The sequence below is a fragment of the Xenorhabdus sp. KK7.4 genome (genome assembly GCF_963876465.1).
Taxonomy (GTDB): Bacteria; Pseudomonadota; Gammaproteobacteria; order Enterobacterales; family Enterobacteriaceae; genus Xenorhabdus; species Xenorhabdus stockiae.
In genome coordinates, this window is the sequence record NZ_CAWNQF010000002.1 from 38,131 (window position 1) to 95,801 (window position 57,671).

Genomic DNA, 57,671 nt, shown 5'->3' on the forward strand with positions numbered 1-57,671 from the left:
CATGGTCTGCATCTGTTCCCGTTGTGCTGCGGTCATCTCCCCCTGACAGGTGCCGGTGAAAATCAGCACCTGTTTTGGGGTATTCAACAACATCATTAATTGATGTACCGGACCACTTGGGGCACGCCAGCGAAATTCGAAAATCTCGGTCTCAAAACCGTTCAGTTCACAGGATTCATGGGTTATCGCTTCATAATCTTTCAGTTGCTTGCTGATGGCGGTCATTTCCCGTTCGGCAAACTGACTGAATGCCAGCCCCCACGGCAGATTGTCACGGGAAATGGTGAAACTGGTGCCATTTTTTTCATCGGTACTGTTCAATACCAGAATACTGGCATCCTGCCAGCTGGCGGGCAGCATAATCGTGCCCTGATTGAAGTGGAAAGGCGCGAGATCAAGTTGGTTGTTCATGGAAGTTCCTTTTTACTTTCTGCAAGTTAAAAATCAAAATGCGTTATTTGTTGATGTTAACCTGACCGCCTAATACGGTGACCCCGCTGTCATTCAGCTCAATACTGGCGCCCCCGAACGAAATTTTAATGTTGGTTTTCGTCATTTGGATGGTACCGCTGGCGACTTTCAGCGTGATATCATCCTCGGCTTCATACAATTGCATCCCCGCCCCGGCTTTGCCCGCATTGGCTTTCACCTGCACCACATTGGCTTGTGTACTGCGTTTCTGGCAGATGTTCTCGGTCAGATTACCTTGCTGGACGGTTTTATGTTCATCCCCCGTCTGGATGAGCAGGCTCCGGTTACCGGCTTCCACGACCAGGCTCTGGTCATTTTTTACCGTCGTCTGCATATCCTTCTGCGCATGCAGGACCAGTCGCTCGCTGCCTTTGGCATCTTCAAACAGCAGTTCGTTGTAACCTTCGCCTTTGTGGGTTTTGGAGCGAAAGGCCATCTGGGTTTTGCTGCCCGGCAATCCGCCCGGCGGGATATTGCTGGCATGGTAGGTGCGTCCGGTGACGATGGGTTGGTCAGGGTCGCCGTGCAGAAAATCCACCACCACTTCCTGCCCGATACGCGGGATAGCGAGCATCCCCCAGCCCTGACCGGCCCACGGCTGGGTGACCCGTATCCAGCAAGAACTCTGGTCATCACTCTTGCCGTAGCGATCCCACGGGAACTGGAGGCGGATACGCCCGTACTGGTCACAGAAGATTTCTTCTCCCGCAGGTCCCACGACGTTGGCAATCTGTGGGCCGTCGATGACCGGTTTCGGTAACGGTGCCGGACGCCAGTGCTGGTTATGGCGGATAAAGTGGAACTGGCTGTTCAGGGTGGTGCCTGTGCCGCTGTTGGTAGTTTCGAGTGCCTGGGGCTGGCTACCGGCATGACTGGCGCCCACCACCTGCCAGGACTGGTTCAGATCTTCACGCGGGTGGTTGTACAGGGTGAATAACCGTCCCGGTTGGATCGCAATGGCATGACCACGGCCTTGTCCTGTCACGGCATTGTTGCGAAGTCCCTCCAGACGGTAGCGGGTAAAATCCTTACCGTGTGCCTCATCCTTAAAACGCCCCGGATAGTCGTAATGTTCGTAATACACCTGCTGGAGCGTGTCTTCCTTCATCTGCTGGCTGAATTCGGCCGGCCACGCCGGATTTTTGAAGGTGTAGTCTTTGAGCTGCACCTGAGCCGGGCGGACCTGTGCCCGGTGTGTCAGGTGGCTCACTGCCGGCTCGCCCAGCGTACTGGTGTCACCCGGCTGGTAGGGCAGGACAATGCCCGGCGGCACAGAGCCGGCATCATCGGCAAACACCAGCGTATTGCGCCCGTTGCCGCATTCAAAAAAGTAGAAGATACCTTCTTCTGCGGTCAGGCGTTGCAGGAAGGCAAAGTCACTTTCCTGATATTGCACACAAAATTCCCGTTCCGGGTGGGCATGGCGCAGGCTGAAGACCACATCGCGGATACCGTGCTCTTTCAGAATATTGGTGATAATGGATTCAATGTTCAGTTGCTGGAAAATACGCGAATTCTGACGCAGGGTGGTGCGCCACAGGTCCGGGCGAATACTCATCTGGTAGGTGGTCTGGTGCAACCCGGTATTGCCCTGTTCAAAGCCGGCAACGATACCGGTGATACTCCGGCTTTCAACCCCATCCTGTGTGATTGTCAGCGTGGCAGCGCGGTCGAGTACCGCAGGAAAGTCGATGGCAGGGTCAGCACTCGCCAGTCCGACTTCCAGCTGGAACGGCTGAGAAAAATGCTCATTCAGGGTAAAATCAGTGACGACAAAGGTTTCTGGTGCCAGACCGCCCGCCGTCAGGGTAAATTGCAGACCGCTGGGGGCACCATCACTGAGAAACTGACTGGCTTTTTGCAGGGCTTTGGTGGCGGCGCTGTGACCCCCGGCGGCTTTCTTTGCCAACCCCGGTTCGTGCCCAACGAAGCTCCCGGTTGTCTGCTGAGCCAGCCGGGTGGCTTGTTGCCCCTGCTCAAACAGGGCCTTTCCCTGCTGAAGTTTTGCGATGTGCTTTTTCACTGACATAGGTGTCTCCCTGAGGTGATGACGGATAACGTGATAACCATCGGCCATCACGTCCGGGCACAACATTGAAATTCGTCCGGCGTTGTCTCTGACAAATAGGATAATGAAAGGATCAACCGACTGTTTTTACACCGTGACCCTGAGATAATTTGAAGAAACTGTGATACCGGACTATTTTGGTTAATGCATGAAAAATAATAATGAGGAGAAATGATAAATAAGGGATAAGTGAAAACCAAATGGAATCAAGTGAAATAAAAAAACGCCCCCAACAATCACAGTGTAAAAAATTAAAATAATTGCGTCACTAGCGTAATACACTCTGCTTTTATCAATAGTGAATTCATTGTGTTGGGAGGGATCGCTGACAGATTGAGTATCGATTCGATAGTGATATGATTTATTTATAAAAATAAAATAGCAAGGGCTTTGGAAAGCATGATCATTTTCATTTTATGACTATGATCACAAAAGTCATTGTTTAAAATAATTCAGGCCGTTTTAACGCCAATATTAAGTAACACGCCATAATAAAAATAACTATTTCAGGCTTGTTAGAATACAGTACCAATAATTATTTTACAATTTTACATAGGCATCAATATCACAATGAGATAATTTTTATCTCAGCAATATGAAACGGTCTTTTTATTTATTTTAGAAAGATCCTGTTCACACAGGCTAAAAATATGCCGTGGAAAAGTGACCTAAAACACTGTTTGACCCCGCCTGAGACAATCGCTACTATCGTTCTGTTATCTGATGATCTTCCGCCTGTAAGGATCAGCGTGAAGCGGCGACATTAAAACTCCCGTAGCCTGCAAGGGAGAGCATACCATGCGGTACATCTGCGCACTTTTGGAAGCAGATATCCCCGGACACCTAACCCTCCGTCTGAGGATGAAAGTTTCCCGGTGTGATTCATCACCGGCTACTCACACAACAAAGCAAAACAGGCTCTGTCTTACGTCAAACGATACCGTTTTCACCGGTACAACATTCATTCACATTGTCTATTCATCACGATCAGCGTCCCGAATATTGCGCGGCGTCACTTGTGTTGAAGCGCAGCGATTACCAAGTGACGCCGCAAAGCGGCAAACGTCCATAGCCCATCCGGTCTGGTTTTACGACCGATTTGAACCCCGCATTACTCAGTGAAACCACGCAAAACAGACGATTAACCACCCTGTTAAACGATTGTCCTATCGGATTTTCAACCCACTGCCTGATTGCAGGCTGATGCAGTAAAGATTAAGGAGAATGAATCACGTCAAGATAATGAGGCGTTCATCCTGAGCTGATCAGGTACTGAACGGGGAGCATGTCATCGCAGTGCTGAGCACATCGCGAGCTCCTGCAATAACTCAACACAATCCCGCCCTGCTACACATTGTCTGACGCACCACGGAACGGTGAACCTGAACCGACACGCAGGGAATTGTTTTAAAAACGACTAAAAATGAATAAAACAAATGCAAAGTAGCAGAAGAGGCGAGAATGGCGCAGGGATCGACACGTTCAAAGGTTGAGCAGTTCAGAAAAGCCTTTATCACGCATGCCCGACAGGCGGGCGGAAGTTTTGTTACGGTGGCGGATCGTGAACGGATTGCCCGGTACTTCCTTGATTATTTGAAAAACAATGGCATCAAACTCCGGCAAGTGGATAGCCTGAAGGTGAAATATATTGAGCGCTACATCGCTGAACGCAAAGCCAACAATCTCAGTCACCGGACACTGCAAAATGAAATGTCGGTGCTGCGAGCCATTTTAGCGCAGGCGGGAAAGCATAAGTTGGCTGATCCCGATAATACCCGCCTGAGTAACCGGGCATTGGGTATCGCGGATACCAGCCGCATGGGAACGAAAATGGCGCTGGCTCCGGCTGCATTCCGGGACATTTTTCAGCAGGTGGAGCAAAAAGACCGGCGTGTCGCGGCTGTTATGCAACTGGCGTATGTGCTGGGACTGCGTACCAAAGAAGCGGTGGAAGCCTACAAATCGTTAGCGACCTGGAAGAAAGCACTGGAAAACGGGCATACGTCTGTGCGGGTGGTGTTCGGTACTAAAGGTGGACGCCCCAGACAGACGGTCATACTGGATCGGGAAGCCCTGCAACACGCGATTGCTTATGCTGAACGCGAGCAGGCCGGGCGTGGCGGCAAACTGATTGATAAGCCGACGATCACGCAGGCTATCGACCGTTACCGCTATATTGTCAGACGTGCAGGGCTGAGCGGCAATAAAGCGCCGCATAGTATGCGTTATCATTTTGCTCAGCAATCCGGGGAGCATTATATAGCGCAAGGATTCAGCGAGCGGGAAGCGCTGGCACTGGTCTCAATGGATTTAGGGCATGGCGATGGGCGAGGGCGTTATATTAAGCAGGTGTACTACCAGAATATTGAGGGCGAATAAGTTGTATTGGAGCACACATGCTCTGTTGCTCTGGTCATTGGAATATGAGCAAAGCAATCTTGAGTCTTAGGCGATTATTCCTATGTTATCGCTAACTCATTTTTGTCGGATAGACGGCATCTGTTACCAAGTGCCGTCCTCCTAATACTACAGCCGTGATCCGTATTGTGTCATGATGATTCTCTTCTTCCTAACACGAGGTCATGCTCCCAATAGTTAGATCTGTTATGTGACCACAAAATGGGCTTGTCTACAATAAAGAAGAACCCCGACTGACTTTCGAAGGCATTCTTTACCGGATGAGAACGGGTATCCCATTGAGTGCAGCATAAAACTGCGCCAATGACACCGTGCAAGTCATCTCCAGCGAGCGTTAATCACGCTCAGTCCAAACTTTCTCCATTTCAGCCAGATTCAGCATCAGCCTCTCTCCAGACATTAAACCGGAGGTACTGCTATTCCAGTCACTGCCGCGGATAAAGGTCAGCCCGTTATCACTCAGTTCGTGACGCAAGGATTCCTGAGCCATCAGACAGAATGATTGGGTAATATCGAAGAACTGATAGTAGATAGCGTTCAGCTTACCACGCATCCAGTTATACAATTCCCGATTGGTGAATTTACGCTGTAACAACTCCAGCTGTTCGCAGGTATGCTGGTGCTGAGTTTGCAACGAGTTGACCTGCATCACGGCCGCCTGCCGACGGATGCTCATGCCCTCAAGCCGTGCAGCAATCTGGTTGATTTCTCTCTGTGCACTGTCACGTTGGATTTCCCATTCCTGACGACGGCGGTACATCTCCGACCGGATGACTTTGTCATGGGCCTGACTTATGGCTGACGAATTCAGTGATATCTTAGCGGCGGAGGCATGGCTCTCTCCCCCCCAACGACTACCCCTATACGCAGGGCCGAAGATGTTCGGTGACCTATCAGCCCCCTCTTCGATCATTGACACCGTCTGGGCGGCCATTGAGAGACCGGCTGCATTGTCTGCCAGAGTCATGGCCTGACGTTCCCCGGCGGACTCATCCTCGTTATATAGAGCCGTATATTTATCCAGACGAGATTGCGCCCCTTGCAGCATTTCATTCAGTTCATCTGTGTCAGTGTCAATTTCCTCCACCGTCCGCTGCTGAATCGTAATACTCTGCAACATTAGCTCCATTCCCTGTTGTAGCAGAAGTGCATACAACTTGTCGGCATCAGCATGCTCGGCCATGTTTAGCAGTGATAACCCGAATTGGGTCAGTTGGCCCGTCAGGTTACGTGCCCGCTCCAGCATAACCGGGAAATGGTAAAGTCGCTGCGTGCTATAAGGCAGAGCGCGTTCCTCCGTAGAATTCTGCACTAAACTCACCTTCAAGGCTTCCGGGTCTGTCGGTTCGGCATAAATAGACAAGGACAGCGGCTGACCATCAATGCTGAGGTTGTGATGCAGGTTAAATAAGCGTTGGCGCAGCGTCGGGTTGAACTTAGGCAGAAAAAGATTAGTCTGTGAGTTGGCGGTACATTCTTGTCTTGAAGATATTTCTCCTTTATCAAGCTGGCTCAATGCAGTCTGCATTATCATCAGGAGCTCCTCGTCAGCAGCCTCTTCCAATGCTGGTACATTCCATAACGCTTCACCTGAGTCCTTTGATTCTTTGCTCATGGCTTCCAGCGCAAAGATATACCATATTTTGGCTTCGTTGAGCGCATCCGATGTCAGTTCGCGATAGCACATATCCCCTTGGGTGATCAACATCTCCACCAAGGTGGCAACTTTGTAGTGGCTCGGGTCATTCTGAGCAACTGCATCGGGATCAATGGAATCCAACGGGTTGGCGTTCAAGGAGGTGGTTTCTACGCTTTTTGTCAAGCCCTTTTTAATCGCGAAAGTTAACTGAGGATAGGTCTGAGTGGATACTCTGGCCTCAAGCAACAAATTGCGTTTCTTCTGTTCCTGCACCTTGCGATAAAGATATTGCAATTCTCCCTTGGAAAGCAGGTCTTCATACTGTGTATGTAGCTCAGAAAAAGAGAGGGGAATAAGTGAAGAAAGCGTGATAGTTGCTGGCGAGCGGGAATGAGAAAGCCGGCTCAATAACTCATCAATATTATACATTATGACCTCATAGCTATCGGTGGTTGGATCGACGCAGGTCTATCCCATGTGGTAAAGACGACCGAAAATCTAGCCGTTATTCACATCCTCATCATACAACTGGCTGTAACTGTCAAAGTGACTCTGTATGCCGAGGCCGCTTTTCTGCAATCTTTTTTCGGTTTATTCTCAGTAAGGAGTCATTTTCATTACCGATTGGATGATTATTACTTATATTTATTACTAATAATGATGATGAATAACTTTATTTTTCATTAAAATTAATTTCATAGTTGTGATTGACACTACAACCCAAGGTAATGATTCCAATATATGGATTTTCTCATAGTGGCAATGGTCGCGATCCAGCTACATGCAAGGAAACAACATGCATGGATTCAGGGTACAATCAACATGTAGGCAGCATCACCCAACCTAAAAATAATGATAACGAATAAACATGTCTAAAGAGAGGACATAACAGCCGGTGGGGTACTTATTATTTATTCCATTCAGTATGAAAATTATATCGAAGAAGAAGGGATAACAGCAGTTATTCCCTACTGAAAAAATAACTGAAGTTACATATGGAAATATAATATAAACACATTAATTAACAATTTATTTCTATCGAGAGTAAAACATGAATAAACAACAACTGACCGCCAAGATTTGGGAATCGACTAACCAAATGCATTCTAAAATCGAAGCAAACGACTACAAAGATTATATCTTAGTACTACAGTCGTAACTGTTCCGTGACCAAATGTCCTTCTCGGCGGCGGTAATGAAATTGTTGCGCACGGTATTGATGTCGTCGTCGCCAGTTTGACCAATAGAGGATCTGTTCTACGGTTTCCCCGGCCTTGACCATCAGTTTTGACAGCAGCTTACGCAGTTCCGACACACTCAGGGCTATCAGTCCCTGCGGTGTTTTTTTTCTCCTGTATCCGCAAAACTGCCAAGACCGCATGGGCCAGTAAAGACAGCGTAATATGCCGATACCCACTGTGCCACTGCCGCACTTCGTCATGATCGAGCCCACATTCCCCTTTGGTTTCGTCAAAGCCACTTTCAATTTCCCAGCGGTGTCCTGCTACCTGAACCAGCGTTTTCAGATCAGCCTCTTCTTTGTGCGCATACACCACATAATACGCGTGTTCTTGTTTATCATCCCGGCTACGCCGGACCAGCAGATAATGACCATAACGCCGTTCTTCTTTACTTATTTGCAAACGCCAGAGCGGGATCTGTGCCCAGTCATACCAACGCGCTCCTTTTGTTCCTAACCCCGCGGACTGGGTTTCCCAATCGTCAGGCATCAGACTGGCGGCAATCACGTCCGCCCTGATATCGTGCGGGCCTTGCCACCAAAGCCATTCATTCTTGGGGATCGCTAATACAAACGGTTGATGCCGGGACTCCAGCCAGCATCGCAGGCGGCGGTCATGCCCATACACGGCATCGGCAGTCACCCAGCGACAGGGCACGCCAGCATCCAATGCCCGCGCCAGCATGTGTCGGGCAAGTTGGGGTTTAGTGGCAAAGCTCACGGCGTCAGGGATGCCCGCAGCCGTACAGCGGGGCCGGTCCTCAGTCCACTGTTCGGGCAGGTATAAGGCCCTATCAAGAAAGGCATGGCCGCCTTTACCGGCGTAACACAGGAAAACACCTATCTGACTGTTTTCAATGCGTCCAGCGGTGCCGCTGTATTGACGCTGTACCCCGGCAGAGTGGGTTCCTTTTTTAATAAAACCGGTTTCATCAATAATGAGGATACCTTGCTCATCGCCGAGATGGTCAGTCACATAGTCGCGTAAGATATCGCGGGCCGCCTCCGCCTCCCAATGGGCGCGTTCCAGAAAATATTGAATGTCATCGGGCGAGTGTTCGCCCAGCCATTTTTGCGCTCTACATCACTGAGCAGTCCGCGAAGATAATCCAGACAACGGTGTTGAGAGCCGACAGAGTGAAACAGGAAAGCCAGACGGGAATGCACGCCCCGTAGCGCTTGTTCCCAGAGTTGACAGGTGAGGTCATAGGACACCTCCCTTGGTGTTAGGAAGATAGAGAGTCATCATGACACAATATGGATCACGGCTGTAGTACTAAGAACCGTACGTGCAACTTTCACTGCAACGGCTCAAGCCTTCACTAAGACATATTACGTTACCCAGCAACCTAAATTGTAGTCAGAACAGGGTCGTACCAAGAATGATGACTTTCCTTTTTCGATTTCCTCTTAACCAAATAGGTTTGGTATTGAGGATCGAATGGCGTAGCCACACTCCTAATCTTCACATGCCTTTTTATCAGCGTTTAAGCTATTTGAACCAGATTAAAATGGCAGTCCATATTGGCTATTTTCTGCCAGCCATGAAATTACCCTTCTCCTTGGTGGTTCATGTCGTATTTTCGACTTACCCAATTTTTAGATTTAGTTGGATGACGTTTGATCGCCCACTGCCATCATAACCAGAAGGCACTGTATAAGGTTTTCAGGCAACTCAACAAAGCGCGGGTGCGCTGAGTCAGATGAAAGTTCAAAGCTCTGAGCAGATATAAAACCCAAGACTCAAAACGTCTTCAAAGGATTGCAAAGGAGCATAGGGGGGGTTTGCCCATTGTCGGGCAGGAATGACAGGTGTGTTTACCTGAAGAGAGCGGTATGAGTCGAGAGGCTCACGTACTGTTCTGCGAGAGGCTGCGGGAGCAGTTCCCGTGGCCTACTCATCCGGTGAATGACGAATTGAAAAATATTTCTCAGATGGAACATTCAAAGCACTGAAGCGTAGTCGGCTTTTTACTGAAAATAGTCTCAGGACTGATTGCTTATATATTTCAGCCGAAAAAGCCGCGCTTAGGTTTACGTGACCATGAAATTGCGATGCTTAAGAAACGTTGAGATTAATTAAAACTCTCGCCTTATCTTTATCACTATTTCTTGTTATCGATTGTTTAATTTATTTCAAATTAATCATGGTTATTGTTTTTCGTTTTTTGATAAAAATAATTGCTGTAAGAATGTTCTGAATGTCATTTCACCGCTTTTTATTTTTTTACCTTTATTTGGATTATAATTTCATTATATGTGTGTTTATCTGTCAAAAGGCAGTTATTTACTTCAAATAAATTCATTTATTATTTTTTTAATCTAATCAGGTGGAATTTATTTTGCATTGTTGTTTGGTTGAAAAGTGATCAAATCTCCGCATAATTGCTCTTCACATATTTTTGTTAATTCTCGATTGAAAATAAAAATGCGCCAATTTTTATTGGAAAAAATATGCCAAATAAACTTTTCAGTAATCTATGCTTCGGGTTGGCCGGATCCAGTGTCTTGGCAATATTCCCTGCTCAGGCACAACCGGATGACCAGACCTTAATTCATCAACAACAGCAACAGCAGGCACAAGAACAACGGCTGGAAGCCCGGCCGCCTCGGGTCAATCTGGCTGAGGAGGCAACCACAGTTGCCGCGTCTCCTCTGGCGTTTCCCAACGAATCTCCCTGTTTTGATATTCGTAAAGTGACGCTATCGGGGAACGAGGCACTGCCGCATTGGGTGCCCTTGCAGCGTTTGGCGGATCAGGCCATTGGCCAGTGTCTGGGGGCACAGGGCATCGGATTGCTGATGAGCACGATGCAGAACCGGCTGATTTCACACGGTTGGGTAACAACACGGATACTGGCACCCGAACAAGATCTCCGTCAGGGAGACCTGAAATTGATGGTCGTCCCGGGAAAAATCCGCCAGATCCGGTATGCGGAGGGGGCGGACACCTACGCTTCTCTGTTGACAGCGATACCGGCTCGGGAAGGGGCGTTGTTAGACTTACGGGCGATTGAACAAGGCATGGAAAACCTCCAGCGTATACCTAATGTTCAAGCCTCCATGGAACTGGTGCCGGGAGACGCTCCCGGTGAAACGGATATCATGATTCAGCGCCAGCAGTCTCGTTTCTGGCATGTGGGGGCCTGGCTGGATAACAGCGGCACGAAAACCACCGGACAGAATCAGGGCGGACTGATGTTGGCGCTTGATAATCCTACCTCTCTGAGTGACCTGTTTTATGTGGCGGTGACCCGGGATTTGGCGTTTTCTGACCGAAAACAGTCGGCCAATTACACGGCGCATTATTCCGTGCCGTTTGGCTACTGGCTGTTTGCAGTTACCGGCAGTAAATACAATTATGCCCAAACGGTGCCTCATCGCACGGAAGCAGCGAAGTACCGGGGAAGAAGTCACAGCCTGAATGCGCAGTTAAGCCGTGTTCTGCACCGTAATGCCAATTCAAAGACAACGTTAACCTACGGGGTGAATGTACGTCAGACCCGGAACTTCATCAAACAAACGGAAATTACCGGACAAAAGCGCCGGACCAGCCACTGGCGATTGGCATTGGATCATCGCCATTATCTGGGGCCCGCTGTGTTGGATGCCGGGATCAGTTACCAGCACGGAACGCGCTGGTTTGGTGCACGGCCCGCACCGGAAGAGGAACTCAATCCACGGGGCAGTGAGCATTATGCCACCGCGCAAGCCCGCATCATTCAGGTGTCAGCATCACTGAACACCCCATTTTCATTGGTCGGGGAGGCATTCCAGCACCGGGTGGAATACCTGCGTCAGTGGAGCCAGACCCCGTTAACACCTCAGGATCGGTTCAGTATCGGCAGCCGCTGGACGGTACGGGGCTTTGACGGAGAGCGTTCACTGAGTGCGGATGCGGGCTGGACCTTGCGCAATACCCTGTCCTGGCAGACACCATTGCCGGAGCAGCAACTGTATCTGGGCGCGGATTATGGCCGGATAGGAGGCAATGGTGCGGACTTTAACGTCGGGCGCACACTGGCCGGGGGGGTAGTGGGGCTGAAAGGTCCGATCCGACCGGCAAATCTGGTTTACGACATCGCTGTGGGGACGCCTTTTTCGAAGCCGGACGGGTTTAAGACCGATCCGGTTTATGTGGCGTTCAGCCTGAACTGGCAGTACTGAGGGGAAACAGGATGCGGATTGGTGATTATGATGTTTATGCTCCGCTGATGTTAGGGGAGCCCGCCAACGCTATCGAAATGTTCGGGGCCGTGGCGCTCCTGTGGATGCAATCTGCCGAACAGCGGTCAGCCTATGTGGGAGAGCTGGAGACGCAGGTCTTACCTTTTCTCACCACCGAACAATATATTCTGGTGTATCACCAAGCCCGGCCCATTTTCTACCTCAGTTTTGCCCTGTTTAATGCCCAGACTGAATTACGGTATCTGACACTGGACTATGCCGGCTACGGTGACGATGGCCGGGCCTTGCCCCTGTGCAACGGTAACCGGTTCTGGATCCTGGACTGGCTGGCCCCGTTGGGGCACAGCCGTGAAATGGCGGCGCTAATGCAGCGTGAGGTTCTGCTCAACCATTGCTGTCGTGCCCTGTACCACAAAGGGGATCGGCTTGGCCCACAGGTGCTCCGGTTCAGAGGACGCGGGGTCAGCCGCCAACAGGCGGCTCAGTGGTGGCAGAAATATCCCCTTGTACGGGACTTACCTGAAAGAGGTTTCACACTATGAACAAACTTTGTTATCGCGTGATTTTCAGTAAAACCCGACAAATGTTAATGGTGGTTTCCGAACTGGCCAACAGCCATACCGCCGGAAAGGTGCGGGAAGAAAACTCGGCGCAGACTTCGCCTTCATCCCGCCGGGTTTCCCTGCTGCCGTTGATCCTGAGTGTGTCACTGGCCTTGGGGCTGGTCAGCCAGCCGGGCTATGCGAACATTGTGGCCGACCCTCATGCGCCCGGAAAAGAGCAGCCTACCGTGATTTCATCGGCTAACGGCGTGCCGCAGGTCAATATTCAGACTCCCAACCCGGATGGGGTCTCCCGTAACCAATACCGTCAGTTCGATGTAGAACAAAAGGGAGCCATTCTCAATAACAGTGCCGTGAATACCAAGACAGATCTGGCGGGACATATTACCGGTAACCCGTGGCTGGCTCAGGGGGAAGCGAAGATCATTCTCAATGAAGTGAACAGTCGTGATCCCAGCCAACTGAATGGATTCGTCGAAGTGGCCGGTAAACGCGCGGATGTGATCATTGCGAACCCCGCCGGGATCACCTGCCGAGGCTGTGGTTTTATCAATGCCCAGCAAACAACTCTGGCCGCCGGGCAGACCGTGCTGGAGAATGGCCGCCTGAAAGGCTTTGAGGTGAATAACGGCCGGATTACGGTGGACGGGAAAGGGCTGAATGATACCCAAAGTGATCATACCCGCCTGATCGCCCGGGCTGTAGATATGAACGCCAAACTGCACGCCCGGCACTTAACCGTGACAACCGGGAAAAATCGGGTGGATGCTCAGGGGAATGTGGTCCAGACACGAGGCAGCCCAGCACAGGAAAAACCTGAATTCAGTCTGGATGTGTCAGCGATTGGCGGGATGTACGCGAACAAAATCAAACTGGTGGGCACTGAACAAGGGGTTGGGGTGCGTAATGCCGGGCATTTGGGCGCACAGGCCGGGGAGCTGGTACTGGACAGCAACGGCAAACTCACTAACACCGGTTCAATCACTGCCGCTACCGCAGTCACGCTCCGCAATCAGGGCAATTTTGTCAATCAGGGTAAAGTTCAAGCCCACGATCTGGCGATCCACAGTGACGGGCACCTGACCAACAGTGGTGTGATGGGTGCCGAAAAAAGCATCAGCCTGACCAATCAGGGCCGGTTAGCGAATCAGGGTGAGATAAGTGCCGGACAGGATATGACGGTTCAGGCGCGTGATCAGCTCGATAATCAGGGCAAAATACTGTCAGGCCGTCATCTGGCTATCCAAAGTACCGCCTTTGATAGCGGAGAAAAAAGCGTCCTGATGGCTGGCGTGCATAAAGACGGTCGACTGGCTCAGCCGGGAAAATTGACTATAGACAGTCACGGCCCACTCACTAACAAAGGCGTAATGGCCGCTTCAGAAGACGCGACTTTCACAACGCAGGGAGACTGGCTCAATCAGGGACAGGTACAGGCTAAATCACTGACAGTCCGCAGTGACGGACACCTGACTAATCACGGCGTGATACATGCGAAAAAAGCGGTCAGTCTGACCAATCAGGGGCAGTTAGCGAATCAGGGCGACATCACGGCCGGAGAAGGTATGACCCTCACCGCCCGTGACTCACTCACCAATCAGGGCAAACTGCGGGCAGGGCATCGGCTGACGATCCAAAGTGCCGGAGTTGACAATCAGAAGAGCGGGGTACTGCGGGCGGGCGTCAATAAAGCCAGTCAGCTGACCATGGACAGCCGAGGTCGGTTCACCAATCAGGGGCGGATAACCGCGTCTGAGGATATCGACCTCCAGAGCCAGACGGAGGCGGACAATCAGGGGGAGATCACCGCTGACCGGGATATGACCCTCCGTACACCCGGGCAGGTTACCAATGCGGGCAAAATGTTGGCCGGCCGGCATCTGGCTGTCCACGGTAGCACCTTTGACAATCAGGTAGCCGGCGCATTGGCGGCGGGGGTCGATACAGCAGGCAAACTGACTCAGCCGGGTACACTGAATATCCAGACTGAGGGAGCGATTAACAATCAGGGGCTCGTAACGGCAGCAGAGGGTATTACCCTGCAAAACCACAACACCTTACACAATCAGGGTGAGATGACAGCCGGGCGTGACCTCTCAGTGAAGATCCGTGATCAGTTCAGTAATCAGGGAAAAATGCGGGCAGACCGGCACCTGACGGTCCACAGTGCCACACTGGATAACGGCAAAAAAGGGGTACTGGCCGCTGGCATGGATAAAAACGGCCCGCAGACTCAGTCGGGACAGCTGACTCTCAACAGTTTCGGTCCGTTCATCAACAAAGGTGTGATAGCGGCATCAGGGGCAGCCACCTTCACAACGCAGGGAGACTGGCTCAATCAGGGGCAGGTGCAGGCCACCGCGCTGACGGTGAGCAGTGACGGGCACCTGACTAATCACGGCGTGATAAACGCGAAAAAAGCGGTCAGTCTGACCAATCAGGGACGGTTGGCGAATCAGGGCGACATCACGGCCGGAGAAGACATGGCCCTCACCGCCCGTGATCAACTCACCAATCAGGGCAAACTGCGGGCAGGGCATCGGCTGACGATCCAAAGTGCCGGGGTTGACAATCAGCAGCACGGGGTACTGCGGGCGGGCGTCAATAAAGCCAGTCAGCTGACCATGGACAGCCGAGGTCGGTTCACCAATCAGGGGCGGATAACCGCGTCTGAGGATATCGACCTTCAGAGCCTGACAGAGGCGGACAATCAGGGGGAGATCACCGCTGACCGGGATATGACCCTCCGTACGCCCGGCCAGGTTGTCAATGCGGGCAAAATGTTGGCCGGCCGGCATCTGGCTGTCCACGGTAGCACCTTTGACAATCAGGTAGCCGGCGCATTGGCGGCGGGGGTCGATACAGCAGGCAAACTGACTCAACCGGGTACACTGAATATCCAGACTGAGGGAGCCATAAATAATGATGGGATATTAACGGCGTCAGAGGAAGTTGACCTCCTAAACAACAACAGCTTACACAATCAGGGCGATATCAGGGCCGGCCAAAACCTCGCGGTGACTATCCGGGATCAACTCGGTAATCAGGGGAAAATGCAGGCAGGTCGGCACCTGACAGTTCACAGTACCGCACTGGATAACGGCGAAAAAGGGATACTGGCCGCCGGGCTCGATAACGATGACAAACTGACCCAGCCGGGTAATCTGACTCTCAATAGTCGCGGCAAACTTACCAATCTGGGGATCATGGCGGCTTCAGAAGAGGCGACTTTCACCACACAGGGAGACTGGCTCAATCAGGGGCTGGTACAGGCCACCTCGCTGACGATCCGCAGTGACGGGCATCTGAGTAACCCCGGAAAGATCGCCGTGTCCAAGGATGCCACCTTCCAGAATCAGGGCAGTCTGACAAATCAGGGCAATATCGCCGCAGGCCGGGATATCACCATCACCACCCGTGAGCAGGTCAATAATCAGGGACACATGCTGTCTGGTCGTCACCTGACCAGCCAAAGTACCACCTTTATGAGCCAAACGGGCAGTACACTGGCCGCAGGGGTTGATGATGAAGGTAAACTGACCCGACCGGGACACCTGACAATCAGTGCCCACGATGCGGCATCATTACACGGTCAGCATCTGGCGCACAATGATTTGGCCGTCACTGCTCATGATATCGACATGTCGGGCAGTCAGGCAGGGGCAAAACACTTGCAATTGACCTCAGCAAAGCGACTGAACTTACAGGCGGCCACACTCAGTGCGCAACACAACCTGACGCTCACGGCCCCCGAATTGATTGACAATCAGCGGGGCGAACTGAGCGCAGACACACTGGTGCTGAACAGCCGACAATTAAAAAATACGCGGGGGAAAATCACCCAAACCGGCGACGCTTCGCTGGTACTGGATCATCAGGACGGCATTGACAATACCGGTGGGGTGATTACCGCCAACGGGCAGGATCTGGTCCTGAAAAGTCAAACTATTGCCAGTGAAAAAGGCACATTGCACCATGCTGGTGCTGGCGAGTTGTCCATTGAGACACCACAGTTTCAGGGGCGCGCCAGTCGCCTGCTTTCCGGGGGAAAACTGACGCTGACCGGCGGGGATTACGCGCTGGCGCAAAGTCAGACCTCAGCCCGACACATCACCGCTGACATTCAGTCACTGGATCACCGTCTGGGGGAGATGACGCAGCACGGTAATGCCTTACTGTCATTGAACGTGAAGCAGGGGCTGGATAATGCCAGCGGCCGGATTGCCGCCAACGGGTCGGTGGCACTCCGTGCGGATAGCCTGAATAACAGCACACTGACCGACAATCAACTGAGCCGCCAGAAACAAGGTTCACCGGGCAGCGGGCTGGAAAATCAGGCGCTGACGTACCAACCGGGTTATATCATCGCGGCTGAAGACGGCCAGCTGGATGTGACGGTGGCAAACCACCTGAACAATCAGACAGGACAGTTGCTGGCTTCCCACGATATCCACCTGTCGGGCCAGTCCATCGATAATCAGCAGGGACATATCACGTCCTCAACCGGCGGGATCCAACTGACTACATCTCAGTTGGACAACCAGTCTGGCCGGATTGTCGGCCAACACATACTGCGCCTGAAAACACAGGGAATTAATAATGAAAAAGGGCAGATCCAGGGCGGCACAGTCGATATTGAGACGGCACAACAGCGGCTGAATAATCAGTCGGGCCGGGTGGTGGCCGAGCACGATCTGGTTTTAAGCACGGGGGAGGTGTTGAATCGTCATGGCCTGATACAAAGCGGCCAGCATCTGCGTCTCAATACACACGGTCACACGCTGGATAACCGTGACAGCGGGCAAGCATCGGGCCTCATCAGCCGCCGGGGCGAGATGCTACTGACAACCGGTGACATCCATAACCAGTCCGGTTATATCGGCAGCCACGATCGCCTGAGCGTGACAGGAAACTATGTTACTAATCAGGACGGGCAGATACTGGGCGGAAAAGCCACCTCGCTCACTGCAACGGCACTGAATAATGAGCAGGGCCTGCTGCAAAGCGGCGGTACGCTGGCCCTGAACACTCAGTCACTCATTAATCGCCAGAGCGGCAGCCAGCACGGTATCACCAGTAAACAGGCCATGACGCTGGAAACCGACACGTTGGATAATTTGCAGGGTGTGATCGTGTCGGCAGACAGCCTGAACATCAAGGCCGGTCAGGTCAATAACTCACAAGGCCAGCTGGCGGCGAAAAAGGCGCTGGATCTGCACAGTCTGGCGCTGAATAACTCGTCCGGTCGTATTCAGGCCGATGAGGCCCTGTCGGTCGATACCGGCGGAAAGGGACTGAATAATACGGATGGGGTATTGGACAGCCAACAGACACTGACGGTCAGGAGTGGTGATCTGACGAATCATGGCGGGATGCTGCACGGAAAATCTGCCGTCCGGTTAGGTGCCACGCAACTGGATAACCGGCACGGCGGTAAAGTGCTGAGTGAACAGACGCTGGATATTGATGCCCAAACGCTGCGCAATACGCAGGGACATCTACTGGCCCTGCGTCATTTAAACGCCACTGCCACAGAGCAGATTGATAACACCGACGGATTGATACGCAGTGGTGGGGATATTCGCCTGAACGCGGCCAGAATAGAGAATGCCAATACCCGTCGGGCCGACAAAGGAATTGACGGCCAGCATGTCACGCTCACGGGACGCGGGCTGAACAACCGTCAGGGGCAACTCACGGCGCTGCGTAATGCGACACTGACACTGACGCATTCTCTGGATAACACCAGAGGGCAGTTACAGGCCCATCAGCACCTGAGCGCCCGGGGTGATAGGCTGGCTCTGACCAATACCGGAGGAGACATCCGGGCGGGTCAGACGTTGTCGGTCAGTGGGGTATCGGCCACCGGCGACGGCAAACTGCATTCACTGGGGGATATCACGTTAAACGTGCAGAACGGCTTTATCCACACCGGCGAAACCATTGCCAATGGGCGTCTGCAATTAGATACACAGGGCGACGTGGTTAACCACAGCCTGATCAGTGCGGATACCTTGCATGGTCGGGCGGCGAAGCTCACCAACCACGCCCCCGGGGAGATTTTAGCCAATCACCACCAATGGCTCGTCAAGGGGAATTTGTACAACGCTGGTTTGATGGACGGCACGAAAACTATCCTGAAAGCCGATACCCTGACCAATCAGGCCTCCGGGCGCATTTACGGGGATCAGGTGGCCATTGAGGCCAAGACGCTGAATAACTTGCCGGCGGCCGGGATCGTCGATGCGCTGGAAAAATGGAGAAACCAAAAAAACACCGGGAAAAAACCGGCAACCCGTTATGAAAACCTCGTTGCCAACAGCCAATCGGCCGTTATTGCGGCCCGTCAGCGGCTGGATATCGGGGTGGAGACCCTGAACAACCAGACACACAGTCTGATTTACAGTGACGGTGAGCTGGCCGTGGGCGGTGGGCTGGATAACCAGCAACGTCCAACAGGGCAAGGTCGGCTGTTAAATAATCTCAGTGCCAGTATCGAGTCCGCCGGGAATATGCGCTTAGCGATGAACACGATCAACAACGTGAATGATCACCAGGAAACCGAATTGGCGCTGGTGTCGCAAACCCCGGAAGTGATCTATCAGATGCGTGGCAATCGCTATAACCCCAAAGATTATCCGATGTATATCGGACGTGAGGAAGTGGCGCTGCTGTGTTTCAACGGTGAGCATTGCTCTACCGATAATGATGTGTTCCAGACGCTCAGCTATACCCGCACGGTACAGGAATCGCGGGTTACTGCCACCGATCCGGCGAAAATTCTGGCCGGCAAAAATTTAACCCTTGAAACCGCAAAAATACCGAATGGACAACCCCGCCTGAAAAATCACCACAGCCAGATTGTGGCCGGAGGTGCACTGACTGTCACCGGCGGTGAAGTGGAAAATACCCAAACGCCGGGTCAGCGGCATATCACCGATCAGGGACAGGTCGAATCGTTCTGGCGTATCAGGAAAAAGGGCCGCGATAAGCAGGGGTGGGAGGCCCAGCCGTATCAGCGTTCACAGGTACAGGATATTCAGTTAAAAACCAGTACCCTCGACGCCAATCAAGGGCAAATAGCGATGAACGGGCAGTCACCCGGGCACTATCAGGGACGCACTACGCAGATGGCCCCGGCCGATCAGCGCCAGATTGAGGCGTTCTTTGTCAGCGGAGAAGCCAAAACGCCGGAGATCGTTCAACGGCCGGGCCAGCAACTGGATGTGGTGAGCCAGCAGCCGGCTTCCGCCGGCGAAAAACCGTGGCGGGTACGCACGGAAACGCCGGATTACCGCTTGCCGAACAACAGCCTGTTTAAACTGAATCTATCATCCGACGGTCAGTCTTCAACCCTGACTCGAACCGCGCCGACAGATGAGACACAACCGGTGTTAGCACTGGATTTGTCATCGCTTACGCCACTGACCCGGACGCCGTCATCAGGTAGTCAACAGCCTGAACTGCCTCTGGCTCCGCCTTCAGGCCGTCATTCACTGACACCGCCTCCGGTTCCGGAGGCACAGGTACTGATTGAAACCGATCCCCGGTTCACGCAATACAAACGCTGGCTGGGCACGGACTATATGCAGAACAGTCTGCGCTGGGATCACAATAATATGCACAAGCGACTGGGCGATGGTTTTTATGAACAACGCCTGATCCGGGATCAAATCATCAATTTGACGGGGCAGCGTTACCTGTCGGGGTATCAGAACGATGAAGAGCAGTTTAAGGCGTTGATGAATGCTGGTATCCGTGCCCAGAAGGCGTTTAATCTGACTCCCGGTGTGGCGCTCAGCGCAGGCCAAATGGCCCGGTTAACGGAAAACATGGTGTGGCTGGTGAAAACCCCGGTGAGATTACCAGACGGCAGTCAGCAAATGGTGTTAGCCCCGCAGGTTTATGTGCGTACTCAGGGCAGCCAGCTGGATGGTAGCGGGGCATTAATGAGCGGTCAGCAGGTGAATATGCAGCTCAGCGGTAACTGGCTCAATCAGGGAAACGTGACCGGGCAGCAACTCCATGTGCTGGCTGACACTATCCGTCATCAGGGCGGGTCTCTGCAAGGCGATAAAGTGTCATTGCAGGCCCGTACGGATGTGATCCAGCGCGGCGGAGTGGTGACCGCCAATGACCTCCGTATACAGGCTAACCGCAATATTGATATTGCCAGTACGACCCGTTCGGGTGAGCAACGGGCCGGGAGCAGCCGGTATGGCGACACTTATGTCAATCATCAGGCCGGGATTTATGTGGAAGGGGCGGATGGCAAACTGCGCCTTCAGGCCGGACAGGATGTGAAACTGACGGCGGCGCAACTGACGGCACAGCATCAAAACAGCCAGATACAGCTGAACGCGGGCCGGGATATCGAACTGGGGGCCGTGAAAACCGCGCAGGATGAGCAGGTGATCTTCAGCAGCAATAACCGTATTACCCGACATGCATCACAGGATGTCGGTACCGTGATCGACGGTGCGGGACAGGTTGAGCTGCGTGCCGGGCGGGATATGTCGCTGAAAGCCGGGGAGGTCACCGCCGGTGATCGCTTACACGCCAACGCGGGCCGGGATATCCGTTTACTGGCGGGTGAGCAACAGCAGCGTCACGATGAATACCTGAAAGTAAAAGGCAGCAACAGCTGGCTGGCTTCCGGCACAACCACTACGCAACACCAGTTTGATCGCCAGCAGGCCCTGAGTAGCCAACTGAGCGGGGAGTCGGTGACTATGCAGGCCGGTCAGGATGTCCTGATTGGCGGCAGTAATGTGATCGGAACACAGGATGTGGACATCAGGACTGACCGCCATTTGACCGTCACAACCGCACAGGAGCATAACCGTGAACTGTCCCGTCAGGAAGAGAAAAAATCCGGTCTGATGGGCACGGGGGGAATTGGTTTTATGATCGGCAGCCAGTCAATGAAACAGTCCAGTGCCCGTGAAGATCTGTTACACAGGGGCAGCACCGTCGGCAGCAGTGATGGTCATGTGGATCTGAGGGCGAAAAAGCAGGTGACGATACAGGGTAGTGACATCGTTGCGGGGAAAAATCTGTCTGTTCAGGGTCAGGACGTGGCCATGACTGCCGTGCAGAACCGCCATACGGCGGTCAGTCAAACGGAACAGCAGCAAAGTGGCCTGACTGTTTCACTCGGCGGCACGGTGGGCAGCGCCTTGAATACCGCCGTCCAAACGGCCCAGGAGGCGCGGGACAGCAAGAATAATCAGGACCGCCGGCTACAGGCGCTGAAAAACACCCAAGCCACCTTATCCGGGGCACAGGCGCTTCAGGCGTGGCAGTTGAGCGAAGCGCAGTCTGCCAAAGCAGAGGCAATCAATCAGGCAGGCGGCAAGGCAGAGAAATCCACCGATGTGGTCGGGGTACAACTGTCGCTGGGCAGCCAGTCGTCGAAATCGGAAACCCAGCGAGCACAGACGGTGGCACAGGGCAGTACCCTGAATGCCGGGCAGGATATCCGTATCACGGCCACCGGCGAAACAGAAAAACCCCGCGCCAGCGGGGATATTCAGGCACAGGGCAGTACCCTGAACGCCGGGCAGGATATCACCCTGACAGCGAACCGGGACATCGCCCTGACCTCAGCGGAAAATACCCAGACGCTCCGGGGGCAGAACAGCAGTAAAGGCGGCAATATCGGGCTTGGCCTCACCGCCGGGCAGGGTGGCACCGGCCTGAAATTCTCGGCTGGGGTCAATACCGGTAAAGGACATGAAACCGGGGATACGCTCACCCATACGGAAACCCAGTTCACAGCGGGCAATCAGGTAGCCCTGAATGCCGGACAGGATACCTTGCTGAAAGGGGCGCAGGTGAGCGGTAATAAAGTCACGGCCAATGTGGGCCGTAACCTGCATCTGGCGAGTGAACAGGATAGGGACAACTACCACAGCAAACAGCAGAACGTCAGTGCCGGGGCGAGCTTCACCTACGGTTCGATGACAGGGTCTGCCAGTGCCAACGCCAGCCGGGAAAAAATGGACAGCGACTATCAATCCGTCAAAGAGCAGACTGGGATTTTTGCCGGGCAGGGCGGGTTTGATATTCAGGTGGGGAACCATACCCAGTTGGACGGGGCTGTGATGGCCAGCACGGCCGGCAAAGATAAGAACCGGCTGGAAACGGGCACACTGGGCTTTGGGGATATTCAGAATAAAGCAGCATTTAAGACCGAACAGCAAAGTACCGGGATGAGCACAGGCGGGGCCGTCGGCAACCAGTTGGTGTCGAACATGGCCTCGAATATGCTTTCCGGCACCGGCAATCAGGGCAGCAAAACGTCCACCACGCAGGCGGCGGTGAGTGAAGGCACGCTGATTGTCCGTGACAGCGGAAAACAGCACCAGGATGTGAACAGTCTCCGCCGTGACCCGGAAAACGCGGCCAACAGTCTCGCCCCCATTTTCGATAAGGAGAAAGAGCAGCAACGGCTGGCACAGGCGCAGGCCATCGCCAATATCGGCACACAGGTGCTGGATATTTACAATACTCAGGAAGCCATTGCAGCCACTCAAAAAGCCACCGCTGACTTGAAAAACCCGCAAAACCAGCAACACTGGAAAGCACAGGCCAGAAAACAACTGGAGCAGGAAAACGTGCCCGTCACCGCTGAGGCACTGGCAGACCGGACCTATCAACTGGCTTACAATGAGGCTCTCCAGAAACAGGGGGCCGATATTGGCGGTAATCGCCGTCAGGCGGTTTCGGCAGTTGTCTCGGTCCTTCAGGGACTGGCGGGGGGCGATATCAAGGCGGCGATGGCCGGCGGGGCCGCACCGTATCTGGCCAATGCGGTGAAAGCCGCGACCTACGGCAACACCGGGTATGAAAAACTCACGCCGGAGCAGAAAGCCACCAACCTATTGGCGCACGCGATACTGGGCGGTGTTATTGCTGAAATGAAAAGCGGTTCAGCCATAGCGGGCGCGACAGGGGCGGTCGGTGGTGAACTGGCGGCATCGGCAATCGCCCATGCCCTGTATCCGGGCAAGAAATTCAATGAACTGACCCCGGATGAAAAGGAAAAAATCAGTAACCTGTCTACCTTAGCCGGCGGGATCGCAGCAGGACTGGCCACGAACTCCACGGCAGGTGGGATTGATGGGGCGCAGACGGCGAAGAATGCGGTAGACAATAATAATTTACTCAGAGCGGCCTGGTGGTTAATCAGACCAAATACCATAGGTGCACCGGTTACCCTGACCGCACCTCAAATACTTATGAGTGAATTGAGATTAACTGAAGCGGAGGCACAAGGATTCTTGAATGGTTTGGATGAACAACAACGTAATGCTATTCGTCTTGCGATTGTTGATCCAGCGGGCAATGAAAACCTGATAAGGGCTGTATTGGAAACGTATCGACTGCATCATGCAGCAGTGAGTGCAGCCGGGAATTTAAACCTACCAACGAATACGGGGGGAAATCAGTTACCTGAAATCTTGCCACATCATACCGGTAATAACAGTGGCCAGGTGAATACGGGACCGAATCACACGGGTAACAATGATGGTCAAATTAATACTGGGGCCACTCATACAGGGAATAATGCAGGTAAACCCAATACTGGCGGTAATATATTAACAACGCCAGTACCTGAACAGCCCAGTATTGATGACTTAGCCTATCTGGCGGCGAAAGGTAAACAGCCTTATCAACCTAATCAGGGGGCTGTTGGAAATATGGGGGAGTTCTTTGGACAAGCAGGCTTTGGTAGCGAAACTAAGAAAAATTCGCAGAAAACCAACCAAATTTATCAAGGCCAAAGTGTGTATCAGGCCTCAGGTAAGGTTGGTGAATATATCAAAAAAGGCGATAAATTTTATTTAGATGGTGACCATAAAAATCACTTGGAGGTTTTTGATAGCAGAGGAAAAGCCAAGGTGGTGTTAAATCTTGATGGTTCATATAACCAATCAAAAACAGAAGCTGCTCTAAAAGAAGGCCGGAGATTGAAATGACGCATGATGAATTTTTGGATGATATGAAGGAAAACTTCATCTCCCTATTTGACGAAAAATCCACGGAACCTGTGGATTACGATAATTTATTTATCGATTATAAAGAATCACTTGAGCAGAATTTTGAAAGGTATTTGCAACTTTTTAAATCACAAGTGGTTATATTGTCACAAGCCAGAAAAAAAGGGGATGAGTTAGCGATGCAATCGGCATTGTTAATATTACGAACTCATGCAATGAGTTTAACGAGTTTCTTTGATGCTATTGTAGAAGATGCTGAGTCATTACTTCGGACAGGCGAATGGTCAAAAATACCAGAAGGTTACAAACTGCCTGAGTGCTATAACAAAGAGTAAGTAAAAGATCCCAGCCCAAGCGCTGGGATCTTACTTTTAGCCGTCAGTTTTTTTCAATCAGCCGTCCAGACAAGCTGGTCAGCGTTCTCCCATTGCCGAAAAAGGGGTCGTGCTTCCAATGGTTAGATACGTATTTTTTTGAAGAGGAACATTAGTTCGTAATTCACTAATTCATTTGCAGTTTGCTATCTTTTGAAAGCCATAGAGTATATGTCAATCTAACTATTGGAGTCATGACCCTCTCCCTGACGCCCCAAAAACTCCGTCGTGCTCCTGACATTATTTTTTGTCCCGGGAAATGAATTACCCATTGACCGGATGATTTCTGTTGATTAGCGTAGTCAGACTTATCCATGATCCGGTCGCTTGTGAGGATCACCTTCGGGCAGCGACAGCAACACTCCTGTAGCCTGCAAGGGAGTACACTACGGTGTGGTACATCTGCGCCCCTTTGGAAGCAGATATCGTCAGTCTGATGGCGATGAAGGTCGCTTAATCTTATTCATGATGGCCAACCGGCCAGTCACCTAACGGGGAACCCCTTTCCCGTTGGGTCAGGAGTTCTCCGTTGTTTTTATCAGGAGAATACCATGCAACAACCTACCCCCCCGGCCACAGTGCCCGCGGCGGAATCATCCCCTTTTGCTGACATTTTTCCGCACACCGGTTCACTGGAACTGATGCTGCTGGAGCACACGTTCATTAAAGCCGCTGCCGGGCTGTGTGACGATGACCGGTGTGACCGATGGCAGTACCGGAAGGTGTCAGACCGTATCGCCTATATCGTGCCGGTACTGTCGGATACGTCGGTGGTCAATGTGAGTACGACGGACTTTAAGGGCGACGTCTCCGCCGATGCCTTTGGACTGATGGTGACCCTGAACGTATTGGGTTATCTGACGGACCGGATGAAGCTGGACGGATATGCTGAGCGGTTTTGCGCCCTGCGTGAATATGCGCGGCAACATCCTCAGGCTCAGTGTATCCGGGCGGCTCTGGGCTTAAAGGGAGCACGTGATGCCGGATAATGAACTGATGCTGCTGGACAGTCTGTCCCTGTCGGTCGTGTTTCCCGACAAAACGCCACTGGAACGGTTGTTTCTGGGATTCCTGCTGGCGAATACCGCCTCACAGTTGTGTGGTGAATATCGTCCTGAGCAATGGCGCAGCCGGAACGTGTCTGATTCCCTGACGTATATGATCCCCACCGCGGCAAAAACCTATTCGGTTTATCTGCCGGAGACGACATTGACGGCCACGTTATCTGCGGATGCGTTTGGTCTGGCCGTCACCGCGATTGTGTTTGCCCGTATTGCTGAGTTGGATGAACCGAATGCCGATGCGTTCCGGTTCTGTGAACTGCGGGAATACGCGCTGCACCATCCGGAAACCGGGCTGCTACGTGCGGTACTGGCGATGCAGCCCAAAGAGGACATCATCAGCTTGTCACTTATCCATAACAACCATAATCACCACTGACGTTATCAGCCCATGAGGTTGTTAACCCTTTTCTTTAGCGCCTGACCGGGGAGCCGACAACACCTTCCCGTATTGGATGGGTGTTGTCTTTTATTGACATCCAATCAAGGAGAGCCACACCATGAACCCGATTTTTTTACCTGCGCCGGAGAGCACGACACCGGCGTCGCAGGAAGCTATTTTTACCGTGCAGGTCACCGGCCTGATACAGCATCCTCACCGACCGCAATCGCTGCAAGAGGAAATCCTGACCGTGTGTGAAACTGCCTCCATCACCGAAGCGGTACAACGATTGAAAGTCATCCATTTGCTGGGTGACTGGCCGATACCGGAAATCTCATCGGGTCAGTATCGACGCGCCTTTTTTCCCCTGACCGTGATGATATATGACGCCAAAGATAACAGTGTGCTCGGGGGGCGCTTTGATGACGAGATCGTCTGGGCACAGCCGGTTACACTGACGTCAGAACGTTTGTCACTGGAACGAAAACAACAGCAGTTATGTCAGGCGGCCACCGTTGAGCTGAGCTGGCAGGATCCGCAGGCAGCCCATGTTTTGTGGCAGGAGGCGAATTTATTGTCACTGCATATGATTTCACCCGATTACCACTATCATCACGAAGTGCAGGATATTCTCCGGCATAGCGCAACGGTCAGCGTTTGATGGTGTCACCCGGGAAGCCTGACGTTTAACCGTCTGGCAGATGATTGCCGCCGCGTTGCTGAAACGTCATTCTGGCCTGAGCCTGAATGATACGGCATTGTGTGAAACCGAAACGGTAACCGAATTTATCGCCAGTGGCATCCGGCCGTCTGATGCCATCAATGAACGGGGGATAAATACGATTTAACCCGCATGAATGCGTCTGAAATATCAGGCAGTACACCATCTCTGGGGATGCATGATGAACTGACGGTCATTGTCGACAGTCAGGTTGCCGGTATCTTCAGACGGGATTTCAACTGACACTTTTTTTCAATCACCCATCGGGGGAACTGACTCCCGTGGGGGAACAGTTTCGCCGGTTTTTAAACTTAAAAATCAAAGGAACTTAACCATGGCAGAATGGGTTACTAATCAACTGGAAATTACGGGAAAATCCGTGTGTCTCGATGTGATGCAACAATGGGTCTGCGGAGAAGAAGTTCCCCGTTACCGGCAGGCGGTCTTGCAGAGTCTGCGCCTGTTTCTGGCGGGCTGTGCGGGGATATTAAAACCCACCAAGCCCATCACTTACACCCCGTATCCGGAACTGATTCGGGGAACGGCAGCGCCGACCGCGCAGAATCTGGCGTTTGAACAGTGGCTGGCGTTGTTGCAGGACAATGTGCTGCTAACCACAGAAAACATGAAGCGGATTGACAGTATCTACCGCCAGTCGGGCTTAAGCCTGCTGCGCTGGGAGACTATACCGGCGTCAGCGCGTGACATGATTGCCCGCCTGCTGACCCGCCAGTACACCGACTGGTTTGGTGTGGTGGGCTGGTCAGACAACCTTGATATGGGCGTGTGCTGGGAGAAGCTGGCGGTTTACCCGACGGTCGCCCAGCCCTGCGATATGCTGATGATACGACCGACCCGGCTGGCTCCGGAGATTAACGGTAACAGTGGCTTATTAAAAGGGATGGCCACTACAGCGCAGTGCTACGATGAGCACTATGGGCTGGAGTGGCCGTTCGGTCATCATGTCCGCTGGGAACGGCGCCATGTCAGCAGCTTAACCGTGCATTTTGACACGCCGTGGGTACCGCCGTCGGCGGAACTGATGGGCGGGCTGTCATCAGTGTTTGACTGTGAAATCCGCCACTGGTACAGCGAACCGTCAGGCAGCCTCAAAGGCTATGACTGCTATGACCAGGGCGAGCATGTAGACAGCCACAACGGGCAGGTAGGGCACGAAAACCGTCCGGCCCTGTATCTGGTTAACGGCGATAAGCCCGAAACGGCACTGGCACTACCGGCGATGGCCGTCGGCCAGTAATTCTTTGTTCAACACAGTATCCACTTATCTTGACTTCAACCGAAAGGGGAAACACATTCGCCTTTCGGGGCGTGTTTTCCTTTTTTATCAGGAAAACATGCCATGGCTTCTTGTCCGGACTATCAAAAAGAGTTTATTTCGCTGTTTAAACAAACCGCCCGTTCTCGTCACCGTTATCGGGTTTTTCAGGATTTTTGCAACTGTGCAATGGCCGCCATTCACAATCAATACTGTTTCAGTGAGGAACTCGAGCAGTTCTATCTGAAAACCATCAACAAGTATGAACGGGAAGACATTGACCGGATTGTGAAACTGTTTTCGATTACCGTGCTGGGATTGTCGGAAGCACCCGGTGATTTTCTCGGCAGCGTGTTTATGCAACTGGAGCTGGGCAATAAGGAACTTCAGCAGTTCTTTACGCCCTGGAGTGTGGCCAGAGTCATGGCACAATTGCAGTTGAATGAGGTGTCTGACTTGTTGCAGACCCAACCCTTTGTCACCTTCCACGAACCTTGCTGTGGTGCAGCCTGTATGATGCTGGCAGCCGCAGAGGTATTAAGAGAGCAGGGACATGATCCGTTGTCCAGTATGTGGGTGTCTGCGATTGATATCGATCCGCTGGCAGCGGTGATGGCCTATATCCAGCTTTCCCTGGCCGGTATTCCGGCGGCGGTCACGATCGGTGATGTGCTGAATGATCCCGGCAGCCAACGAACACGCTATACACCGGCCCATTATCTGGGCAACTGGTCGCAACGTTTGCAGGCCTATGAACACGCGGCCTGATTTCTGTTTGCATCTTCTTTGTTTCACGACTGCGCCTTTCGGGGCGCTTTTTTACGTTTAAGGGTAAGTCATACAAATAATTTTCATTTTCGCAAAAAGAGTTTCGCCTTGTTTCAGCGTGGGATTGACCGACACTGGGCTAAATTTGAACCCAAAGAGGAAAAGCCCATGTTGGAACGTTTTAAATCCCATTTTGCCCGCCCGCCTGTGACATCATCAGAATCATCCGGACAACAAGCGGAAACCCTTCGCGACAACCGGGGGTATTTCCGGCCACAGTCAGCGGAAGCGCTGCTGGCAAACGCAGAACGTTGTCAGACTCTCCGGCAACTGTGGGAAAACAGCGCGCTGCCCGCCGGGTTGTATCAGCAGTTTTATCTGGATCCGCTCCGGCAATTATGCGCCCGTGTGCAGCATATCCCAGCCACACAGGAAGGCGTCTGGTCTTATCGTGGTGGGTTTATAGATCTGACCCTACAATTTACTGCCTGTGCTGTGAGGCTGGCGAAAGGACACATGCTGCCACCCGGCGTGGCACCGGAAACACAGGCCGCGCAGAGCTTGTTGTGGCAGGCAGTGGTATTCTGGGCCGCGTTGTTTTACCACCTGCCATTGTTGCGGCAACTGGAAGGTGAACTGGATGATGGACACCCCTGGCTGCCGGGGGTGTGGGTGCCAGCACGCCGTTTCCGCTTCCGGTTTCATGCCTCACTGTCTGAGCTGCCTGTTTCTCATAAAACGCTGCTGGCTGCCCGTTTGTTACCGGAGGAAGCGGTCACCTGGCTGTCTTTAGTGCCTGGTGCGTGGCAATGTCTGATGTTGCATCTTGGCGGGTCTCTTTCTTCTGTTCCGTTGACGGATTTACTGCTTCAGTCAGCGGCTGAGCAGGTTAAATCGCCATTGCTGAAGCCGGTTGAATCTGTTAAAGCGAGGGTGGATACCGCTCAGGCATCGCCCGATCCGATGACTCCGCTTGTCACACCGATGACCGTCCCAACACCTGACACCCGCGATGATACCCGGACATTACTGTCACTGTTTCAGACAGCGGAGTGAACTTTGGGTGGGAAATAATACAAATGATAACAATAACGATTTGAAATTGTTCAAACGCCCCGTATCAGCGTCAGAATGCCTTGTTTCAGCAATGTACAAAAGGTCATTATATGAAAAATAAAATAATTCAACGTGTTAATTAATTTTTAGTTTATTAACAGGACGTGGCTGTACCGGGACACAACTTGACACACTAAGGAAACAAAATGTTCAATAATGAGGAAAAAATGGGTTGGGATGAATTACTGGAAGAATACTTTTTCTCGCATATGCTGCGACCGGCTACGGAGTGGAGTTATCGCAAGGTGACCCGGGTTTTTATCGGGTTTATGGGCGATACGGTGTTGCCGGAACAGGTGACTCACCGCGATGTACTGCGGTGGCGACGCTATCTTCTGACCGAGAAAAAACAGTCGAGCTACACCTGGAACAATAAGGTAGCCCACCTGCGGGCGATTTTTAATTTCGTGATGGAAAGAAAACTTCTGCCGCTCACTGAAAACCCGTTTAACGAGGCAGCAGTGAAAAAAGAGAAGAAGACAAAGAAAATTCTGAGTAAATCCCAGATAACCCGCCTCTATCTGCTGATGGGACAGTATGAGGAAGAGGAGCGCAGGCAGGTGACTCCCCGGGGAGGGCGCTGTGCGTTGTACCCGACCGGCTATTGGCTGACGGTACTGGATACGTTCCGGTTAACGGGGATGCGCCAGAATCAGCTATTGCACCTGCGGTTGCGGGATATCAATCTGGACAGCAATTATATTGTTCTGCGGGTCGAAGGGAGTAAAAACCACAGTGAATGGCGGATACCGATGATCCGGCAGCTTAAACCCCGCTTGGCGAAACTGGTTGAACAGGCAAAAGCCTGCGGGGCGAAAGAGGATGATCCGCTGTTTGACTTAAGTCGTCTGGATTTCCATGCTCACGGGCGGATGAACCGTTACCGATATGATCACGATAAAGAAAGGCAGCATATCCGTTCGTTCTTCAACCGGTTGTCGAAAGAGTGTGGTTTTGCCGTCTCTCCTCACCGTTTTCGTCATACGCTGGCCACTGAGCTGATGAAAGCACCGGATCGTAATTTGCAGCTGGTCAGGTGTTTGCTGGGCCATCGTAGTCTGGCAACCACCCTGGAATATATTGATATCGATATGGAAATCGCGGGTAAAACGCTGGAGAATGAACTGGCAATCTATCTGGATATTGCGGTGTAAGGATAACCGGCAGTAAAAAAGACAGGGCAGGTCTCAGACAGGATCGAGGAGGTGGAGGAGTGAGTCACTGCCCTGCATCAACAGGGATGGTACGAAAAAATGGCTATTTGCGATCCCCTGTCCCGTAAAGTCTTTCCCTTACTTGACATCAGAATCAATTACTGAAATCATTACCTTGAACGAAAAAAGAGTGCTTGCAAATGCAGGCACTCTGTATTCTTTAATTTACGGCTTTTTTAAACATTGAACGTACAAACTAAGCGAACAATTGTTTAACATCTTCTTAACAGCCCTAAATTTTAACTTATTTGTTAATTACCTGATAGTATTCAACAAATTAGCTTTAAAATCGTGGTGCCCGGAGGCGGAATCGAACCACCGACACGGGGATTTTCAATCCCCTGCTCTACCGACTGAGCTATCCGGGCTAACGGGGACGCATTAAACAGTATTCACTCCAATCCGTCAACGACTTTTTCTATAAACTTATTCAAGCGATTTTTATTTGCACAATTGGTTGTAAATATAAACAAAAATGGAGAGGCACACACCTCTCCACCTCTTATTTGTGCCGATGGTTTATCGGCGATAGCTTTTTTGCGCGTTATTCACTTTCATCAAATAACGGCGTGACTCAGCAGATGGGTGTTTATTAGTCAGTATTTCATAAAAATCACCCGGTGCCATTGTATTGATAATTTGAGCTGCTTTTTTCTTATCGCTGGAAAATACCCTTAAGACACTGCCTGCACCACCGTTGTATGCGGTAATAACAGCATATCGGCGAGAGGTTGCGTTCTGGATTTCGCCCAAATAAACGTTCTGTAAAATCGCCAGATAAGCCGTACCTGCATCTATGTTGTTTTCAGGGTCAAAAAGATAATTACGGTCTGGCTGGCCCGATTTACCCTGCATCTTGAATACATCCCGTCCTGCAGTATGCTGCATTACCTGCATTAGTCCCAGAGCATCGGAACGACTGACTGCGTAAGGGTTAAAACTAGATTCTGTCTGCATAATGGCAAGGATCAGCGATTCATCAATACCATATTTAATCGCAGCTTTGCGGACAATAGGCAGATATTTATGAGCGCGTTTATCCAAGTGATTAGGAACTAATTGCATCGTGACAGACCAAATCACATGCAGTCCTGACTGACGGCGTTGTAATTTATTCTGGAGCAGGTAATCGGCAAAGTGGTTTGCGCGCCACTCCCAGCGAATTGGCTCGCCGGCATTATCCAGAACCTGCCCGTAAAGAAAGGGTTCTTTGCTTATTTGAATATCATTCGTGTCAGAGTAAAGGTCGACAGAACCCGGATCATCCCCCATCAATAAAGTGGTGACAATGGCCCTGCGTAAATGCTCATTTGGCTCAATGGGCGATATTGTTTCAATAGTAATGGTTCCAGCATCGAAATTAATATGGCTGCGGGTTTTATATTTATCTGTATATTTTACGTAATCTTTAGGGCCTGCAATTAAAACTTCACGTAATCCCCAGATATTTTCAATATCATGAGCGAATTGCCCCATTAAGATATCAAATCCGTTAGTGTCTTTTATGTATTCTTCTTTGTATTCAATATCTTTTTTGCTTGAGCAGGAAATCAGAAGTGGAGTGAGCAGGAGCAGTGCCAGCAGTTTTTTCATTTTATGATGCCGTTGAATATTAGGATAAATTCCCATTTATTGGGTGATTTTTAAATATCCTGATTCACCCAATAAATAGCAGATATTAAAAGTTATTTTTCTGGTGGGGTGTAACCGTCGATTTTAATATCTTTCCCTTCAAACAAGAATTTCACCATTTCCTGCTCGAGCAATTTGCGATCTTCCGGATTCATCGTATTCAGTTTCTTTTCGTTGATCAGCATAGTCTGTTTGCTCATCCATTTCTGCCAGGCTTCTTTAGAGATTTCATTGAAAATACGCTTACCCAGTTCTCCCGGATAGAACTGAAAATCCTGGCCTTCGGCTTCTTGTTGCAAAAAAGTACAAAAAATAGTTCTGCTCATGATAAATCCTCAAATGTCGTTATGGAGCAAAAAATAATGGCGCACAAAATATGGGTTAATTTTATCCCAACTGCTGCAAAAGGTACTCAACGGGAGTTGCCAGTCCAATAGTTGCTGGCTGGTGTAAGTTATACCAAAGTCCTTTACTTTCATCCATGCAGGAATCAAAAGATAATATGTTGATTTTAATGGGTACGATATCCAGATGGAAATGACTGAAAGTGTGGCGAAATGAGTTTAGTTGCTCAGGTTGGCTGTACGAGATCCCTGAATCTTCCAGCCACTGTTTGAGTGAATTTTCATCAGTAAATTGCGGGAATGCAAATAATCCGCCCCAGATACCGGAAAGCGGGCGTTGTTCCAGCCAGACAGTATCACCATGCTGCATCAATAAAAAATACGCGGTTTTTTCAGGGATGGTTTGTTTCGGTTTTTTACCCGGATAGTTGGCCCAGCTGTGATTAGCATACGCGATACAGCCTGTATTAAGCGGACAGATCTCACATTTTGGTTTGCTGCGGGTACATACCATTGCACCCAAATCCATCATTGCCTGATTAAAATATTCAACACCTTGCGCAGGGGTAACGCGGGTACTGATGCCCCATAGTCGATTTTCTACGTCTTTTTTACCCGGCCAGCCATCAATAGCATAGCAGCGGGCCAGAACGCGTTTTACATTACCATCAAGGATTGGGAAATGCTTGCCCTGAGAGAGAGAAAGAATAGCGCCTGCGGTAGAGCGGCCTACGCCGGGTAATGCGACTACTTCATCAAAGGTGGTCGGGAATTTTCCTCGATGTAATTCAACTACCTGCTGAGCGGCTTTGTGTAGATTACGGGCGCGTGCGTAATAGCCCAGACCAGTCCACAGATGAAGAACTTCATCCAATGGAGCCGCCGCCAGTGAGGTGACATCAGGAAAGCGTGAAATAAACTTCTGGAAATAAGGTATAACTGTCGCAACCTGAGTCTGTTGCAGCATCACTTCTGAAAGCCAGACGTGATAGGATGTTTTTTCCAGCTGCCACGGCAGGGTTTTACGACCATAACGGTGATACCACTCAAGTACCGCTTGTGAAAATTGCTCGGCTTCCATCATTAGAATAATTGTCTTTATATCTGATAATCGTTTCGTGAACAGGATTGCAACATAGTGTAACCTCAGTGTAAACCCGAACTTTGTTTCGAAGCACCACACAATTTAACATTAAAGTTGTGCTTATGGGCACTGAACTTGATAAACTCAGCCATCTTTGCATAATTGCGCTCTCTTTAGGCAATCCTGCGGCACATAACGTCCCGGAAGCCAGAGCAAAAGCCTTTAAAACTGATAGAAAGTATCAATAGACAGTACCATGATAAATAACGTAATTTCACCGGAATATGATGAAAATGGCAGGGCTTTGCGCCGTGTCCGCAGTTTTGTGCGTCGGCAGGGGCGGTTAACGGCTCGTCAGCAACATGCACTTGATAATGTGTGGCCAAATATGGGTGTGGATTATCAGCCTGCACTGCAAGATATGGCAGAATTGTTTGGCCGTGACGCACCTGTTGTGCTGGAAATTGGTTTTGGCATGGGGGCATCTCTGGTCACGATGGCAAGCCAGAATCCGGAGAAGAATTTTTTCGGAATTGAAGTCCATGCTCCGGGAGTGGGGGCATGTCTGGCTTCCGCTGAAGATGAAAATATCAGCAATCTGCGTGTGATGTGCCACGATGCGATTGAAGTACTGGAAAATATGATCCCTGAACAGGGGCTGGAAATGGTTCAGTTATTCTTCCCTGATCCATGGCATAAAGCGCGGCATAATAAGCGTCGGATTGTACAGCCTGCTTTTGCTCAGATGATCAGAAATAAACTGAAAATCGGTGGTGTATTCCATATGGCAACCGACTGGCAGCCATATGCTGAGCATATGTTGGAAGTGATGAGCGACGCTGAAGGGTATCGCAACATTTCAGAAAGCAATGATTACGTACCACGTCCTGATTCACGTCCTGTCACAAAATTTGAGATGCGCGGTCATCGTTTGGGGCATGGCGTATGGGATCTAATGTTTGAGAGGGTAAAATAATGGCTAAAAACCGTAGTCGCCGTCTGCGTAAAAAATTGCGTATTGATGAATTTCAGGAATTAGGTTTTTCCGTCAAGTGGAACTTTCCGGCTGATACATCCGTCGAAGTCGTAGACAGCACGGTTGATGCTCTGATTGAGGAATTAATCGAGCCAAATGGCCTTGCACTGGATGCCAGTGGTTATTTGCAGTGGGAAGGTCTTGTCTGTTTACAGAAAATCGGTAAATGCACTGAAGAACACCGCCAGCTGATTGATAAATGGCTGAAAGATCGCGGTATGGAAGAAGTTGCCACATCTGAATTATTTGATATGTGGTGGGATTGATTCGCTGTTGAATTAAGAATTATGTAGGGGCTCATTGAGAGCCCTTTTTTGTCTGGAGAAAAAGTGGTGAAAGTAAGGTTCTCTAATGCGTTATTGGCAGATATCTTAGATGAAGTACGCCCTTTGATTGGCCAAGGAAAAGTAGCAGATTACATTCCTGCTCTGGCGGAAGTTCCGATAAATAATCTGGCAATGGCTATCTGTACGGTAGATGGTCAGGTCTTTAAAGCGGGAGATGCGGAAAAACGTTTCTCCATTCAGTCTGTTTCTAAGGTATTGAGCCTGACACTGGCAATGACACGCTATAAAGAAGAGGATATCTGGCAGCGAGTAGGCACAGAGCCTTCGGGGCAACCATTTAACTCATTGGTGCAGTTGGAACTGGAAAAAGGTATTCCCCGTAATCCCTTTATTAATGCCGGAGCATTGGTTATCTGTGATATGTTGCAATCACGCCTGAGTGCGCCTAAGCATAGGATGCTGGAGTTTGTACGTAGTCTCACAGGGCAAAAAGATATTGGTTATGATGAAGTTGTTGCCCGTTCAGAAATGGAACATTCTAGCCGTAATGCGGCCATTGCTTATCTGATGAAGTCATTCGGTAATTTTGAAAATGATGTGCTTACAGTACTGCAAACTTATTTCCAGTATTGTGCTCTGAAAATGAATTGTGTTGAATTATCTCAATGCTTTATTTACTTGGCGAATAAGGGGCGGATGATCGATTCCGGTCAGCAAATTTTAAGTCTCCGACAAACCCGCCAGATCAATGCGCTAATGTTGACGTGTGGCATGTATGATGGTTCAGGAGAATTTGCTTTCAGGATTGGAATGCCCGGGAAATCAGGCGTTGGCGGAGGGATTGTCTGTGTTGTTCCGGGAGAGTTTACTGTAACAGTATGGTCTCCGGAACTGGATCGTGCGGGTAACTCTCTGGCTGGTTGTGCAGCATTGGAAAAATTAGCCGCCCGCATCGGACGTTCCATTTTTTAACTTGAAACATTAGCAGCTAATTGCAGTAGCTCTGAATAAAAGATAGAGGAGTGCAACGCTGAGGAGAACAGGAGAAGGTATGTTACGAAAAATTGTGGTTGCGGCATCACTGGTATTTGCTGTTCAGGCACAGGCTGGCTCAGAGTGCCGGACGACACTCAAAGATGACATTATTGTCACGGCCGACTCAGTTCAGATGATTGGTGAAAACAGGAGCCTGAAAATTATGCCAGATGGTTCTGTCTTTCGTAATGGTAAAGCACTATCGCTGAATGCCGATCAACGCAGCAAAGCAAAACAGTTTCAGCAACTTACCCGGCAGGATTTACCATGGGTGAAAAAAGAGGCTTTAAACCATCTCACTGACGCCCGTCAGGCGTTGGATAAAGTTGTCACTGAAACGATGGGAAAAGATAGCAATATCCGTGTTCGTTTGACTCAGCTGGAATCTGGCCTGAATAAGCAAATTGATAAAGTATTGGAAGCCCGTCCTGATGGTATTTTTTTCCATTACAAGGCAATCAAACAGATAGAAACGGAAGGAAAGGATCTTATCCAGCAGAGTTTGGGTGGAATATTGCAGGACAGTATTAACGAAATGAGCCGTAAAACAAGCAATCAAAATGGTGACGGCAAACAGATGTTAATGTCTCTTCTCGGCGGGCTGGGAGGTATGCAGAATGGCTTTGAGGCAGAATGGAAAAAGCAGGAAAAAGAGCTAAAACGCTTTAAAGGAGAAGTGTGCGATAAAGCCAATAAACTGGAACAGTTGCGCACCAGCTTTTTGAATTCCATTAACTAAATCACAGTATTTCATATCAAATAAGAATCATGATGAAATTGATTCTTATTTGATTGACATCCTACATTGGGCATCTAGAATGCAAATCACTTTTTATACACATGATTACTTCAGGTGCCCTAATGAAAAAAATCCTGCCGATTATTTTAGCCTCATTATTTTCTGTTACTAGTCATTCCGCATTCAGCCAGCAATCTACAACATTTACGCCAAATTCAGTCGTCACTCAGTCCGGGGATTATCTCACGGTAAAACATCATTCCGGAGAAACTAAGGTTAAGAAAAATCCTCAGCGAGTGGTTTTATTTGACTTCGGTACTTACGATTCAATGGCCAAATTAGGGCTATCTGAGCGTGTTATTGCACTGCCGAAAGAAAGTTTGCCTGAATATGTGAGTAGTCACGTATCTGAAAAGATGAATGATGCCGGCGGGATGAAATCTCCGGATTTAGAAAAACTGGCTGAAATAAAACCGGATTTGATTGTGATCACCGGGCGTCAGGATGATTTTTATGATCGTCTATCCCAAATTGCACCTACAGTGGATTTAAGCACGGATAATAAAAACTACCTGCCATCTGTTGAAAATAATCTGAAGCTATTAGGTGAACTGTTCGATAAACAAGATGCAGTAAAAGCACAGCAGGCTGATTTAGAAAAAACGATAACGACTGCGCAGGAAAAAGCAAAATCTTCAAATAACAAGGTGCTGGTTTTATTACATAATGCTGGCGAGTTATACCCGAATAATCAAACCGTTGTTTACAATGTGGTGAAAGCGCAGCGCGCTGAATTACCACCGAAATCAGATAACGATAAGAGTCGTCTTGTCACTGCGGAAATGATTGCTCAGGCAAATCCTGATGTCATCTTTATTATTGATCGCAGTAAAGCAATTGGAGCAGGGGAGTTAACAAAAGCTCAGTTTGAAACCGTTCAGGTGAAGTCAACCAACGCTTATAAAAATGGCAAGATAGTCTATCTGCAACCTGATTTATGGTATCTGTCTGGTGGCGGGGTAGAGAGCCTGACGCGTCAGGTGAATGCAATCGCTGATGCTTTGTAATCATACTGATTAAATGTGTTCATAAAATAAGGCTGCTCCTTGAGTTTCAAGGGCAGCCTTATTTTTGCAGAAGTCATTTTTACAGAAATAGCACCATAAAAACGTTCTACAAAAACATTTCTAATAACGAATTCAGGAATAATTTTCCGTGTTTCGTGATCTGCCAGTGTGTATCACTTTCAGTGATATAACCTTTTGCCAGCGCCGCGTCGATTTGCTGCCGAATAGTGCTTTCCGGTAATCCGGTAAAATCACTGAAATCCTTTCGTGGCATTGCTTCCAGCAAACGAAAACGGTTCATGAAAAATTCAAATGGACGATCATCGTGATCCACTTGATGTTGCTTATCCAAATAACGCCCTTGCATATAACCGCGCGGATGTTTGGTTTTCACTGTGCGCAGAATACGCCCGTCTTCAAACGATATTTTTCCGTGGGCACCGCAGCCAATTCCCAGATAATCACCAAACCGCCAGTAGTTCAGATTATGCTGACATTGATAATCCTGTTTGGCATAGGCTGAGGTTTCGTACTGTTGATAGCCAGCTTCTGTCAATAACTTATGCCCTTGAGAGAAAATGTCCCATAGCGCATCATCATCTGGCAGGACTGGCGGACGTGAGCCAAAACTGGTATTGGGTTCAATCGTCAGCTGATACCACGACAAATGAGGTGGTGAGAGTTCAATAGCCTGACGTAAATCGTTCAGAGCTTCATCCAGTGTCTGGTTAGGCAGGCCATGCATCAAATCAAGGTTGAAACTGCGCAGACCAAGGCCATCCGCCAGCCGCGCAGCTCGTTTCGCTTCTTCCGGGCCATGAATGCGCCCTAAGCGGATAAGCTTATCTGAGCCAAAGCTTTGTACGCCGATTGAAATCCGGTTAATACCAGCCTGTTGATAGGCACTGAAACGGTCAGCTTCAACCGTTCCCGGATTCGCTTCCATGGTAATTTCTGCCTGCGGGGAGAGGGGCAGTAGCTCCCTGACACCATCAAGCAACCGTTGCATTCCTTCCGCACTGAGCAAACTGGGCGTACCTCCACCGATAAAGATAGTGGAAATTTCCCGCCCCTCAACCATTGGCAAATCATGACGTAAATCTGCCAGCAGATGTTCGACATATTCTTGATGTGGTACATCCCCCTTTAATGCATGTGAATTGAAATCACAATAAGGGCACTTTTGCACACACCATGGAATATGAATATAAAGACTTAATGGTGGTAATTTAAGCATTACGCATGGCTTCCAACAGCATTTTTAAGGCTTGTCCACGATGTGAAACAGCACTTTTTTGTTCACGGCTTAATTCTGCTGCTGTACAGCCAAATTCCGGTGCGTAGAAAACCGGATCATAACCAAAACCGCCATTACCGGCTGGTTCACGGGTAATGAAACCAGACCAGCGACCGTGGAAGACCAGAGGGGTCGGATCTTCTGCATGGCGTAAATAAACCAGAACACAATTGAATTGTGCCTGACGTTGGTCATCAGGAACATCGCTCATGGCTTCCAGTAGTTTTTCCAGATTCTCCTGATCGGAGGCATCGGCTCCCGCATAACGAGCCGAATAAATACCGGGGGCACCACCGAGAGCATTGACGGATAGCCCTGAATCGTCAGCAATCGCAGGTAAACCGGTGACTGCCGCAGCATGACGGGCTTTAATGATAGCATTTTCAATAAAGGTTAAACCGGTTTCATCTGCGGAATCTACACCCAATTCAGTCTGAGCGACGATATCCAAACCAAAGTCAGCCAGTAAATCAGCCAGCTCCCGTACTTTGCCAGCATTTCCTGTGGCAAGAACAACTTTCTGCATTGTTTCTATCCAATTAACTTATTATTTATTAACCAATTAAGCTCGGAATTAACCACGCTAAAACATCAGCACGGAGAGCATTTAGCGCATACAGGATCAGAATCACAATCATGGCTGAGAAATCTAATCCTCCCATAGAAGGGAGAATCCGACGGATAGGAGCCATCAGTGGTTCTGTTAATTGGAGCAGAACGTAATCCACAGGGTTACGTCCCTGACTGATCCAGCTCAATAATGCGCGGGCAATCACAAGCCAGAATACCAGTTTTCCTGCGGCAGTCAGCAGTTCAATTATTCCAAGAGGGAATAGCTGGACAAGAAATTGTCCTGTTGCTAACCAGTAAGGCAGCATCAGTTTGAGCATGACGAGGATGTAAGCAAAAACAACCGATGCTGTATCAATAGGGCCAATAGCGGGAAGAACCCTACGTAATGGGCGTACCACGGGTTGGGTGATTTTGACGATAAATTGTGAGAACGGATTGTAAAAATCACAACGTACCCATTGCATCCAGACTCGAAGCAGTAAAACTGCGGTATATAAATCCAGAACTGTAAAAAAGAGAAAGTTTAAGAATTGCATGTAGCAGCCCTGATCAAATTATATTGGTTGTTTAAAATAATTTTTCCATTTCCTGTGCCCGGCGTATTGCTCCCTGCATAGCTTGGGATACAACTTCCGGCAGATGGTTTTCATAAAAAACGCGTAATGCCTCGGCAGTTGTACCACCTTTAGATGTTACCTGTTCACGCAGGATAGCAAAAGGAAGTTCTGCCTGTGATTCAGCAAGTTTAGCTGAACCCATAGCCGTTTGCAGAACCAGTTCTCTGGCTGTTTGGCTGTCGAAGCCCAGACGTTCTGCTTCCTGTTGCATCGATTCCATAAACAGGAAGAAATAAGCCGGAGCACTCCCGGCAACGGCAATAATATCATTGATGCCTTTTTCATCGTTTACCCAGCAGACTTTGCCGACACTGTTCATTAATACTTCAGCAAACTGGCGATCAGATTGATTGACCTGTTCAGGTGCGAACATGCCGCTGATCCCTTGCCCGATAAGCGAGGGCGTATTTGGCATGATGCGGATAATATTAAGGTTTTCCTGCAATAATGAGTAAAAACGGGAAAGAGGAATACCGGCGGCAATAGAAAGCACAAGTTTTTGCTCGAAATTGACTTGTGCACGTAAGGAGCCACAGACTTCTTCCATCATTTGGGGCTTAACCGCTAAAACAATAACATCAGCTTCCTGAGCATAGCGAATATTGTCACTCTGGCTGTTGATGCCATATTTTTCTGCCAGAACATCACGACGAATTGTGTTGGGCGAGCAGACAGTGATTTGTTTGGCCGGATAGCCTTTGTTGATCAGACCCGCGATGATGGCATGAGCCATATTCCCCGCGCCGATAAACGTGATTTTTCTATTTTCCATGAAGAAATCGTCTCGAATATTAATGAGTTAATGTTGAGCTGTTAATTAACTTGCTGTAGACCCATATTCGCGGGCACCAAAAATGGCGGTTCCTATGCGAACTAAGGTTGAGCCACAGGCGATAGCGGCTTCCATATCATCAGTCATCCCCATAGAAAGTGTATCTATCCGTGGGTATTGTGCCTTTAATTTAATAAAAGCCTGTTCCATCCGACGAAAAATAGCGGTTTGCCGTTCATAATCTTCTTCTGGCGCAGGGATGGCCATCAGACCACGTAATACCAGATTAGGTAGTAAATCAACTGTTGCAGCCAGTTCCTCAAGTTCTTCCAGAAGAATACCTGACTTACTGTTTTCCCCACTGATATTAATCTGAATGAGGATATTGAGCGGAGCCATGCTTTCAGGGCGTTGCTCACTTAAACGCTGGGCGATTTTTAACCGGTCGATAGTATGGCACCAGTCGAAATGTTCAGCCACCAAACGACTTTTATTAGACTGTAAAGGGCCGATAAAGTGCCACACCAAATCGTTGTGGTTAGCGAACAGTTGAATTTTTTCAACCCCTTCCTGAACGTAATTCTCGCCAAATTCCCTCTGGCCTGTGGTTATCGCTTTTGCGATGGCTTCCGCAGGTTTGGTTTTACTGACTGCAAGTAACGTAATTTCTTCTGGAGAGCGCCCGCATTTCTGAGCTGCAAGGGCGATGTTGTTCCTGACATCGTGAAGATTTTGTTCGATATTGTGCATAAGAAACTCAGGAGATTAAAAAATGAATATGGAAAAGTTAGTGGCCCTTAGTGTAAAGCATAATGCCTCTGATCTGCATCTTTGTGTCGGGAAAGTACCAATTTTGCGCATCAACGATGTGTTATATCCTCAGACACATTTGGCAGAGATTGATAATGACTTCATTAATACATGGAGCAACGGAATATTATCTGAAGAACAACAGCGGCAATTGAGGAGCACAGGGCATGTTGATTTTGTCGTAGAAATGCCGAATAAAAGAAGACTCAGAGGGAATTTATTCTATCAGCAGGAGCACCTTTCATTGGTATTACGGTTAATTTCTGACAAGTGCCCGACTCTGGAACAGCTATATGCACCAGATATTATTCAGCGCCTTGTTTTACCGGAGGAAAAGGGACTGGCAGAAAATGGGTTGATATTAGTAACAGGTGCAACCGGAAGCGGTAAATCAACAACATTATCAGCGATGATTAACACTCTTAATAATCATGTCAGAAAACATATCATTACACTGGAAGACCCGATAGAGTTTGTTCACCTAAGCAGGAATTGTCTGATACAGCAAAGGCAAATCGGGGAAAATGTGCCGGATTATCAGACTGCGCTGAAAGGGGCACTAAGACAGGATCCTGATGTCATTCTGTTGGGTGAGTTGCGTGATAAAGAAACGATCCGGTTGGCGCTGACTGCCGCTGAAACGGGTCATTTGGTTTTATCAACACTACATACCCGTGGAGCAATTCAGGCCATAGATCGGCTGGTGGATGTATTTCCCGCAGATGAGAAAGGATGGATATGTGCTCAGCTGGCAGGCAGTTTAAAAGCAGTTATTGCCCAGCAACTGCTTCCTGCTAAGGATGGAGGGAGAGTGGCTATTTATGAAATTTTAGTCGTCAATCAGGCTGTCAGCCATTTGATCAGGGAAGGGAAAAACCATCAGATAGCAACGTTAATGCAAACCGGAGCCGCTTGCGGAATGCAAACCTACGAACAGAGCCGCCAACAACGCAGATTATCAGGATTGCTGGCGGAATAGCTGGCAAAATAGTGGAACAAATTCCTATGATTATAACTTCACTGTATTATTGGTTTACGATAATAATCTATTAATTATAAATAGCTTTTTATTATCAACAATGTTGCTCAAACCAGCTTTCCAAAATGACGACAGCAGAAGTGGAATCAACTTTGCCTTTATCAAGAGCACGATATCCGCCATAAGCAAATAGATGAGAGCGCGCTTCTACCGTTGTTAATCGTTCATCGTGCAGTTCAACCTGAACACCAAAGCGGCCATGGATACGATTAGCAAATTTTTTGGCCTGTGCAGTGACTGGCTGTTCGGTGCCATCCATATTGAGTGGCAGACCAACAATGACTAAATCTGGCTGCCATTCTTTGAGGAGCTTCTCAATCAGATCCCAATTAGGAGAACCCTCTTTGGCCTTGAAAGAATCTAGTGCTCTGGCTGTGCCGGTTATTTCTTGTCCTATAGCAGCACCAATACTGCGGGTACCGAAATCGAATGCGATCACTGTGCGGTTTTTCATCAGGCATGTCCTGCTTGTAATGCGAGATTGTGGATATTAATTCCCAATAAGGATGCAGCTTCACGCCAGCGATCAGCAACGGGGGTATTGAAAATAATTGAGGGATCAGCACTGACAGTCAGCCAGCTATTTTCCATAACTTCTTTTTCCAGCTGACCTTTTTCCCAGCCGGCATACCCCAGTGTCATTAAAATATTTTTCGGCTGACGTGGAGTGCCTAATGCTTCGAGCATATCTTTGGAGGTCGTTACCATCGTCTCATCAGAGATTCGTATACTGGAACTAAATCCGGACAGTGGCGTATGTAAAATAAAACCATGTTCTTCAGATAACGGTCCACCCGCCATAACCGGGCTGTTCAGATTGATGTTATCGTCTCTGTCTTCGGCAGAGATTTCTAATTTCTCAAGGATCCCCTGAATAGAAACCTGAGCTATTGGCTTATTGATAATTAACCCCATCGCACCGTTTTGATCATGTTCGCAGATATAAACTACGGAACGGTTGAAATAAGGATCAGTGAGCGAAGGCATAGCAATAAGGAAATGGTGCTGTAAGTTCATGTTTTTTGATGATGATTTTTACGATAAATGAATAAAGTGGCTCACACAGCATGTGAGCCTATATAATAAATGGCAAATGCTACCAGGAAATGGCGCCAGTTTAGCCTATTATACCGTTTGTTTACCCAATCGTTTTTCAATTGCATTCATCAGCATACCCGTAACAGAGACCTCAGGGAAAGCCGCTTCTATTTCACGTGCACACGTTGGGCTAGTAACGTTGATTTCTGTCAGACGATCTCCAATGATATCAAGCCCGACAAAAATTAATCCTTTTTCTTTCAGTACAGGTGCGACAGCGCGCGCTATTGCCCAGTCACTTTCTGACAGAGGTCGGGCTTCACCGCGTCCGCCTGCTGCGAGGTTTCCTCGTGTCTCACCTTGTGCCGGAATACGGGCGAGACAATAAGGGACAGGTTCACCATCCACAACAAGAACTCGCTTATCTCCATCCTTAATAGCGGGCAGGAAGTTTTGTGCCATACAGAAACGGCTGCCATGATTTGTCAGTGTTTCAATAATCACACCGACATTAGGGTCATCCTGTTTCAGACGGAAAATAGAAGCGCCACCCATGCCATCTAGTGGTTTAAAAATAACATCACCATGTTTTTGATGGAATTCACGCAGTGTACTGGCGTTGCGTGTTACCAGCGTATCCGGTGTCAGTTCAGGGAACCATGCAGTAAACAGTTTTTCATTACAGTCACGCAGGCTCTGTGGCTTGTTGACGATCAGGCTTCCTTTAACCTCAGCCCGTTCCAGAATATAAGTGGCGTAGATGAACTCAGTATCAAAAGGTGGGTCTTTGCGCATCAGGATAACATTCAGTGTATCAAGGGCAATATCCTGTTCATGACCAAACTGATACCACTGCTGAGGGTTTTCTTCCACAGTCAGCAAACGGGTGCGCGCACGGCCTTCCCCCTGATGCAGATAGAGATCATTCATCTCCATGTAATGGACTTCCCATCCACGTTTCTGTGCTTCCAGCAGCATGGCAAAACTAGTGTCTTTCTTAATATTGATGGATGAAATTGGATCCATCACTATACCGAGCTTGATCATTCTTTCTCCTTAACCCAGATCACCAAAACGAACTTGTAGTGCTGTAATTGCAGTGAGTGCCGTAGTTTCTGTCCGCAGGACACGAGGACCTAACAGGATATCAGTAAACTGGTGATTTGCCGTCATTTCTATTTCTTCGGCGGATAATCCCCCTTCCGGGCCAATCAGCAGGCGTACCTTTTCCACTGGCAACGGTAGAGTATTGATACTTTGGCTGGCACGAGGGTGCAGATTTAATTTTAGGCTGTTATCGGTTTCTGCACACCACGCTTCGAGTGACATAACCGGTCGGATCTCAGGGATCTGATTACGTCCGCATTGTTCACAGGCAGAAATTGCTATTTTTTTCCACTGTTGCAGTTTTTTTTCCAGCCTTTCCGCATCCAGTTTTACACCACAGCGTTCAGAAAGTAGTGGCGTGATAGTGTTAACACCCAGCTCCACCGATTTTTGGATGGTGAATTCCATTTTTTCACCGCGGGACATAACTTGCCCCAGATGCAGATCTAATGGTGATTCGTGATCAGCCAACTCCCCTGTATGGATATATACTTTGACCGTCTTTTTACTGGCTTCTGTAATTTCTGCATTAAAAACCTGATTGCTTCCATCAAAGAGCTGCAACCGTTGACCGTTACTCATTCTAAGTACACGGCCAACATGGTTGGCGGCATCATCACTAAGGCTAATTTCAGTTCCTACAGTGAGAGGGGCAGGGTGATAGATGCGGGGAATTCGCATATTTTTCTTTCCTTTTTTCTCCGGATAACCCCGGTATGGCATATGCTGCCATGATAAAGGAGCGCTGGTAGCCTAATCAAGTTGTCTATCAGACAAAAAGACCTTGCGAGCTGGCTCGCATATTTATTTCATAATGGCAGTTTTAATAGATTTTTCATTGCTAATGACCTGTGGGAAAATTTAATATTCACCGTGTTCTGATTAACGTCAGGAAATAAATAAGGGATATCATTACAGGGATGTTATTTATGGAAGCTGTATTGAGTATTTTCATGGATGGAAAAAATCAGTGGTTCAATAATCCAGTTAATCTGAATGATATAATAATTTCGTTTTTTTGCATTACTTTAGTTTTCTTAGCCATTATTGATATAAAGACTTATCAGTTACCAGATGTTTTCACTCAGCCTTTATTATGGTTCGGATTGGTGTTTAATAGCGGTGATAATTTAATTCCGATTAAGAGTGCGATATATGGCGCCATATCAGGGTATTTATTTTTGTGGATATTATATTGGTTATGTCGGTGTATTTTTAAGAAAGAGGGGGTTGGCTATGGTGATTTAAAGCTGGCTGCTGCAATAGGAGCATGGATTGGTATAGAGATGATCCCTGTGTTGATGCTTCTGTCTTCAATCTCCGGACTGTTAGGGTTTGCGATTATCTGGCTGAAAAGGAAAAGTTATCCAGGGTTTATTGCTTTTGGGCCTTATCTTTGTTTTTCTGCCATACTTTTGATGTTTTTTTATCTATCTGGGATTAATATTATCGAGCTTGCTCAAGTTTAGATAACTCAGCATATTGGATATAGTCAGAAAACTATAGAAATATCAAAGCTTAAAAGAGTGTACTATGACACTAAAAATAACAGCATTATTAGAAAATCAGGTTTTTGCACCCTACAAAGGAAGCTTAATCAATAAGCAGGGGTTAAGCTTATTAATTCAGAATCAGGAAAATACAATTCTTTTTGATACTGGTCCAGATGGCAGTTTTATCGATAACGCAAAGAAATTAAATATAGATTTATCGAAGGTTTCTACAGTTATTGTTTCTCATGGTCATTTTGACCACTGTGGAGGTCTACCTTTTTTTTCTACGAACGCTAAAGTTATTTGTCATCCGGAGGTGAAAAATGAAAGATATTATGGTTGGTTAATAACGAAAAATAATGCTATGAAATTTAAAAAATTATCCAGACAGGTTAATTATTCCAATTTCGACACTTTTTTTTCAAAAGATGAAACTCACATTAATGATAGCTTTATTTATTCAGGTGAGATTAAAAAAGAAGAAAGTAAAAGTTATGGTGTGATTGCAGGTGAGAATTATTCTCCTGATTTTGTCAAAGATGAAGGTGCTTTAATTTATAAATCCCAACACGGATTAATTATTTTTATTGGCTGTGGGCATCGTGGTGTTATCGATATGGTTGAATTTTGTAAATCTATAACGGGTATCGATAAAGTCTATGCCATTATTGGCGGTTTACATTTACGTTATGCTTCTCCCTTGAAGCTATTGCGTATCAGACGATATATTAAAAAAGAAAATATACAGCATATTTATGCTTGTCACTGTAGTGGTAGATGGGGAAGATTATGGTTATCAAATGCGAAGAATCTTTCTACTGGGCAATCTATTGAACTTGGTTAGTATTAATTGGGAAATGAATGTGAGAATTGAAAATATGGGAGAGAGCAGGATTAGAGCCTATAGTACACATTAATTACATGGTAGATGTTAAAAGCATCTAATGTATTGGGCTACTTTCTGCATACAATAGATGTTAAAAGCATCTAGTAGGCTGGGTAGCTCCTGTATACGCTAGACGTTGGAAGCATCTAGCTGGTTTAGGCTGTTCATCCTGCTTGCGCTAGACGTTGGAAGCATCTAGTTGGCCTTAAGCTGCCTACCTTACATAACCTAGACGTTAGAAGCATCTAATTATCTTAGGTTGGCTTGCTTATCTCTCCGTTGAAACCAAATCTAAATAAAATGGGTTTTTTATTCAAGTTGATTTATTGCAGTATGGCTCATTGGTCACAACTTCAGTTTATTATGAGTTATAAAAATAAAATAATGACAAATGTCACTTAATTTAGGAATTGTTTGTGTTTAATTGGTGGGTTTGTTTTTTATATTTTTATTATAAGTTTTGTTTGTGTTTAAATATAAAGTATTAACGGGATTTTGGAAATGATAATTTTATTTTTTGTTATGGTGTTTTTTTGGGGGAATAACTATTTGAATAAAATACGGGTGCTACTATTCGTAACACCCATGATAATTTTAATTTATTGAGGCCACGTCATTTCGCCTTTCAGAACTTTTGCACTTAATTCAAGGCTGGATTCTTCCGCAAGGTTTGGATAATGTTTTTTCATAACTGAGATTAATGCTGTGGAATCTTTTGCTTTTGGTAATTCTTTCTCCAGTGTAGCCAGGTAATTTTGAGTAAAATTCACTGACTCGAGTGTCATGGCTGTATGACCGATATAATGACCTGGCACCACAGTTTCAGGTTGCAGGTTTTTAATTTGGTCTAATGTTTGCATCCAGTTCTGACGAGATGATTTAGTCTGAGTGTCCGCAATCCATACATGAATATTTTCAGATACAGTAACACCACCAACAACAGCTTTTAATTTAGGAACCCATACGAAAGTACGATCTGCTGCCGGGCCATTCAAACCTTCAACAATCAATTTTTCACCGTCTACAGTGAAAGTATTTCCTTTCAATGGCTCAGGGACAATAATTTTTTTCGGAGCCTGATCTTGCAGAACGCCACCCCAGTATGCCAGCTTGCCATCTTTGGTTTCATTGATAGCTTTAATCGTTTCTGGTGAAGCGATCACTTTGGCTTCAGGGAAGGCTTCAGTGATCACATCAAGGCCAAAGTAATAATCTGGATCAGATTGGCTGATGTAGATCGTCGTCAGTTTTTTCCCCGTCTTCTGGATCATTTTGACCAATTCCTGAGCATCGCTTTTTCTGAACTGTGCATCAATCAGTACAACTTCATGTTCACCACTGATAACTTCAGAAGAGACAGGAAAAATGCTTTCTTCACCCGGATTGTAAATATCCATTTTAAGTTCAGCGGCCTGAGCGAATGCCCCCATTCCTAATGAGAGTGCTGTGACCAGAGCTGTATTTAATATTGTTTTATGTACTGTAGTCTTGTTAGCCATCATCGAATTCCTAAATGCTTATCTGCTTGAATGGCGCCTATAATAGATTGCATACTCCGATTGAAAAATCCCATAATTGGCAACTGTTTGTTGCATAAATCAATCGAATCAGCGTGGGGATACAGAAAAATAGATGGACAGGATCACAGCAGCACAGGTTTTTGTCACAATTGTTGAACAGGGTAGTTTGAGTGCGGCAGCAGAACGGCTTGATATGTCACGGGCAATGGTGTCACGTTATTTGTCTGAAATGGAACGATGGTCAGAAATTCGTCTTTTACATCGTACAACTCGCCAAATCAGCCTGACATCAGCGGGAGAACAGGCTTATCAGCGAAGCCTCAAGCTGATAGAACTGGCGGAAGCAATGCCGGTTCAACAATCGACAGAAGCTAAAACTCTGAAAGGGCAGTTGAGAGTAAGCTGTTGTCAGGCACTGGGAATGAGTGCACTGTCTGTGGCTATCCCCGAATTTATGCGCAAGTATCCGCAAATTGGGGTTAGTCTGGAAATCAGTAATAAAGCGACTAAGTTGGTTGAAGAGCGTATTGATTTGGCCATTCGTATTACTAATAATCTGGGACTGAATTTAATCGCCCGTCCGCTATCGACTTGCCGTTCTGTTATTTGTGCCGCTCCTTCTTATTTAGCCGGAAAAAGGCTTCCCCAGAAACCCGATGATTTGGCGATATATAATTGCCTGACTTATAACCTTTTTGACAAAAATTTATGGTTATTTGAACAACAGGATGAACAGTATTCGGTTCCTGTCAGCGGTACGTTAAGTGCTAATGAATCAACGGTTCTGATGGAAGCGGCTTTACAAGGAGCAGGTATTTCTATGCAGCCTTATTATTCCGTCTCACCCTATTTAAAATCAGGGCAATTAATTGAGTTATTACCTGATTATCAGCCTCAGACGATGGGGATCTACGGTATTTATGTCAGCCGTCAAAATATGCCCGCTACCTTACGGGCCTTATTGGATTTTCTGGTGGAGTGGTTTGATTCATCCTCTCACTGGCAGCAATTAACGTTGAAAAGCTGATGCTAATTTTTGAGGAAATAGCTTAGCCTGTTGTTTTAAATGGCTAATAAATATTTCAACCGGCTCGGAAGATGGGCGATGGAGCGGCTTAATTAAGCTAACGATAAAAGGAATTTCTATACTGAACGGCCGTATACAGAACCCCGTGTTTTTATGCTGTGCTTTTTTATTCAGATAATCGAGAGCGGTCAGAGGATTGACAATCGATACTCCGATACCTTCACTAACCATAGCACATACTGATGATGCACTGTGGGTCTCCATAATCATCCTGCGTGAAACCTGATGTTCGTTAAATATCGCATCGATAAGCTTTCTGTAGCTGTCAGTAATAGAAAGACTGATAAAGGGCTGATCATGAAAATCTTCTGGTGTCAGTTGTGGTTTTTGTGCAAGTGGATGGCTCTCCGGCAGAACGCAGACTTCATTCAATGTCAGTAAAGTTTCACGTTCAGTTCCGGCAGGTGTCTGCATATGTTCGGTTAAACCGATATCGTGGCGTTGTGCCGAAAGCCACTCTTCCAGTAGTGGAGACTCCTGTGGAATGATGGTCAGTTGTGCATCAGGATAGGATTGAATGAATCTGCGGCAGACTGAGGGTAATAAAGATTGTGAGAATACCGGTAAACAGGCGATAGATAGTTGCGCATACTCAAATTGGCGAATACTGTCCGCTGCATTGAGAATCCTTTCCAGCCCATAATAGGATCGCTGGACTTCTTCAAATAACCTCAGCCCTTGCGCGGTCGGGAATAAACGCCCTTTTATCCGATCAAACAATTTAAATTTCAACAACTGTTCTAGACGCGCCAGTTCACGGCTTACTGTTGGTTGTGAAGTTTTCAGCAAAACCGCAGCATCAGTCAGGTTCCTTGTGGTCATTACGGCATGAAAAATCTCTATATGTCGCCATGAGCAGGTGTGCATAGTGCTCTCCTTTAGACTTCACTTCGAGACTGTTTCACAAAGAAAATAGTCTGTTAGTGTGTACCATACAACGACGTGTTTAAAAATAAAGCAAAACAATATCAGAAATGAATAGCCTTTAGCAAAATAGATATTTTTCTTCCCGCCTTTTTGCTGGCAATAATGAAGTATCTGCTGATTTTGTGAGAACGCTCCAATGACAATACCCACTATGACTGTTAATTCAGGTACTGATAATTCAGGCAATAATTTTACGCCAGAAAACCTTCTTGCTTTGCCCGAGGTTTACGGAACGCCATTATGGGTTTATGACAGCGATATTATTAGCAGACAAATTGGGAAGCTAAAGCAGTTTGATGTTATCCGTTTTGCACAGAAAGCCTGTTCTAATACCCATATCCTACGCTTGATGAGAGAACAGGGTATTAAAGTGGATTCGGTATCACTGGGCGAAATTGAACGTGCTCTTCATGCCGGGTTTCAGCCCGGACGTGATAAATCTGAGATTGTATTCACCGCCGATCTTATTGATGAAGAGACACTGGATCGTGTCATTGAGCTAGATATTCCTGTCAATGCTGGTTCCATTGATATGCTGGAACAGATTGGTCAGCGTCAGCCAGCACATCCGGTTTGGCTGAGAATTAACCCCGGATTCGGGCATGGTCATAGCCAGAAGACCAATACGGGTGGTGAAAATAGCAAACATGGGATCTGGTTTCAGGATTTGCCTTTAGCTCTTGAGAAAATTCATCAATACAACCTGCATCTGGTTGGTTTGCATATGCATATTGGTTCCGGTGTTGACTACCAGCATCTGGCTAATGTTTGTAATGCGATGGTGGAACAGGTTGTATCGTGTGGAGTAGATATTCAGGCAATTTCAGCAGGCGGAGGGTTATCCATTCCCTATAAAAACGGCGAGGAAGCCGTGGATACTTGCCATTATTACAATTTATGGCATGAAGCCCGCCAGCGTATAGAGCAGCACTTGGGACATCATATTAAGCTGGAGATTGAGCCCGGTCGTTTTCTGGTTGCTGAAGCCGGGGTTTTGATGGCAGAAGTGAGAGCGGTAAAGTCAATGGGAAACCGTCATTATGTGCTGGCGGATGCCGGTTTTAATGATTTGATGCGCCCAGCGATGTATGGCAGCTATCACCATATTTCTGTTTTGCCTGATAATCGTGACGGAAAGCATAGTGATATTGGGAAATACAGCAGTGGTTCTGACTTGAGAGAAACCTTAGTGGCAGGGCCATTATGTGAATCGGGCGATGTTTTTACCCAGCTGGAAGGAGGGGAGGTCATCCCGCGTATGCTGCCTGATATTTCTGTTGGTGATTATCTGATTTTTCATGATACCGGTGCTTATGGTGCATCGATGTCTTCAAACTATAATAGCCGCCCTTTGATTCCGGAAATATTGCTTGTTGAGGGACAGCCTCGTTTAATTCGTCGTCGACAGACAATACAGGAATTGTTATCACTGGAAGAAGTGTAAAAAAACGGGGCTGTGATGTGCCCCGCTTTGTTTACTATTTACTTATCACTTGTATCAGCATTAAGCCGCTTTGATTTGCTTATTCGCTTTTTTTGTTGCATTAGGTACAGAGAGTGCGTCTGTTTCAAATTCATCAACATTGATTGAACGCAGTCTGCTGGCTTCCGCTCGTTTCAGAATATCCGCTTCTTCTTTGGTGATCTTATTATCAGATAATGCTTTTTCAGCTAACTGATCCAGACGTGTAAAGCCCAGATTTTTGCCTGCTTCACGGCTCAGGCGGGCATGAATAGGCTCTGCGGCAATAACGTCATGCAGGGCTTCTTCCAGTAATCCATGAGGATTATGCTCGCTTGGTGTCAGATACTGACCACGACCAATCCGATCACGGGTTGCAGAAGGAGTCTGTAATATCTGAGCCAGTTTGTGATCCAGTTTATCCGCTGGAGCGGTGCGTGAACGACCCAGAGGGAAGACAATTCCTCGCATTAAACCAGCCACCAGACGGTTAGGGAAGTTACGCAGTAAATCATGCAGAGCCAGTTCCGCCTGATACAGAGCATCTTCTACCGCCCATTGTACCAATGGTAAGTCTTCTTTCTGGCGTCCTTCATCTTCATAGCGTTTTAAAGTGGCACTTGCCAGGAAGATTTGGCTCAGAATATCACCCAGACGGGCTGAGATACGTTCACGACGTTTCAGGCTGCCACCCAATACGCCCATGGAAACATCAGACATCAGGGCAAGGTTGGCACTCAGGCGATTGATGAGCTGATAGTAACGGCGGGTCCCATCATTAACAGGTGTGCTACTCGTTCTGCCATTAGTAATACCTAACCAGAGGCTACGCAGGGTATTGCTGGCAACATGCCCGAGGTGACCAAACAGCGCTTTATCAAATGCTTTGACATCATTTTTCTCAGCCGCAGCTATTTCAGCCAGTACATAAGGATGGCAGCGAATGGCGCCCTGACCAAAGATAATCATGCTACGGGTCAGGATATTCGCACCTTCTACAGTGATGGCGATAGGTGCGCCCTGATAAGAACGGGCCAAAAAGTTAGATGGGCCAAGGCAGATACCTTTACCACCAGCGATATCCATTGCATCAATGACTGCACGCTGGCCTCTGTGGGTACAATGATATTTCACGATAGCCGACAGAACGGCAGGTTTTTCACCCATCATAATGCCGCTTGTGATCATCGTTGCTGCTGCATCCATCAGATAAGAGTTACCGGCAATTCGGGCCAGTGGTTCTTCAATACCTTCCATTTTACCGATAGGCAATTTGAACTGACGGCGAATGTAGGAGTAAGCACCGATAGCCATAGCGATACTTTTCAGTCCGCCAGTTGCGTTGGACGGCAGAGTGATACCACGGCCAACTGACAGACATTCAACCAGCATACGCCAGCCTTGCCCAGCCATTTTCGGCCCACCAATAATGTAATCGATAGGAACGAAAATATCCTGACCACGGGTTGGCCCGTTCTGGAATGGAATATTCAGTGGGAAGTGGCGATGACCGATTTCAACACCCGGGGTATTGGTTGGGATAAGAGCACAGGTAATGCCCAGAGATTCAGTCTCACCCAGTAAATGGTCCGGATCATACAATTTGAATGCCAGCCCCAGTACAGTCGCGATAGGTGCAAGAGTGATGTAGCGTTTATTCCAGTTCAGGCGCATACCAAGAACTTGTTCTCCCTGCCATTCGCCCATACAGACGACACCAGTATCCGGAATTGCACCTGCATCAGAACCGGCTTCCGGGCTGGTCAGAGCAAAACAGGGAATTTCTTCACCACGGGCAAGACCGGGCAGGTAATGTTTTTTCTGCTCATCGGTACCATAGTGCTGCAATAATTCACCCGGGCCTAACGAGTTAGGTACGCCGACAGTGATCGCCAGAATACCGGAGACACCAGACAGTTTTTGCAGCACTTGTGATTGGGCGTAAGCTGAGAATTCCAGACCGCCATATTCTTTCTTGATGATCATCGCAAAGAAGCGATGCTCTTTCAGGTAAGCCCACAGCTCCGGAGGCAAGTCAGCTAATTCATGGCTGATTTGGAAATCATTTGCCATACGGCAGGCTTCTTCCACAGGGCCATCAATGAATGCCTGTTCTTCAGCAGTGAGTTGTGGTTTAGGGTAATTGTGCAATTTTTTCCAGTCAGGATTGCCACGGAACAAATCACCTTCCCACCATGTTGTACCTGCATCAATAGCTTCTTTCTCTGTTCTGGACATGCTTGGCATAACTTTACGGAATGCTTTCAGGCCGGGAGCGGAGAATAAAGAGATTCGGGTCGGGGTGAAAACAAGAGGGAACAGGATAATAGCGAGTGGTAGTAGTAGCCAGTAGCTCCATAAGCCGGTAACACCCATAATGAATGTATAGGCAATAAGCAGCAGGCTGCTAACAGTCAGGCTGACTTTGCGGTAACAAAGCCCGCCAATTAAGGCTAAAAATAAGATGATACTGAGGACGGTCATAGTAAAACTCCTGTAAATCTCAGGTTGAGTTGTCAGAGGTCTGACCTGTTGTGATGTTCTTCTTTTTTAGATGAGGAAAAGGCTTTTATCAATATATTTACATCTTAATTACAATCTAGCTCACAAAGTGATTGCTGTTTTTGCTGTGATAGTTTCGTCAGGGTGTAATGAAATCTTCTTTCAGGAGGGGGAATCCGTTACACTGAATAGCTGTTGTTATTAATCCCGAAGACCTTTCCTTTCAGGAGTATGAGCCCCATGTATCAAGATCTGATCCGCAGTGAATTATCTGAAGCCGTAGAGACACTGACCAACTTTCTCAACGATAATGCCAATATTGATGCTATTCAAAAAGCGGCGGTTTTGTTGGCAGATTCATTCAAGGCGGGAGGAAAAGTACTTTCTTGCGGCAATGGTGGTTCACATTGTGATGCCATGCATTTTGCGGAAGAGTTGACAGGCCGTTATCGTGAAAACCGTCCGGGATACCCTGGTATCGCTATTTCTGATCCCAGCCACCTGTCCTGCGTGAGTAATGATTTTGGCTATGATTATGTGTTTTCCCGCTATATCGAAGCTGTTGGCCAACAAGGTGATGTTCTGCTCGGAATCTCAACCTCAGGTAATTCCGGTAATATTATTAAGGCAATTGAAGCTGCCCGTGCGAAAGGGATGAAGGTGATCACCCTGACCGGTAAAGATGGCGGCAAAATGGCCGGAACAGCGGATGTTGAAATTCGTGTGCCTCATTTCGGTTACGCGGATCGTATTCAGGAAATTCATATCAAAGTAATCCATATTTTGATTCAGTTAATTGAAAAAGAGATGGTAAAAGCCTGATTGCAGCGTATTAATAGAAACCAGTGTTAACAGAAATCAGCGTTAACAGGTATCAGGTTCAGGTTAGAGGTAGGCAATGTGTGAATTACTTGGCATGAGTGCCAATGTGCCAACGGATATCATTTTCAGTTTGAGTGGTCTTATCCAGCGAGGCGGGAATACAGGCCCTCACAGGGACGGCTGGGGAATTACTTTCTATGAAGGTCTTGGGTATCGAACCTTCAAAGATCACCAGCCCTGTTATCATTCTCCTGTTGCCCGTTTTATTCAGGGCTATCCGATTAAATCAGAGGCTATTATTGCCCATATTCGTCAGGCTAACCGTGGCAATGTATCCCTTGTGAATACTCATCCGTTTACCCGTGAATTATGGGGAAGGTACTGGACTTATGCCCATAATGGTCAATTGAAAGGGCATCGTAACCTGAAAACGGGAAATTATCGTCCGGTTGGTGAAACTGACAGTGAATGGGCATTTTGCTGGATACTGCATCAGTTATCGGTGAAATATCCTAAACGGCCTTCCAACTGGCCAGCGGTATTCCGTTTCATCGCATCACTGGCAGATGAACTTCGGGAAAAAGGTGTGTTCAATATGCTGCTATCTGACGGGCGATTTATGCTGGCTTATTGCTCGACACAATTGCACTGGATTACCCGCCGTTCTCCTTTCGGTAAAGCAAAATTGCTTGATCAGGATATTGAAATTGATTTTCAGGAACATACGCAGCCTGATGATGTGGTATCCGTGATTGCAACTTTACCTTTAACGCATAACGAAGAGTGGCATAAAATTGAACCGGGAAGTTATGCATTATTTCACCTTGGTGAACGCATAGTCTGACGGAGTTTGGCTATCTGGTTGAGCTACCTGATTTAAAACATATTGTCCTCTGATGACTTTAACAGTTGCAGGTGTGCTATGTTGAACGAAATATTCATAAGCAGGCTGCAACTGTTTCCAAAATGGGTAATTGACGTTATTGTGATG

At 48.3% G+C, this 57,671-nt stretch carries 46 protein-coding genes, 1 tRNA gene and 2 pseudogenes (1 of these 49 running past the window's edge); 27 read left to right on the top strand and 22 right to left on the bottom strand.

The genetic code is table 11. The features are described from left to right. Both AACS90_RS22775 and AACS90_RS22780 read right to left on the bottom strand, forming a co-directional pair. A partial coding sequence (locus AACS90_RS22775; RefSeq protein ID WP_099119845.1) for a DcrB-related protein occupies window positions 1–411 on the bottom strand: 411 nt, incomplete at its 3' end. 43 nt (window positions 412–454) lie between these two features. After that, complete coding sequence (locus AACS90_RS22780; RefSeq protein ID WP_099119846.1) at window positions 455–2,500, bottom strand: type VI secretion system Vgr family protein; 2,046 nt, start codon at window positions 2,498–2,500, stop codon at window positions 455–457. An 837-nt stretch (window positions 2,501–3,337) separates the two neighbouring features. Here AACS90_RS22780 and AACS90_RS22785 point away from each other — a divergent pair. Both AACS90_RS22785 and AACS90_RS22790 read left to right on the top strand, forming a co-directional pair. Then, window positions 3,338–3,661 (top strand): hypothetical protein, encoded by a 324-nt coding sequence (locus AACS90_RS22785; protein ID WP_153043623.1) that lies wholly within the window; start codon window positions 3,338–3,340, stop codon window positions 3,659–3,661. A gap of 339 nt (window positions 3,662–4,000) precedes the next feature. Next, a complete protein-coding gene (locus AACS90_RS22790) occupies window positions 4,001–4,918 on the top strand; it encodes an integrase domain-containing protein (protein WP_099119847.1) in 918 nt (305 codons plus the stop codon). A gap of 373 nt (window positions 4,919–5,291) precedes the next feature. Here AACS90_RS22790 and AACS90_RS22795 read toward each other — a convergent pair whose 3' ends face one another. From AACS90_RS22795 to AACS90_RS22805, 3 genes and pseudogenes are all read right to left on the bottom strand, one after another. Next, a complete protein-coding gene (locus tag AACS90_RS22795; protein WP_099119848.1) occupies window positions 5,292–7,025 on the bottom strand; it encodes a Tc toxin subunit A-related protein in 1,734 nt (577 codons plus the stop codon). A 718-nt stretch (window positions 7,026–7,743) separates the two neighbouring features. Then, on the bottom strand, window positions 7,744–7,911 hold the full coding sequence (locus tag AACS90_RS22800) for a hypothetical protein (protein WP_206601817.1): 168 nt from the start codon (window positions 7,909–7,911) through the stop codon (window positions 7,744–7,746). Continuing rightward, window positions 7,895–9,051: pseudogene (locus AACS90_RS22805) on the bottom strand (IS701 family transposase). Before AACS90_RS22805 ends, AACS90_RS22800 begins: the two are co-directional and overlap by 17 nt. 690 nt (window positions 9,052–9,741) lie before the next feature. Here AACS90_RS22805 and AACS90_RS22810 point away from each other — a divergent pair. The 13 genes and pseudogenes from AACS90_RS22810 to AACS90_RS22870 form a co-directional block, all read left to right on the top strand. Next, window positions 9,742–9,909 (top strand): annotated as a pseudogene (locus tag AACS90_RS22810) (IS982 family transposase); the annotation flags it as partial. A gap of 381 nt (window positions 9,910–10,290) precedes the next feature. Beyond that, window positions 10,291–12,003, top strand: coding sequence for a ShlB/FhaC/HecB family hemolysin secretion/activation protein (locus tag AACS90_RS22815; RefSeq protein ID WP_099119849.1), 1,713 nt, complete (start codon window positions 10,291–10,293; stop codon window positions 12,001–12,003). A gap of 11 nt (window positions 12,004–12,014) precedes the next feature. Then, complete coding sequence (locus AACS90_RS22820) at window positions 12,015–12,566, top strand: toxin-activating lysine-acyltransferase (protein ID WP_099119850.1); 552 nt, start codon at window positions 12,015–12,017, stop codon at window positions 12,564–12,566. Further along, window positions 12,563–24,571 (top strand): hemagglutinin repeat-containing protein, encoded by a 12,009-nt coding sequence (locus tag AACS90_RS22825; RefSeq protein ID WP_099119851.1) that lies wholly within the window; start codon window positions 12,563–12,565, stop codon window positions 24,569–24,571. Before AACS90_RS22820 ends, AACS90_RS22825 begins: the two co-directional genes overlap by 4 nt. Beyond that, on the top strand, window positions 24,568–24,927 hold the full coding sequence (locus AACS90_RS22830) for a hypothetical protein (RefSeq protein ID WP_099119852.1): 360 nt from the start codon (window positions 24,568–24,570) through the stop codon (window positions 24,925–24,927). The genes AACS90_RS22825 and AACS90_RS22830 overlap by 4 nt, the downstream gene beginning before the upstream one ends. 590 nt (window positions 24,928–25,517) lie before the next feature. Continuing rightward, window positions 25,518–25,955 carry an antirestriction protein gene (locus AACS90_RS22835; RefSeq protein ID WP_099119854.1) on the top strand — a complete coding sequence of 146 codons (438 nt, stop codon included), beginning with the start codon at window positions 25,518–25,520 and terminating at the stop codon, window positions 25,953–25,955. Then, a complete protein-coding gene (locus AACS90_RS22840; RefSeq protein WP_099119855.1) occupies window positions 25,945–26,406 on the top strand; it encodes an antirestriction protein in 462 nt (153 codons plus the stop codon). The genes AACS90_RS22835 and AACS90_RS22840 overlap by 11 nt, the downstream gene beginning before the upstream one ends. A 121-nt stretch (window positions 26,407–26,527) precedes the next feature. Continuing rightward, window positions 26,528–27,070, top strand: a complete 543-nt coding sequence (locus tag AACS90_RS22845) for a hypothetical protein (RefSeq protein ID WP_099119856.1) — start codon at window positions 26,528–26,530, stop codon at window positions 27,068–27,070. 40 nt (window positions 27,071–27,110) lie between these two features. Next, window positions 27,111–27,257, top strand: a complete 147-nt coding sequence (locus AACS90_RS22850) for a TA system toxin CbtA family protein (RefSeq protein ID WP_241538150.1) — start codon at window positions 27,111–27,113, stop codon at window positions 27,255–27,257. Between the two features lie 207 nt (window positions 27,258–27,464). Further along, entirely contained in the window at window positions 27,465–28,388 is a 924-nt protein-coding gene (locus tag AACS90_RS22855; RefSeq protein WP_099119857.1) for a DUF1281 domain-containing protein, read from the top strand. A 102-nt stretch (window positions 28,389–28,490) separates the two neighbouring features. Next, on the top strand, window positions 28,491–29,174 hold the full coding sequence (locus tag AACS90_RS22860) for an N-6 DNA methylase (RefSeq protein WP_099119858.1): 684 nt from the start codon (window positions 28,491–28,493) through the stop codon (window positions 29,172–29,174). 168 nt (window positions 29,175–29,342) lie between these two features. Further along, the gene (locus AACS90_RS22865) at window positions 29,343–30,230 is read left to right on the top strand and encodes a TraI domain-containing protein (protein WP_099119859.1); all 888 of its coding nucleotides are present in this window, start codon (window positions 29,343–29,345) and stop codon (window positions 30,228–30,230) included. 206 nt (window positions 30,231–30,436) lie between these two features. Continuing rightward, window positions 30,437–31,444 (top strand): tyrosine-type recombinase/integrase, encoded by a 1,008-nt coding sequence (locus AACS90_RS22870; protein ID WP_099119860.1) that lies wholly within the window; start codon window positions 30,437–30,439, stop codon window positions 31,442–31,444. 352 nt (window positions 31,445–31,796) lie between these two features. Here the strand turns inward: AACS90_RS22870 and AACS90_RS22875 are convergent. From AACS90_RS22875 to mutY, 4 genes are all read right to left on the bottom strand, one after another. Continuing rightward, a tRNA-Phe gene (locus tag AACS90_RS22875) sits at window positions 31,797–31,872 on the bottom strand. 151 nt (window positions 31,873–32,023) lie between these two features. Then, window positions 32,024–33,097, bottom strand: a complete 1,074-nt coding sequence (mltC, locus tag AACS90_RS22880) for a membrane-bound lytic murein transglycosylase MltC (protein WP_099120187.1) — start codon at window positions 33,095–33,097, stop codon at window positions 32,024–32,026. Between the two features lie 92 nt (window positions 33,098–33,189). After that, window positions 33,190–33,462, bottom strand: coding sequence for an oxidative damage protection protein (locus AACS90_RS22885; RefSeq protein WP_099119861.1), 273 nt, complete (start codon window positions 33,460–33,462; stop codon window positions 33,190–33,192). Between the two features lie 61 nt (window positions 33,463–33,523). After that, the gene (mutY, locus tag AACS90_RS22890; protein WP_193757105.1) at window positions 33,524–34,561 is read right to left on the bottom strand and encodes an A/G-specific adenine glycosylase; all 1,038 of its coding nucleotides are present in this window, start codon (window positions 34,559–34,561) and stop codon (window positions 33,524–33,526) included. A gap of 259 nt (window positions 34,562–34,820) precedes the next feature. Between mutY and trmB the strand changes: the two genes are divergently transcribed. From trmB to AACS90_RS22915, 5 genes are all read left to right on the top strand, one after another. Then, entirely contained in the window at window positions 34,821–35,540 is a 720-nt protein-coding gene (trmB, locus tag AACS90_RS22895; RefSeq protein ID WP_099119863.1) for a tRNA (guanosine(46)-N7)-methyltransferase TrmB, read from the top strand. Next, window positions 35,540–35,866 (top strand): YggL family protein, encoded by a 327-nt coding sequence (locus tag AACS90_RS22900; protein WP_099110798.1) that lies wholly within the window; start codon window positions 35,540–35,542, stop codon window positions 35,864–35,866. Before trmB ends, AACS90_RS22900 begins: the two co-directional genes overlap by 1 nt. A 66-nt stretch (window positions 35,867–35,932) precedes the next feature. Beyond that, complete coding sequence (gene glsB, locus AACS90_RS22905; RefSeq protein WP_099110808.1) at window positions 35,933–36,859, top strand: glutaminase B; 927 nt, start codon at window positions 35,933–35,935, stop codon at window positions 36,857–36,859. Window positions 36,860–36,938: 79 nt separating this feature from the next. After that, window positions 36,939–37,661: a DUF2884 family protein gene (locus AACS90_RS22910; RefSeq protein ID WP_099119864.1), complete on the top strand. Its 723-nt coding sequence runs from the start codon at window positions 36,939–36,941 to the stop codon at window positions 37,659–37,661. A 122-nt stretch (window positions 37,662–37,783) separates the two neighbouring features. After that, the gene (locus tag AACS90_RS22915) at window positions 37,784–38,728 is read left to right on the top strand and encodes a siderophore ABC transporter substrate-binding protein (RefSeq protein WP_099119865.1); all 945 of its coding nucleotides are present in this window, start codon (window positions 37,784–37,786) and stop codon (window positions 38,726–38,728) included. A 106-nt stretch (window positions 38,729–38,834) separates the two neighbouring features. Here the strand turns inward: AACS90_RS22915 and hemW are convergent, their stop codons facing one another. The 5 genes from hemW to AACS90_RS22940 are packed head-to-tail and all read right to left on the bottom strand — an operon-like array spanning window position 38,835 to window position 42,737. Further along, window positions 38,835–39,965 (bottom strand): radical SAM family heme chaperone HemW, encoded by a 1,131-nt coding sequence (hemW, locus tag AACS90_RS22920; protein WP_099119866.1) that lies wholly within the window; start codon window positions 39,963–39,965, stop codon window positions 38,835–38,837. Continuing rightward, complete coding sequence (locus AACS90_RS22925) at window positions 39,958–40,551, bottom strand: XTP/dITP diphosphatase (RefSeq protein ID WP_099119867.1); 594 nt, start codon at window positions 40,549–40,551, stop codon at window positions 39,958–39,960. Before AACS90_RS22925 ends, hemW begins: the two co-directional genes overlap by 8 nt. 28 nt (window positions 40,552–40,579) lie before the next feature. Then, complete coding sequence (locus AACS90_RS22930) at window positions 40,580–41,134, bottom strand: YggT family protein (protein WP_099119868.1); 555 nt, start codon at window positions 41,132–41,134, stop codon at window positions 40,580–40,582. 31 nt (window positions 41,135–41,165) lie between these two features. Further along, window positions 41,166–41,987 (bottom strand): pyrroline-5-carboxylate reductase, encoded by an 822-nt coding sequence (gene proC, locus AACS90_RS22935; RefSeq protein ID WP_099119869.1) that lies wholly within the window; start codon window positions 41,985–41,987, stop codon window positions 41,166–41,168. Between the two features lie 45 nt (window positions 41,988–42,032). Continuing rightward, a complete protein-coding gene (locus AACS90_RS22940) occupies window positions 42,033–42,737 on the bottom strand; it encodes a YggS family pyridoxal phosphate-dependent enzyme (RefSeq protein WP_099119870.1) in 705 nt (234 codons plus the stop codon). Between the two features lie 22 nt (window positions 42,738–42,759). Between AACS90_RS22940 and AACS90_RS22945 the strand changes: the two genes are divergently transcribed. Continuing rightward, the gene (locus AACS90_RS22945; protein WP_099119871.1) at window positions 42,760–43,776 is read left to right on the top strand and encodes a type IV pilus twitching motility protein PilT; all 1,017 of its coding nucleotides are present in this window, start codon (window positions 42,760–42,762) and stop codon (window positions 43,774–43,776) included. A 94-nt stretch (window positions 43,777–43,870) separates the two neighbouring features. Here the strand turns inward: AACS90_RS22945 and ruvX are convergent, their stop codons facing one another. The 4 genes from ruvX to rsmE all read right to left on the bottom strand — a co-directional run bounded on the left by ruvX (window position 43,871) and on the right by rsmE (window position 46,662). Next, entirely contained in the window at window positions 43,871–44,290 is a 420-nt protein-coding gene (gene ruvX / locus AACS90_RS22950) for a Holliday junction resolvase RuvX (RefSeq protein ID WP_099119872.1), read from the bottom strand. Continuing rightward, a complete protein-coding gene (locus tag AACS90_RS22955; RefSeq protein WP_099119873.1) occupies window positions 44,290–44,853 on the bottom strand; it encodes a YqgE/AlgH family protein in 564 nt (187 codons plus the stop codon). The genes ruvX and AACS90_RS22955 overlap by 1 nt, the downstream gene beginning before the upstream one ends. 108 nt (window positions 44,854–44,961) lie before the next feature. Beyond that, window positions 44,962–45,921, bottom strand: coding sequence for a glutathione synthase (gene gshB, locus AACS90_RS22960; protein ID WP_099119874.1), 960 nt, complete (start codon window positions 45,919–45,921; stop codon window positions 44,962–44,964). A gap of 9 nt (window positions 45,922–45,930) precedes the next feature. Beyond that, window positions 45,931–46,662 carry a 16S rRNA (uracil(1498)-N(3))-methyltransferase gene (rsmE, locus tag AACS90_RS22965; RefSeq protein WP_099119875.1) on the bottom strand — a complete coding sequence of 244 codons (732 nt, stop codon included), beginning with the start codon at window positions 46,660–46,662 and terminating at the stop codon, window positions 45,931–45,933. Window positions 46,663–46,910: 248 nt separating this feature from the next. Here rsmE and AACS90_RS22970 point away from each other — a divergent pair, with 248 nt between their 5' ends. Together AACS90_RS22970 and AACS90_RS22975 are read left to right on the top strand one after the other, a co-directional pair. After that, entirely contained in the window at window positions 46,911–47,450 is a 540-nt protein-coding gene (locus AACS90_RS22970) for a prepilin peptidase (protein ID WP_241538151.1), read from the top strand. Window positions 47,451–47,514: 64 nt separating this feature from the next. Continuing rightward, complete coding sequence (locus AACS90_RS22975) at window positions 47,515–48,318, top strand: MBL fold metallo-hydrolase (RefSeq protein WP_099119876.1); 804 nt, start codon at window positions 47,515–47,517, stop codon at window positions 48,316–48,318. 641 nt (window positions 48,319–48,959) lie between these two features. Here AACS90_RS22975 and AACS90_RS22980 read toward each other — a convergent pair. Continuing rightward, on the bottom strand, window positions 48,960–49,859 hold the full coding sequence (locus AACS90_RS22980) for an MBL fold metallo-hydrolase (protein WP_099119877.1): 900 nt from the start codon (window positions 49,857–49,859) through the stop codon (window positions 48,960–48,962). Window positions 49,860–49,992: 133 nt separating this feature from the next. Here AACS90_RS22980 and AACS90_RS22985 point away from each other — a divergent pair, with 133 nt between their 5' ends. Continuing rightward, entirely contained in the window at window positions 49,993–50,907 is a 915-nt protein-coding gene (locus tag AACS90_RS22985; protein WP_099119878.1) for a LysR family transcriptional regulator, read from the top strand. On the opposite strand, the gene AACS90_RS22990 is transcribed toward AACS90_RS22985, so the two are convergent. Further along, window positions 50,890–51,834 (bottom strand): LysR family transcriptional regulator, encoded by a 945-nt coding sequence (locus AACS90_RS22990; protein ID WP_099119879.1) that lies wholly within the window; start codon window positions 51,832–51,834, stop codon window positions 50,890–50,892. The two genes, AACS90_RS22985 and AACS90_RS22990, sit on opposite strands and share 18 nt — an antisense overlap. 211 nt (window positions 51,835–52,045) lie before the next feature. Here AACS90_RS22990 and lysA point away from each other — a divergent pair, with 211 nt between their 5' ends. Beyond that, entirely contained in the window at window positions 52,046–53,338 is a 1,293-nt protein-coding gene (lysA, locus tag AACS90_RS22995; protein ID WP_099119880.1) for a diaminopimelate decarboxylase, read from the top strand. Between the two features lie 60 nt (window positions 53,339–53,398). On the opposite strand, the gene fadE is transcribed toward lysA, so the two are convergent. Continuing rightward, complete coding sequence (gene fadE, locus AACS90_RS23000; RefSeq protein ID WP_099119881.1) at window positions 53,399–55,840, bottom strand: acyl-CoA dehydrogenase FadE; 2,442 nt, start codon at window positions 55,838–55,840, stop codon at window positions 53,399–53,401. Window positions 55,841–56,098: 258 nt separating this feature from the next. On the opposite strand from fadE, the gene lpcA reads away from it, so the two are divergent. Beyond that, window positions 56,099–56,680, top strand: a complete 582-nt coding sequence (gene lpcA / locus AACS90_RS23005) for a D-sedoheptulose 7-phosphate isomerase (RefSeq protein ID WP_099119882.1) — start codon at window positions 56,099–56,101, stop codon at window positions 56,678–56,680. 76 nt (window positions 56,681–56,756) lie between these two features. After that, a complete protein-coding gene (locus AACS90_RS23010) occupies window positions 56,757–57,524 on the top strand; it encodes a class II glutamine amidotransferase (RefSeq protein WP_099119883.1) in 768 nt (255 codons plus the stop codon). Here AACS90_RS23010 and AACS90_RS23015 read toward each other — a convergent pair. Further along, window positions 57,495–57,671 carry the 3' end of a L,D-transpeptidase family protein gene (locus tag AACS90_RS23015; protein ID WP_099119884.1) on the bottom strand. The gene runs 564 nt beyond the window's last position, so only the last 177 of its 741 coding nucleotides appear in the window; its start codon lies beyond the right edge, outside the window; its stop codon occupies window positions 57,495–57,497. The genes AACS90_RS23010 and AACS90_RS23015 overlap by 30 nt on opposite strands.

What these genes read in the sequence shown, in the direction of transcription:
- ruvX (WP_099119872.1), bottom strand. Translation starts at nt 44,290, where the DNA reads ATGAAAAACCGCACAGTGATCGCATTCGATTTCGGTACCCGCAGTATT.
- AACS90_RS22865 (WP_099119859.1), top strand. Translation starts at nt 29,343, where the DNA reads ATGTTGGAACGTTTTAAATCCCATTTTGCCCGCCCGCCTGTGACATCA.
- AACS90_RS22975 (WP_099119876.1), top strand. Translation starts at nt 47,515, where the DNA reads ATGACACTAAAAATAACAGCATTATTAGAAAATCAGGTTTTTGCACCC.
- AACS90_RS22940 (WP_099119870.1), bottom strand. Translation starts at nt 42,737, where the DNA reads ATGCACAATATCGAACAAAATCTTCACGATGTCAGGAACAACATCGCC.
- AACS90_RS22795 (WP_099119848.1), bottom strand. Translation starts at nt 7,025, where the DNA reads ATGTATAATATTGATGAGTTATTGAGCCGGCTTTCTCATTCCCGCTCG.
- AACS90_RS22820 (WP_099119850.1), top strand. Translation starts at nt 12,015, where the DNA reads ATGCGGATTGGTGATTATGATGTTTATGCTCCGCTGATGTTAGGGGAG.
- proC (WP_099119869.1), bottom strand. Translation starts at nt 41,987, where the DNA reads ATGGAAAATAGAAAAATCACGTTTATCGGCGCGGGGAATATGGCTCAT.
- hemW (WP_099119866.1), bottom strand. Translation starts at nt 39,965, where the DNA reads ATGCTTAAATTACCACCATTAAGTCTTTATATTCATATTCCATGGTGT.
- AACS90_RS22945 (WP_099119871.1), top strand. Translation starts at nt 42,760, where the DNA reads ATGAATATGGAAAAGTTAGTGGCCCTTAGTGTAAAGCATAATGCCTCT.
- AACS90_RS22955 (WP_099119873.1), bottom strand. Translation starts at nt 44,853, where the DNA reads ATGAACTTACAGCACCATTTCCTTATTGCTATGCCTTCGCTCACTGAT.
- AACS90_RS22825 (WP_099119851.1), top strand. Translation starts at nt 12,563, where the DNA reads ATGAACAAACTTTGTTATCGCGTGATTTTCAGTAAAACCCGACAAATG.
- mutY (WP_193757105.1), bottom strand. Translation starts at nt 34,561, where the DNA reads ATGGAAGCCGAGCAATTTTCACAAGCGGTACTTGAGTGGTATCACCGT.
- AACS90_RS22860 (WP_099119858.1), top strand. Translation starts at nt 28,491, where the DNA reads ATGGCTTCTTGTCCGGACTATCAAAAAGAGTTTATTTCGCTGTTTAAA.
- AACS90_RS22840 (WP_099119855.1), top strand. Translation starts at nt 25,945, where the DNA reads ATGCCGGATAATGAACTGATGCTGCTGGACAGTCTGTCCCTGTCGGTC.
- trmB (WP_099119863.1), top strand. Translation starts at nt 34,821, where the DNA reads ATGATAAATAACGTAATTTCACCGGAATATGATGAAAATGGCAGGGCT.
- AACS90_RS22850 (WP_241538150.1), top strand. Translation starts at nt 27,111, where the DNA reads ATGATTGCCGCCGCGTTGCTGAAACGTCATTCTGGCCTGAGCCTGAAT.
- AACS90_RS22845 (WP_099119856.1), top strand. Translation starts at nt 26,528, where the DNA reads ATGAACCCGATTTTTTTACCTGCGCCGGAGAGCACGACACCGGCGTCG.
- AACS90_RS22980 (WP_099119877.1), bottom strand. Translation starts at nt 49,859, where the DNA reads ATGGCTAACAAGACTACAGTACATAAAACAATATTAAATACAGCTCTG.
- AACS90_RS22855 (WP_099119857.1), top strand. Translation starts at nt 27,465, where the DNA reads ATGGCAGAATGGGTTACTAATCAACTGGAAATTACGGGAAAATCCGTG.
- AACS90_RS22985 (WP_099119878.1), top strand. Translation starts at nt 49,993, where the DNA reads ATGGACAGGATCACAGCAGCACAGGTTTTTGTCACAATTGTTGAACAG.
- AACS90_RS22870 (WP_099119860.1), top strand. Translation starts at nt 30,437, where the DNA reads ATGTTCAATAATGAGGAAAAAATGGGTTGGGATGAATTACTGGAAGAA.
- AACS90_RS22785 (WP_153043623.1), top strand. Translation starts at nt 3,338, where the DNA reads ATGCGGTACATCTGCGCACTTTTGGAAGCAGATATCCCCGGACACCTA.
- AACS90_RS22835 (WP_099119854.1), top strand. Translation starts at nt 25,518, where the DNA reads ATGCAACAACCTACCCCCCCGGCCACAGTGCCCGCGGCGGAATCATCC.
- lpcA (WP_099119882.1), top strand. Translation starts at nt 56,099, where the DNA reads ATGTATCAAGATCTGATCCGCAGTGAATTATCTGAAGCCGTAGAGACA.
- lysA (WP_099119880.1), top strand. Translation starts at nt 52,046, where the DNA reads ATGACTGTTAATTCAGGTACTGATAATTCAGGCAATAATTTTACGCCA.
- rsmE (WP_099119875.1), bottom strand. Translation starts at nt 46,662, where the DNA reads ATGCGAATTCCCCGCATCTATCACCCTGCCCCTCTCACTGTAGGAACT.
- AACS90_RS23010 (WP_099119883.1), top strand. Translation starts at nt 56,757, where the DNA reads ATGTGTGAATTACTTGGCATGAGTGCCAATGTGCCAACGGATATCATT.
- AACS90_RS22930 (WP_099119868.1), bottom strand. Translation starts at nt 41,134, where the DNA reads ATGCAATTCTTAAACTTTCTCTTTTTTACAGTTCTGGATTTATATACC.
- AACS90_RS22925 (WP_099119867.1), bottom strand. Translation starts at nt 40,551, where the DNA reads ATGCAGAAAGTTGTTCTTGCCACAGGAAATGCTGGCAAAGTACGGGAG.
- gshB (WP_099119874.1), bottom strand. Translation starts at nt 45,921, where the DNA reads ATGATCAAGCTCGGTATAGTGATGGATCCAATTTCATCCATCAATATT.
- AACS90_RS22885 (WP_099119861.1), bottom strand. Translation starts at nt 33,462, where the DNA reads ATGAGCAGAACTATTTTTTGTACTTTTTTGCAACAAGAAGCCGAAGGC.
- AACS90_RS22815 (WP_099119849.1), top strand. Translation starts at nt 10,291, where the DNA reads ATGCCAAATAAACTTTTCAGTAATCTATGCTTCGGGTTGGCCGGATCC.
- mltC (WP_099120187.1), bottom strand. Translation starts at nt 33,097, where the DNA reads ATGAAAAAACTGCTGGCACTGCTCCTGCTCACTCCACTTCTGATTTCC.
- fadE (WP_099119881.1), bottom strand. Translation starts at nt 55,840, where the DNA reads ATGACCGTCCTCAGTATCATCTTATTTTTAGCCTTAATTGGCGGGCTT.
- AACS90_RS22790 (WP_099119847.1), top strand. Translation starts at nt 4,001, where the DNA reads ATGGCGCAGGGATCGACACGTTCAAAGGTTGAGCAGTTCAGAAAAGCC.
- AACS90_RS22830 (WP_099119852.1), top strand. Translation starts at nt 24,568, where the DNA reads ATGACGCATGATGAATTTTTGGATGATATGAAGGAAAACTTCATCTCC.
- AACS90_RS22900 (WP_099110798.1), top strand. Translation starts at nt 35,540, where the DNA reads ATGGCTAAAAACCGTAGTCGCCGTCTGCGTAAAAAATTGCGTATTGAT.
- AACS90_RS22990 (WP_099119879.1), bottom strand. Translation starts at nt 51,834, where the DNA reads ATGCACACCTGCTCATGGCGACATATAGAGATTTTTCATGCCGTAATG.
- AACS90_RS22910 (WP_099119864.1), top strand. Translation starts at nt 36,939, where the DNA reads ATGTTACGAAAAATTGTGGTTGCGGCATCACTGGTATTTGCTGTTCAG.
- AACS90_RS22915 (WP_099119865.1), top strand. Translation starts at nt 37,784, where the DNA reads ATGAAAAAAATCCTGCCGATTATTTTAGCCTCATTATTTTCTGTTACT.
- AACS90_RS22970 (WP_241538151.1), top strand. Translation starts at nt 46,911, where the DNA reads ATGGAAGCTGTATTGAGTATTTTCATGGATGGAAAAAATCAGTGGTTC.
- AACS90_RS22780 (WP_099119846.1), bottom strand. Translation starts at nt 2,500, where the DNA reads ATGTCAGTGAAAAAGCACATCGCAAAACTTCAGCAGGGAAAGGCCCTG.